Here is a 57,671-nt window from a genome sequence, read left to right as displayed (position 1 = left end):
GCGCTTTCAAAGGCAGAACCATTCACACTTATCACACAGAAGGTGCTGGCGGTGGACATTCCCCCGACATTATTAAAGCTTGTGGTGAACCGAATGTTTTACCGTCTTCAACCAATCCAACGCGTCCGTACACTATCAACACCATAGATGAACATTTAGATATGCTCATGGTATGCCATCATCTAGATCCTAATATTCCAGAAGATGTTGCCTTTGCTGATTCGCGTATTCGTAAAGAAAGTATTGCCGCAGAAGATGTAATGCATGACTTAGGCGCTATCAGTATGATTTCGTCAGACTCGCAAGCCATGGGGCGTGTTGGTGAAATGATCACACGTACTTGGCAAACAGCCCATAAAAATAAGCAACAACGTGGACCTTTAGCACCCGATACTGAGCGTAACGATAACTTCCGTATCAAGCGTTACATCGCTAAATACACCATTAACCCTGCAATAAGCCATGGTGTTAGCCATGAAGTAGGATCGATCGAAGTAGGTAAGCTAGCCGATATCGTATTATGGAAACCTGCATTTTTTGGTATCAAACCCGCAATGATCATCAAGTCAGGTTTTATTGCTGCAGCGCCAATGGGAGATGCTAATGCATCAATTCCTACACCGCAGCCCGTGTATTACCGTCCTATGTTTGGTTCGTATGGTTTAGCGACAGCTAAGATATCGATGACCTTTTTATCGCAAGCAGCGGTAGATAAAGGTGTACCTGAAAAAGTAGGTATGACACGTATGGTTGGGGTTTGTAAGAATACTCGAAATATTGGTAAAGACGATATGATTCATAATAGCTGGCAGCCAAAGATAGAAGTAGATGCACAGACTTATGAGGTGAGGGCGAATGGGGAATTATTAACATGCGAACCGGCATCTATATTGCCTCTAGCCCAACGTTATACGCTGTTTTAAAAATGGATCCTATTTTTGATTATTACGGTATTGTCATCGTCTTTAATATTAGTCACATAGGTAAACTATGCTCCCAACATTAAAAACTCGACGGCTTTGTAATAATCAAAACTAGTTACCATTGGTGAAGGAAAGTTAATAGAGGCATTGTTATCGTTTTTAACTAGCGAAGCGTAAATCTCGGGGGCTTGCCCCCGTGCTGGATAGTGTATACTGGGGGGACCCCAGTAAATGCTATTCTTCATATGGAACTTCAAAGAAATACACATCATGTCTTTAGATTAATGTACCACTTTGTGTGGATACCAAAGTATCGACACAAAGTCTTCATTGAACCCTATCGTTCAACAATGAAAGCAATTATTCAAAAAGTAGGATATGACTACGATATTGATATCGTAGAGTTAGAAATTCCGAGTGACCATATTCATATGGTTATTAGAGGGATCCCTAAACAGTCGCCAAGCGATGTTATGCAAATAATTAAAAGTATAACTGCTCGTGAGTTTTTTAGAATTTATCCTGAAATTAAAAAGCAGTATTTCTGGGGCGGTAAATTATGGACACAAAGCTTTTTTGTTGAAACGATTGGTAACGCAACAGAAGAAGTTATCAGGAAATATGTTCAAGAACAGTTAATCGAATTAGATGGTAAAGAAATTAATAGCGATCAACTGAACTTGTTTTGAAACTCGGTCGCTTGCGGCCGAGAATTTTATAATAATAAAACTCTTTGCCATTGGTTAGTACAAAAGAAAAGCTTAGTTAGAAATAAATTAGGAATGTAGATGTTACAAGTATATGAAAGACTCGATCACACGCACGATGAAATTTCTGATTCCATCACCTTAGATCAAGACACGCGAAAAAAAGCGCGCATTAAAGGTGTAACTGATAAAGGTCAGGATGTTGGGATTTTTGTTGAACGTGGTCATCCATTATTGATCGGTCAGGTACTCAAAACTGAGTGCGGTTTATTGATTGAAGTGAAGGGTGAAGCGGAAGAAGTTTCCACTGCTGTTGCAACAGATTGGTTGTCATTTTGTAAGGTGTGTTATCACTTAGGAAATCGTCATACGTCTTTGCAAATCGGTGAGCTTTGGGTGCGATTTAAACCTGACTATGTGTTGGAAGAATTAGCTGAAAATTATGGTTTGAAGATAAACCGTACTCCAGCAGTTTTTGAACCTGAAAGTGGTGCTTATGGTAAGAGTGGAGGTCATTCTCATGGACATTCACATAGCCATTCTCATGGTGATTCTGATGCTCACTCTCATGAACATTAGATTTGTTGTTATATGTTTAACTTCTATTTAAATATAATAAAATCAACGTGTAGTAAGGGGAGTGCGTTTTGATAAATCATAACGCGTTACAATTTAATCGGCTATTACAACTGTGTAGTGCTAACTTGCCTGTCGGTGGATTCTCATTTTCACAAGGTTTAGAGTATGCCGTTGAAATGGGCTGGATTAGTGATTCGGATTCAACCTTAAACTGGGTTGAGTTGAATTTATCTCAGTCAATTGCCCGTACAGATTTAGCAATAATTAAGCGTCAATATAAAGCCCTTTTAAATAATGATACCTCAGCTTTTATTACATGGAATCAGCACCTAATTGCCTGTCGAGAAAGTAACGAATTACACCTTGCTGATGTGGCAATGGGTAAAGCACTTATTCGATTATTAAAGCAATTAGATTCACCCGAAATTCAGCAAGGTTTAGAACAATACCAAGCCTTAATTGATGCTGAAAATATTGGTAGTGATATTAGTTTTGTCAGTGCCTTTGTTTTAATTGGTTCGTTATTTAAATTAGATTTAATGCTGATCCAAAGTGGTTATTGTTGGACGTATATTGATAACCAAGTTGCAGCGGCAACCAAGCTTGTTCCTTTAGGTCAAACTCAGGCACAGAATTTATTATTCAACATCACCGAAAAAGTAGAAGCGTCTATTCAGCTCGCCAATAGTTTGCAAGATGAAGAGATTGGCGCAAGTTTACCGCGTTTAGCTATGGCAAGTGCATGGCATGAAACGCAATACACCCGATTATTTAGATCTTAGTTCGTCTTCACTAAAGGCTTGCTGAGATTGAGTGAAATAAACAAGAGTTTAAAAAGAGAATATTATGAAAAAGAAACAAGTATTACGTATTGGCGTTGGCGGACCTGTTGGTTCAGGTAAAACAGCTTTATTAAGAGAGCTATGTATCGCACTGCGCGACAAATACGATATGGCAGTAGTGACTAACGATATATACACACGTGAAGATGCTGAGTTTTTAACGCGTAATAATGCTCTAGCTGAAGATCGCATTATGGGCGTTGAAACCGGCGGTTGCCCTCATACGGCTATCCGTGAAGATGCTTCGATGAACTTAGCGGCAATAGACGATTTACATGCGTTACACCCGAACTTAGATTTTGTTCTTGTTGAGAGTGGTGGTGATAACTTAAGTGCAACCTTTAGTCCTGAGCTTTCAGATCTAACGTTATATGTTATCGATGTTTCTGCGGGTGATAAAATTCCGCGTAAAGGTGGTCCAGGTATAACTAAGTCCGATCTTCTTATCATTAATAAAATAGATGTGGCAGAGCTTGTTGGTGCATCTTTAGAAGTTATGGATCGTGATACTAAGAAAATGCGCGGCGACAGACCATTTGTTTTTAGCAACATGAAAACCAAACAGGGCTTACAAGACATTATCGACTTTATTGAAAGTGAAGGTATGTTGAAGATATAAAGTGGCTTTATCTGTATTTGATACGAGTCTACATCAATTTTTGAGTTAATTTAGTAAAGGAAATATAAATGAAAACTATGATGATTTTTTTAAGCGTACTTATCACAATGTTTACAAGTACATCAGCATTCGCACATACAGATCACGGATTAGGTGAGGGGTTGTTACATGCTACTTTTCACATTGTATTTTGGTTCATTGTGTTTGCTGTAATTTATAAAGCAACTATGTGGTATAGATCTAAAAATAAGAAATAACCATTAATGAATTAAGTTATTTTATTTGATAATGCTGTTTATTGAATATTAGTAACTAAGTTATCGTAATAAGAGAGCTTTTTAGCTCTCTTATTTTGTTATACATTTCTGCTTTATACAGATGAAACTTCAATTGATTCTTATACCAAACGGATTAATTTATTGAGCAACTTAGAGCTACATTAGCAAGCTTAGAACAAGCAAAATTGATTAAACATAGTTATTCTATATTTTTTTAATTTTGTGATGTTATCAGTTTGCTAATGAGCTCCCGAAGGGCGGGAATTTAAAGGCTCATATGCCGCGTTATTGATTTTGACAAGGTTCCTACATGGATGTAGGACATTAGGGTAACGCAGGAGCAGTTACCGAGAATAACCATTCTCTTTAATCAATGCCTCACCTACATGGATGTAGGTGCTTAGGTTCAGTATGGAACTATGAACCTGTGCCTCTAAGCCTTAAATTGTCGCTAAGTGAGCAATAAATAAATCCGTTTGGTATTATATATTTTAGCGTACTAAATATACTAATTTACTCATGTATATTGCATACAATAAATATAGTCTAAAAAGTTGATTTAAGCTTACCTCAAATGTAAATAAGATGTTATAATTTGTAACATAAATAGTTGTTTAGACTAGAAAACAAACAACGACGAATATCTTAGTTATTTCAAGGAATGATCTTGCTTTTTAAGCCTTTTAATTCGCCTTATAAAAACATCTTTGTTTTTATCTGCTTTTTATTTTCTGCAAATTCAAGTGCGATAAACAAACCAACGCCTGAATCCATTTCTTTCTATTATCAGCACGTAGATTCAGTACGTGAATTGTTAGTTTATGAACGTGTGGTATTAACCCCTTCAGCGGTTACTTCAAGACAACTTAAACAATTACATGAAGGTGAAGTAGAAACTTTTGCTTATTTAAGTGTTGGTGAATTACACGGCGAAAAAATTTCAGCTGAGTTTAAGCAATACATCATTTCCCATAACCAAGACTGGGATAGTGCCATTATGGATATGGCGTCAGAGTTTTGGAAAAATTATTTACTGGGCAAAGCATCAGAATACAAAGCTAAAGGTTTTACAGGCTTATTCTTAGATACTTTAGACAGCTACAAAATTGCCAATACAGATGCAGAATTTCAAGAACTACAACAACAAGGCTTAATTAAAGCCTTAAACGAACTTAATCAACTAATACCTAACTTGCTATTGAACCGTGGGTTCGAAATCGTTTCTCAATTAGACTTTAAGCCGAGAGGAGTGGTTGCTGAGTCTTTATTCAAAGGCTACAACGTTGCAGAGAACAGCTACTACGACACAGATCCTGCAGGTCAAACATGGTTAATCGATCGATTAAATGAAATTCGTGCGTTGAATATTGAAGCGATTGTTATTGACTATATTGACGGTAATTACAAAGCTGAACAAAGATCAGCCGCTAAAGCACTTTTAAAGCATAACTTTACCCCATACATTGGCGATGGTTTATTGCAACAGTTTGGTGTTAGCACGGTAGAACCAATTAAACGTCGAGTTTTAACCTTTTATAGTAACCAAGATGTATTGCGACACGAAAGTAACTGTAGTCGAATATTATCCACCATTATCGAATATAGAGGTTATGTTCCTGAATGTGTTGCGATTGAAGAAGCCAGCCTTAGGACTATAGACACTACTCGTTATCAAGCCATCGTGTTTTGGTTAGAGCCTGTTTCGTACAACAAAGAAATATTTAAATGGATAGATACTTGGTTTGGTAAAACACGTTTAGTGATTTTAGATCACCTACCTTATAACCCTGTGTTTTTAAATAAGTTAGGTATAGAACAAGAGGGCGAGTTTACAGGTAAGTTAACTGTAAAAAATAAGCATGCGACGCTTGAGAAGTTATTGCCTTTTACTAATGCATCTTTAAAACATTTACCTCGCTATAAAATTACCAACGATCAAAATCAAGCTCAGCTAATTTTAGAAGACGAATTAGGTAATACATCAGTCGCTTTAATAACTGCGCCATGGGGAGCTGTAGCGTTAAAGCCGACTGTGATCCAAAGTATTGATTTAGAAAAATACTTTTGGACCTTTGAACCCTTCACCTTTTTTGACTTAGTGTTGCAGTTACCAGAAGTTCCAGTGCCTGATATCACCACAGAGTCAGGTAATCGTATTTTAACCGCACATATTGATGGTGATGGTTTTCCGTCACGTGCTTGGATGCCAGATAAACCATTTTCTGCCGATGTTTTGCTGCAACGTATTTTCAAAAAATACACTATCCCACATACCGTTTCAGTGATTGAAGCTGAGATAAGTGCTGATGGATTACATCCTGAACACAGTGATGAGCTTGAAGCTATAGCTAGAGAAACCTTTAAGTTACCGCATGTTGAAATAGCTTCGCATACCTACAGCCATCCATTCTTTTGGGATGATCGTGTTGACCTAGGTGAAAAGCAGTATGGCGACTCCTTACCCATTCCTGGTTACACCGTTGATTATGATAAAGAGATATTTGGCAGCGTAGATTACATCAATGAAAAATTAGCACCTAAAGGCAAAAAAGTTAAAATGCTTTTATGGTCAGGGGTTGCCGATCCTACTGAAAATATTATAGAAAAAACCCTGCAATATGATCTATTAAACGTAAATGGCGGAAGTACATTTGTGGTTAACGGGGAAGATTCTATTGCTCAAGTATTTCCTCATTTAATGTGGCACGAAAATGCTGTGCAAGTATACGCACCAGTCATTAATGAAAATCTTTATACCAACTTATGGACTGAAAACTATTCAGGCTATGCACGTGTTATAGAAACTTTTGAGCTACTAGGTTACCCAAAACGTCTTAAGTCCATCAGCATTTATTACCACATGTATTCAGGCGTATATCCGTCTTCAGTTGAAGCTTTAGAAAAAATTTACGATTGGACCTATACCCAAGAATCTACACCGCTTTATTTAAGTGAATATGCTGAACGCGCGCGTACTTTGTATGAAACAGGGATAGGTAAACCACTTAATAACGAATACGATTTTTTGATCATTTCTACTGGTGTTAACACGTTAAGGTTATCAGATGATTTTGCACATATTAATCTGAACTCAACACCTGTTGCTGGTTGGAACAAAGGACCTGACGGGCGTTATGTTTCATTAGTTAAAACGAGAACACCACTTAGTTTTACATCGAATAAATCAAAGGCTGTTTACTTAAAGAATGTGAACGGTGTTATCAATACATGGCAAGTAACACAAGTCTGTCAGCGTCATAAGTCGGTTCGATTTTCTGTCACGACACACATGCCATTAAACTTGACGATCAGCCAAGGTAAACAGTGTAAATTCGTTAATAACAAAAGTGAATTTACGGTTGAAATCAAAGGCAATAACTTACATTTAACTTCGCCAAAAGCGGGTACATTTACAGCTACGTTGGAGTGTAAAAATGGTTGATGAAAACGCACCACTTAAACATACCCGTTTAATTAACAAAAAAACCTTATTCACTTTAGGTGCTGTTGTTGTTGGGCTATTGGTATTTTTACTTCCTGATCAAAAGGTATTGCTAGGACATTTAGATGATTCTAAAGAACCTGAGATTGCTATCGCGTTTTTAGAGGCTTTGGAAGAGCAAGATGAAGCTGATATTCCCGTTCAGCTATCACTCGCTATTAATTATAACAAAGCGGGTAGGTATCAAGATGCTATTAATGCGATTACGCCATTCAACAAATTTCAAGATGAAATAACACAATGGCAAGCTAAGCGTATTTATGCCGACTCAAGTATAAAACTTATCAGTCAAACAACTGAGTCACAGCCAGGTTTACATCAAGAGTTAAGAAAAGACCTTATCTTATTCATTAATCAACTGCATTCAATTCCGAGTGCTGACTTATCACGTCTATTTGCTGATATCGCCTTACAAATAGGTGAGCCAGTTACAGCGTTAGCCATACTTAAACAGTACAAAGATTCAGACATAACCTCTTACGAAGAACTTATTAATTTAGCTTTACAGTCTAATAATGTTGATTACGCTATAGAGTTACAAGAAATTGAATACAAACTAAATACTAATGTAGAGAGTTTAAGTGAATTATTGAGCTTATACCTGATACAAAGTGAATGGGATAAAGGTAAAGCAGAAATATTATTGTTTGATAAAGGTCAGGAACTCACTGAGCAATATTACTCGACGTCTATTAACTTTTTGTTGGCAGGAGGGCGATTAGGTTTAGCCTCAAGCCTGGCTTTAACTAAATCAGAGCTTTTTGAAACAGAGAATAATTACGAGCATGCGTCACGTTTATTTGCACAAAAAGGCGATATAGACAAAGCTGCCAGCTTATTAGAAAAAGCCATTAGTTATAACAATAAACAAGCGTACCTAGTTACTCTACATCAATATAATCGATGGTTGGGTGATCCAGAAGCGGCTTTAGAAATAACTCATCGCCTCGAGCAGTTTAACCTAAACGAGAAGCAACTACGATCAGGTATTGAAGAAGCTTCAGCTGTCTCAAATTTAGCATCCCTTAGTCATTTCTATCATCAATTAGGTCAAAAAGGCTTATTACTCGTTAACGAGTATGATCTTTGGTTAGATAATGCTGAAAAGGCTATTGGCGCTCATAAAGTTATTACTCAACTAGAAGAAATTTTGAGTGACGCTAAAGAATCAAGTCCGTTGTTACAAAAGCTGGTTAAGTTTTATCACAGCGTAGGAAGCTACGAAGAAGTTGGTAACGTATGGGATAGTATAGCCAGTAAAACACCGTTAAGTTTTAAAGATGTGAATTACTATGCTGATGCCTACAAAAAAATGTGGCAACCAGAAAAGTCTTTAGCCGTATTAACTTCAGTAAAAGACATAGAGAAGGCTGACGATGATTACTTCGAAAAAGTATCGTCATTAGCTTGGTATGTATCAGACAAATCTGCTCTTAAACGTATTCAAAAATTACAGAAAATTGAAAACATTGATCCATCAAAGTTTATTAATGCACATTCTCCTATTGAAATGGCAGACAGTGAACTGTTTTATAACTTCTATAAAAAAACCGGCAACTTAAACGTATTAGAAGTTTTTGCTGCTCAAGCGATAAAAGAAAAAGATGAAACCAAATTTTTAGAGGCTATGAACCTTGTGCAATTGTATCAAGGCACTTTACCTAACTCATTTTTAATTCTTAAAGCACAGTTTGCAATAAAACATAAATTGTTTGATGAAGCGTCTAGCTATCTAGAAGGTATGTTAGCCAGTAACGATTCTGATGAGTCAGCCATTGAATCACTTATTTGGTTAAACATTGAAAGAAAAGACACACAAACTTTAGAAGAGATCTACCAAAAGTATAAATCAACACTCGCTGACTCTCCGCAGTTATGGTCAGCATTTGCTGCAGCTTCTAATATGTTAGGTCGATACGAAGACGCTAAGATTTGGTATATCCAAAAAATTAATAACGATAAAAATATACCTGCAGAGCTTTTAGATTTAGCTAACGTATTAGAAAGACTCGATGATAGTTTCAGTGCCAACATTATTCGTAAACATGTTGCGAGCCATTTAACCAAAGAACTTTTTAAATTACCTAATGGCGATAGAACTTATCGTTCACTTGCTTCTATATTCATTGGTGAATCAATCGCATCAAGTATGGTTGAAGCAGCGTTAAAAGACGATCCGAGTAAAGAAAAAGCTCATGAGCTTTTATATTATTACATTGGCCAAGAAAACCATGAAAAAGCGCGTTTTCTTCTGAAATCTTCATGGCTAAAAAATTACGATTTACCTGATAGTGCTGAACTACAACTCGCCTTATTAGAACGTAATCCTTCCAGAGTGCTTGAGTTGGTTAAGATTTCATTATTCTTAACTCCAGGTGAGCGTTTAGCAGCATTGAATAATATAGGTGAAAAGAAACTTGCTTGGGAAGTCGGTATTCAGGCAATTGAAAAAGAAGATAAAACCACAGAGTATCCTTTATTGTTAAGTGGTTTATCGAGTATCCATCAAGAAAGAGTTTATGCCTTACGCTTCCAGCATAAAAGCTTTAGCCAATGGGACTTAACGCAAAACGAACTCGGTTATTATCAGCCTCTGGGTAATGGTTATGTTCGACTTTTTGCGCGTGATATCGACAGTGGACCTCAACAACTGCTAACCCGAGATATATCTTTTGATGTTCAGCAACTTGAAGGTAAATATGGTTTCTCGGTCGACAGTTTACAATCCGAAATTACAGCCTTATTAGATAACCGTTTTAGTAAAACCACTTTAGGTATTGAAGTCGAAGCAGTATACAAATTTTCAAAATACGTTTCTTTAGCCGCAGGTGCTTCTAAAAATATGGATGCGACTACAAGTAGAAACATGATGATGTTTGGTAAGAAAGATGCCATTTCTGCCACTGTTTATTTAAATCCAACGTATCGAGAAACAATAAGCGCTCAAGTGAGCTACCAGAAATATAAAAGCTTATTTGGTGAAGACATTGCCAATAACTTGTCTGTTTCAGTAAAAGCCCAAGAAGCTATTTTTTATAATCACCCAAGTTGGTCTGTGTACGCACAATACGTTTATGAAAAGTCGGATAAAAGTCCTGAGCCATTATTGGAGCTTGCAAGAGAACTAAAAATTAATCGACCGTTATATGGTCATGATTTTATTGCAGGTAAATACCAACAATTTTCTATAGGTCAAAGGATCAGCAACGGCGATGTAGGTATTCCTGGTGCTATCTCACAGTACCCGAGTTATTGGTTAGGTACGGCAATTGCTTACAACTTTGTACAAAACCAAATGGTGTTCGATATTCAAACAGGCATAGGACTTCCTGTGTTTGGAAACGACGAATTATATATGTCTGCTTTATGGCAGTCGGCAGACAAAAGAGGTGATAAAAATGTCAATTTATCTCTCGGTTACTACTTAACATTTTAAAGGAAAACAGATGATTAAATATTTATTGGTGGGAGCCTCAGCTCTAATGCTAGCAGCATGTTCTTCATATAACTTACCTGACAGCCCAAAGCTAGACAGTAAAAAGCAATGGGTTGTTATGCCATTTAATAACTATTCAGGTTCTGCATTTGCGTCTGAGCAAGCGGAAGAGATAACAACATCTGTTTTTAAAGAAGAAGATGTGAATATTAAAATTTATGAAGTAACAGATCTTAACTTGTTAGATATTGTGCTTGATCCTTCTATTAAATCAAAAGCAGCTAAAGCCTGGTTAGTAGGGCAAAAAGCAGATTACATTGTTACGGCTTCAGTGGCTGAGTGGAAATACAAAAGCGGATTAGATGCAGAGCCATCAGTTGGCATTACCTTAAAAATTACCGATGCTAAAACCAATACTTTGTTATGGCAAGGCACGGGTGCAGGTAACGGTTGGGGCAGAGAAAACTTAGCTCAAACAGGTATGGAAGTGATCAGTGAAATGGTTGAAGAGTTAGATTTACACTAATGAAAAAACAGATGAAAGCTAAAAAGAAAACAAACAAATTAGGTCGTAAATTAATGCAAGGCATACTTGTAGGTTTGAAGAACGACAAAATGGCCTTTATTGAAAGTGCTATTGTTGCTGTTTTGTCGCTGCTTTGTTGGTTTTTTATAGATCGTGAATCAGGTAACACCGCACAAAACTATTTCTTTTGGCCGATGTTAGGGCCAATTCTTATTGCCCTAAGATATGGTTTCTCTAAAGGCTTTCAATGTTTTGCTTTTATGACGGTAGCAATGATTTTACTTCAGAAAATTGCATTTCCAGATATCAATTTCAGTTTACCTATTCTTATCGGTAGTGGTCTTATCGTGATGATAACGGGTGAATTCACTGATTATTGGCGTAAATCGATTAAAAATAACGAGATGAATTATCGTTACATGGAGCAGAAGTTACAAAGCTTCACTCAAAGTTATTACTTATTAAAAATATCTCACGACCAATTGGAACAGCGTGCAGCAAGTAAGATTATGAGCTTGCGTACGAGTATTCAAATTCTACAAAAAACTGCCTTAGCTAAAGTTGATAATCGCTTAGAAAGCTTAGGTGATGAATGTTTACATATATTATCTGATGTTGTCGGTATGTATGAAGCGGGGATTTATTTAGTTAAAGACGATCACATCCAAAAAGGTTGTATTAGCGCGATAGGTAAAGAGCATCGCTTAGTATTAGACGATCCTATGTTGCTTGAAATGTTAGACAAAAAACGTATTTATACGCCTGCTAACATTCATGACTTTGAAGACGCAGAATTACATTACCAGCTAGTTATTCCACTTGTTGATTCGTACAATAAATTGCAAGGTGTTGTATTAGCTGAAAAAGTGAAGTTTGTTGCGCTTACTGATGCCAACTTAGCGCTTATTTCTTTAGTGGCGAGTTACATGGCTAACTTCATGTCTGAAAAATTATACACGCCTATTTTGAAACCTGAGCAGGGTAAGGTATTTAATCAGTATTTAGAGCAACTACATTTTAATAAACAACATTATGGTGCTGATAGCGCATTGGTTATTTTTGTTGATAAAAGTAGAGAGCAAAACCTACCGATCAAGAAATTTATCGATTATCGACGTGGCGCTGACATTTACTGGAATTGTTACACAGCTGAAGGCGAACATGCCATGGTCGCGCTTTTACCAATGACAACAGTGTTCGAAGCTAAACAGTTTATTGATAGATTACTCAGTGTTGTAAAACACAAATATGATGCGGATGTTAGACAAATACAAATGCTAGGTCCTTACATTGCTTTTGGCCAGTCTGACGACGTGTTTAAAGTTTTATCATCATTAGGTGACACGCCTGCTAAAGCTAATATAAATGCGGATATTGAAACTGAAACGGATGGCAATAATAAGCTATACAAAACAGTTATTACCAACGACTTCATGAACATTAAAGCCTAAAAATAGAGATTATTAAATGATATTTACACTTTCATTGTTAACTCTAATTTTAGAGTCTCTCAGCCTTTATGTGATCAATTTCGATGTATTCGTTGAAGGTAGTTGGTTGTATTACTTTATTACTCATGGTTTAGCGAGTTTATGCTTTACGTGTTTATGTTGGTTATTTTTATCACCAAGCCATAAAAAGCATGGCATAACCTCGTTAAGTTTTGTTTTAGTGATCAGTTTTTGTATGCCAATAATCGGCATGATAGGTTTAGTGTTTTCTCTTGTTTTAGCGCTAAATTTACCTAAACCGCAGAAGAATTATGAATGGCGCAGCATAGAACAATTAGTGCTGCCTAAATCTCCTGAAGCGCCAAATAATTTGAGCTACGGACTCGGATCTTTACGTGGCATTCTATCTTTCACAGATAATGAAGACCAACGTTTATCGGCTGTTAACGCAATTCGTTACCTACCTGAAAAAGAAGCTATTCCGTTATTTAAAATAGCGCTTAATGACTTATCAGACGATGTTCGATTATTGGCTTATTCTTCTCTCGATAAAATAGAATTTAAGATAAACGAAACTATTGAACATCTGCAAAAGAAACTTGCACAAAAGCCTACCGCCGTAACTGCACATCAAATCGCTCAAAACTATTGGGAGCTGTATTATTTAGGTTTAGCTGAATCGCCTTTAAAAGATCATTACCTAGTCAAAGCACGAGAGTATTTATTAAAAGCCTGCGCGTACGAACCTCTGCCTAAAGTTAACCTTTTATTAGGCAAAGTATTACTCGCCCAAGAAGATTATTCACAAGCCATAGACTCCTTAGAGCAAGCCCTTAAAGGCGGTTTATTAATGAAGCAAGTGGCACCTTATTTAGCTGAAGCAGCCTTTATGATGAAAAACTACACTAAAGTTCGCCAATACATGATGTATTTACCGCAAAAACAAGGTAATTCGTTAAGTGAGTTAAGGAGCTTTTGGAATGAATAATTCTAAACCTATAGATATATGCTTGTTGCTTGAAGGGACTTATCCTTATATTCGTGGTGGTGTTTCAAGTTGGGTACATCAAATTATTAGCGGCTTACCTGAATACAATTTTTACTTAGTATTTTTAGGTGGTGATGCGAGTTCATACAAAGAAATGGTTTACGAATTGCCTGATAACGTTGTTGGCATTCAAATGAACTACTTATTACAAAAATCTAAAGTAGTTAAACCTAGTCCGCGTAAAGGTAACTCGTATGCATTTCACTTGTTTCAACAGATTTTAGGTTACTTTCAAAATACTGATAAACCTATTAACAATGCCTTGCTACAAGACATTCTTAATAATTTAGGTGATAAGAAAAAACTCAGTGTAGATGACTTCTTATACAGCGAAGCATCATGGAAAGTATTGACTGAGATTTATACCGAGTTTGGGGGAAGTCATTCATTTGTTGATTTCTTTTGGACTTACAGAAACATATATTCGCCACTCTTTGAATTGGCAAAAATAGCCAAGAACCTACCAGAATGTAAGGTATATCACAGTATTTCTACAGGTTATGCTGGATTTTTAGGGGCCTTGTGTCATCAACAAACTAAAAAACCTTTTATATTAACCGAACATGGTATTTACACCAAAGAACGTAAAATTGATTTGAGCCAAGCCAGTTGGATACCTAGCAGGCATAGTGCATTTGACGCGAGCTTGCATAAAAAAATAGAAATGACACGTGGTACTTGGATCAAGTTTTTCGAGCAACTTGGTTTAACGGCGTATCATCAAGCGGACAAAATTATTGCCTTGTATGAAGGTAATCGCCAACGTCAAATTACTGATGGCGCACCAGCAGATAAAACCAATGTGGTTGTTAATGGCATTAACTATGACCACTTTATAGAAGCTTATGATTTACGACCGCTAGAGCCGCCTAAAGTGGTGGGCTTAATTGGTCGTGTTGTACCAATAAAAGATATTAAAACCTTTATTCGCAGTATGCGTGTAGCCATTAATAATGATCCAAGCCTAGAAGGTTGGGTAATAGGTCCCGCAGACGAAGATTTAGAGTATTACGAAGAATGTAAAACCTTAGTCGACAGTTTGTCTTTAACCGACAAGATTAAGTTTTTAGGTATGCAAAACATTAAAGAAATTTTACCTAAAGTAGGCGTGGTTATTTTAACGTCGATCAGCGAAGCTCAGCCTTTAGTTTTATTGGAAGGTATGGCAGGTGGAATTCCTTGTATTGCGACTGAAGTTGGCTCTTGCAGAGAAATTGTTTATGGCATGTCGCCTGAAGATAAAGCGTTAGGCGCGTGTGGTGAAATCATTCAAATTGCTTCACCTAACGTAACAGCTGTCGCTATTAATAATATTCTGTCTGATGCAGAGCAGTGGCGAAAAATGGGCGATATCGGTCGTGAACGTGTAAAAAGATATTATGTTGAAAAGATGATGTATCAATCTTATCGAGATATTTATAAGGAACAAATCTCGTGGCAGGAATAGGTTTTGAATTAAAAAAAATCCTCAAAAAGAATACACTTTTATCTCTTTTTGAAGCTTACGGTTTAGCAGGTATTGTAAGCTCTGGTCCTTGGGTTTTATCTATTGTTGCGCTGATGGTTATTGGTGTTTTAAGTATAGGTAATGTGTCTGAAGACGTCGTCGTTGTTCAGTTTTTGGTTATTGTGACTTACTTAATGGCAGGTTCTTTAATATTAAGTGGTATGTTTCAGCTCATGCTCACGCGATTTATAGCCGATCAATTTTTTAGTAAAAACCAAGAAGCTGTTACCCCTAATTTATTGGGCTGTATGGTGGTTAGCAGTATTTTAGCCGTGTTAGTGGGCGGTGGTTTACTCAGTTTTAGTGAGTTATCGCCTGCAATAAAAATCGCTATTCTAACCTCGTTTGTAGTCTTGTGTAACTTATGGCTTATCATCATTTTTTTAAGTGGAATGAAACAATACTATCGCATATTAACCACGTTATTAGCGGGTTATGGCGTAATGATATTAGGCAGCTTAGTATTTGCTTCTTTCGGTTTACTAGGGTTATTAAGTGTATTCGCCTTTAGCCAAGGTTTGATCACCTTTGTATTTTTGTTCTTTGTTTTACGTTATTTTCCATCGAAAAAACTAGTGGCTTTTGATTTTTTAAATCCCAATAAAATATTCTTTTCTCTCGTTTTATGTGGCGTTATATATAACGTTGGCGTATGGATTGATAAGTTTAGCTTTTGGATGAATCCTGTATTAAATGTTCAAGTTATTGATATATTCTATGCTTCGTATATTTATGACTTACCGATATTTTTAGCTTACTTAGCTATTATTCCAGGCATGGCTGTTTTTATGCTGCACATGGAAACTGACTTTGCACAGTCGTGCGAGAACTTTTATAAAACAGTGCGTGAGGGCGGTACTTTACAATCTATTTATATTCTAAAAGAACGTATGGTTGATGACTGTCAAAAGAGTATTTATCAAATATTTAAGGTTCAAGGTATTACACTCGCGTTATTACTTTTATGGGCAAAAGATATTTTAGAAGCCTTAGGTATTGATGCTGCTTACCTACACTTACTGTATGTTGATTTAGTAGGCGTAAGCTTACAAGTATTAGTTATGGCAATTCTTAATGTAATGTTCTATTTAGATAAAAGGCATCAAGCTTTAGCGTTAGTGACTTGTATAGTGATCACCAATTATGTCTTTACTCAAATCAGTATTTACTTAGGGCCTGCGTTTTATGGTTATGGTTTTACTTTAGCCATGCTAACCACCACGTTAATGGGGCTAATTCAGCTAAACGGACAGTTTAAGAACTTAGAATATCAAACCTTTATGTTGCAAGACTAAGTGAGCTCGCTGTTGATTTGAGACAAAAAAGCCACTGACATTCATCATGAATGTCAGTGGCTTTTAGTTTTACTGGCTATAAATCTTAAAAGGTGTAAATAACTAACCTGAACTCGGTTTAATATATTCTTCTCTAACAGCTATTTTTACTTGCTTCATCGTTAAATTTACTTGCAATAGGCTAGCTATTGACGCGAAATTTGCCTTGAAGAAAGAAAAACTATCAAGCTAGAGTATAAGTTAAATTTTATTAGTAATAATTTCAATGAATTAAAGACAACTTAAACCGAGTTCAGGTTAACTACCTTTGATTTCTCGCTTTTATCGTAGCAATTCTCTCTTGGTAGCGTTTCACTTCTGTTGTTTCAGATTCAGCCAAATCATTTTGTTCAGCTGGATCCTTCAACATATTATAAAGCTGAGGAAGGGGAGATACACCAGACTCAATATTCTTCTCCTCTTTTATCCAATCCACTTGTTTCTTACTTGGTGCAATATATTTCCATTCTTGAGTTCTTAGCGAGAATGTTTGCGACTCTTGCAGTAACTCAGTTCTCCCTGTGCTTTTTGAATTAAACCATGCTTTTAATTGGTTTTGGCTATCGATTGCTTCATGGTGACCAAGCTCAATACCTAACATGTCAGCAAAAGATGCGTATAAATCGACTTGGCTCATTAAAGCGTCGCTAACACCAGGTTTAACCTTATCAGGGTAATGAATTATGGTTGGCACTCGTGTACCCGCCTCAAATGCACTGTATTTTCCACCTCTAAAGTCACCAGCAGGTTTGTGGTTACCGAGTTGTTTTACCGCGCCATCTTCATAACCATCCATTAATACAGGTCCGTTATCGCTGGTAAATACAATTAAGGTGTTATCGAGTAAGCCTTTAGCCTTTAATTTGTTAACAACTTGACCTGTGATCCAATCCATTTGAGCAATTGAATCACCGCGAGGTCCCATACTGCTTTTGCCTTTAAACATTTCATTAGGCATACGTGGTACATGAATATCGTGGAATGAGAAGAATAAGAAAAAGGGAGTTTCTTGATTATCTTCTATATAAAAGTCAGCCATATTAGTAAATATTTGCGAAAAGTTATCGTCTTTCCACTCAGCATCGGCACCGCCTTTCATCCAACCAATACGACTTATACCGTTTATAATACTGCCACCATGCAATTCATCAGCTTGTTGGAGTAAAAGTTCTGGATTTTCGGCACCTGTTGGTCTGTCACCAATTTTATTTTCTAAACTAATAGAAATGGGATCTTCTGCTTTTACATTTACAACATATTGGTCTTCTAGATAAATAGTTGGTACTTTTTCAACAGCACCAGGAATAATAAAGCTGTAATCGAAGCCTACTTCAGCAGGCCCTAAAAGCACTTTCTCGTTCCAATTTACATCAGATTTAGCATCGCCTAAACCTAGTAGCCATTTGCCGATTACCGCGGTGTTATAACCTGCTTTTTTAAATAATGTTGCTAAGGTAGGTTTTGTTCTTGGGATAATTAATTCTGAATCTTCTTTTAATAAAGTAACATTTTCACGAAAACCATATTCACCTGTTAACAATGAATAATGAGAAGGGGTGCCAGTTGCTGAATAACTATGGGCATCGGTAAAACGAATACCATTTTTAGCTAGCGCATCTACATTTGGTGTTTTAACACCTTTTGCTCCGTATACGCCTAAGTCGCCGTAGCCTAAATCGTCTACGTAAAAAACAATAACATTGGGTTTAGCTATTACAGAATTTGCATTGCTTTGAGCTTCTGTGCCTTCTTGGCTACATCCTGCAAGTAATACTGCAGAGAATGACATTAATAGAGATAAAGAGAGTAAATGATGAATAGGGTTAGTTTTTACGAGTTTTGTTAAAGTAAATGTTGGTTTAGTTAACATTGTCATAATCTGCCTCCTTGCTTAATTTGGATAACGGTAAAGGACTAATAATCTGAAACGGAATAAGATAACAATAGCGTATTGTTAGTAACTTTTGGGATTTATATTTTAAATGCTGTGCTATTAGGGTCTGTTGAACTTTCGAGATTGTTTTTACAGCAAGGTGTTTGATATTTAGACAAGGCAGAGTATGTGACGTGTAGCTGGCTACTCGAACAGACGATAACGTAGTATAAATATCAAACACATGCTGCCCTTTGGGTTCATTTAAAACGAATTTACTCATTGCTGTTCGCTTTTTTAATAGAATGACTATTAGACAAAGCTCGCATCGCGATTAAATCCGTTTTAAATTGAATAAAATTTAACCCTGAAAGATCAATAGACCCTAGTATCGACCTTAAAGATATAGTGAATATGTCTTTAAGGTCAAATTGTTTTTGATTGGTGCGACTAAGAAAGGTTTTCTTTTTGATCTTGAACAAGTTGGCTAACTAAAAATGAGTTTTCAGTTAGCTTGATTTACGTTTTACTTTTTTGAACGAGCAACGGTTACTGCATTCGCTAATAGGTTAATAATGTCTTCACTTTCATCTAAATTAACACAAGCATCAGTAATACTTTGTCCGTAAGTTAACGTATCAATCGATTCTACTTTTTGATTACCTTCCACTAAAAAGCTTTCAACCATTAAACCAAAGATAGAAGTGTCACCTTGTTCAATTTGTGCAGCAATAGACTTAGCCACATCGATTTGTTTCTTATGGTCTTTGTAGCTATTACCATGGCTACAATCCACCATGATTTTTGTTTTTATATCAGCTTTTGTTAATGAAGCTTGGGTTTGTTGAATATCTTCTTCATGATAATTTGGTACTTTACCACCACGTAATATTACATGAGAATGCGGGTTGCCGTGTGTTTGATAAATACACATTTGCCCACTTTTATCTGGTGAATATAAAACATGAGGAACACTTGCTGCTTTAATCGCATCTAAGGCAATTTGAATATTACCATCAGTACCATTCTTGAAACCAACAGGGCATGAAAGTGCTGAAGCTAATTCTCTGTGAACTTGGCTTTCTGTTGTACGTGCGCCAATAGCTCCCCAGCTGATCAAGTCTGAAATATATTGACCTGTAACCATATCTAAAAATTCAGTGCCTGCCGATAAGCCTATTTTGTTTACTTCCATTAATAAGTTACGCGCAAGGTTTAAGCCTTTAGCAACATTAAAAGACTTATCTAAATTAGGATCGCTGATCAAACCTTTCCAGCCAACAGTGGTTCTAGGTTTTTCAAAATACACACGCATAACAATCAATAATTCATTTTCGTGTTTATCACTTAATACTTTAAGTTTTTTCGCGTAATCAATCGCTGCTTCAGGATCATGAATTGAACAAGGACCAATAATAAGAAGCAGTCTATCGTCTTCACCTGAAATGACTTTTTCGATGTTTTTTCTGCTTTCAATAATAAAATCGGCAGTCTTTTGATCAAGAGGAATTTGATTCGCTAACTCTGCAGGAGATACTAAATTATCGATAAGGGTAGTGCGTAATTCATCAGTTTTAATTGTCATGGTATTTTCTAAAACGTTGCGCTCAAGTGAATGAGGAGTAATTAATATTCAAATTGTACAGGTAAAGAAGAGCTTAGTTAATGTTTTACTCAATATTTATAAAAACGTTATTAAAAATAAACAGCGTAACAGTAAAGTTTTATATACAGGTATTAAATATTAAAAGCATGAAAATAATTTAATTTAATTCATTGTTATTTATCAGTGCGTTAAGTTTGTTTTATTTGTTATTTTTTTTAATTTTTGCATCCAATAATAAAACTCAGTCGTTATTTCTATATAGTGCTGCTGTTAACTTAAGAAATTCATTAATAGTCAGTGTGAATTAATTAATTTAATAAGGAAAGAATGATGAGATATAAATCAAAAAACACGAGTAAAGCCTTAAGTTTAACTACAATTAGCTTAGCTGTTGTGCTTGGTATTACGGGCTGTAATAGTGGTGGTGGAACAAATAACACGGATGGAAATATAGGTCTGGACGATAATAACGAACAGCCATCTTTATCTCCTAGTAATTTTATCTTATCCAATAATGGACCTAGCAATGTTGGAACTACAAATTTAATTGACGAAAACGCAACGACATTAAAAACATTCACATCGGGTAATAATGAAGGTGTTGATATAAATAAACTAGGTCATTTAGTACACGCTGGCGATGCTTCAGTAGCTAGTTTACGAACCGTTTGTCATATTCAAAATAGAGCTGATGGTGCAAGCTACGATTCAAATATAGATAGAGAATTAACGGGTTCATCAACAGGACTTGTTAACCCTAAAGGTATTGATCATTCTGAAAAAATGGGATTGGTCTTTGTAGCTGATTTCAACGCCATGCAAGTGTCTATTTATGGTGATCAGGCTGCTGGCGATGTGATGCCTGTAGCTACAACTATAACAGATGCTACGCCATGGGATTTAGTATATGACGATGATAACGATCGCCTATATGTAGCACTTACAGATGGAACGGTAGCCGTTTATGATGACTTTGTAGAAAGTGATTTTGCTGCTACTCCAGCAAGAGTTATTACGCCAAGTGATGAAGCAGGAATGAAAGTATCGGTAAATATCCACGGTATTGTTTTAGATAAATCAACAAATACACTGGTTCTGTCTGATGTGGGTGACGCAGAAGATATAACTGACGGTAGTATTTTTGTTATTAATAATGCTGATTCTGCGGATGGTAATATTACTGTAGCTAGAACAATTGCTGGTCCTACTACCATGTTAGGTAATCCGGTAGATATAACGCTTACAGGTACAGACTTAAGAGTCGCAGAAAAATCAAATGATGCTATTTTAGTTTTCTCTGATATTTATAATGGAGAAAGTGGTGACATTGCGCCAGATTTAATCACAAGTACTGAAAAGCCAGAATCTTTGGTTGAAGTGCCAGAAAGTTATCAACTGGTTGATGTTTCTGACATTACAGATGGTTCAGCCGATATTTTATCTGTTGCTGTATCAAGTAACCCAGCTACACCAGGAGCAACAAGTAATATGGTTGCTAGTTTTGATGCTTCACTTACAAGTAATTCAGGCAGTTATGATACACAACGTACACAAGAAAGTAGCACATTTGACGCTGCAGGCAACAGTTACACAACATTTGACGGTGATGCTTCTGGTATATTAATTTCAACCAAAGTTGCGACTAATCGTTCTGATGGAACGTACAATCCATCTTACGATCGTGTAATAAGTGGCTCAAATACAGGTTTAGTTGAACCAAAAGGCTTAGACGTAGCCTCACAAGCAGGCATGATTTTGGTTGCTGAAAATAACGAGACAACGCCAGGTATATTAATTTACTCTTCTTGTGCTTCAGGCAATGTATCACCTGTTTTAACATTGAGTACAAGCAATTTGGCAAGACCTTGGGATGTTGATTACGATGCACAAACTGATAAAGCATTTGTCGCATTAACGGATGGTACTATTGCTGTGTTTGATGAAGTACTTGCAAATATTAATGCTGGTGTTACTGACATCACTGCTGAAAGTCGATTAATCGTACCAGCAACTGCAGGTGCTCCTTTAGAAGCTCCAACAAATATTCATGGCATTGATTATGATCCTTCAAGTGATTCACTTATTGTTTCTGATGTAGGCAGTGCTGACGATATAACAGATGGTAAAATTTATGTAATGAATGATGCAGCTGCAGCGAGTGGTGTAACGGATATCTCAGTGAGCATATCAGGTGCAAATACTAATTTAGGTAACCCTGTCGATATTATGTATACAGGCTCACATTTATATGTTGCTGAAAAATCAAATAACCTAGTGATGCGATTTGATAATATATTAACGAGTTCAGGCGGAGATATTGTTCCTGATTTAAGTATTAGTTATACAGCTCCTGAATCGGTCGCGATAGTGCCAGCTTCATTGCAAGCTCATTAGTTTAAATAGTCTTCATTGACCCATCTCAGTATGGGTCGCACAAATATTTAAAAGCACCTTAATTGTTAGGTGCTTTTTTAATTTCACCTTAGGGTATGTTTTAATTACCAATTTATATTTGCGCTGCTGAGTTAGGCGAAGAAAGATTATTAATACTCGAACACCAATTATCAATTAATTATTCATAACAGCATGATATACTTACGTCATAATCAACGTTGCTTAAATATAATAATATGTTACCTAGAATTGACCACATTGAAGTAGTAGATCCTCTTTATCAAGAGTTTGCCCATGTATTACAGTCAACACCTTACCAAGGTGATATTAGTAGCCAATATGGTGCTCGTTTGTCTGTGGCGACTGATAACAGTGTATATCAGCAATTGCCACAGTTGGTGCTTAATCCTCGCAATAAGTTTGATGTTCAAATTATTACCCAGTTAGCCAATGAAGAAAAATTCAACAAAATTAAATTCAGTGCAAGAGGGGGCGGAACAGGTACTAACGGTCAAAGTTTAACACCTGGTATCGTTGTTGATTTGTCTAAGTACATGAACCGTATATTAGAAATTAACGTAAAAGAGAATTGGGTAAGAGTTGAAGCGGGTGTGGTTAAAGACCAGCTTAATGATTACTTACGACCTTTTGGCTTCTTTTTCGCACCTGACTTATCAACAAGTAACCGCGCAACCATTGGTGGCATGATCAACACAGATGCTTCAGGTCAAGGGTCTTTATACTACGGTAAAACGTCTGACCACGTGCTAGAGCTAGAATCTATATTAGCTAATGGTGACTTTTTACATACCACGCCAATGAGCATGGAAAAAGCCGTTGAGCTTTCAGAAGAAGACTCAAGCTTAGGTAAAATTCTTAAACAAGTGCTTGCAAGCTGTAAAGATAATCGTGAACAAATTCTTGAAAAATTTCCACGTTTAAATCGTTTCCTCACAGGGTACGATTTAGAACATGTATTTAATGACGACTTAACGCAAGTTGACTTAAGCCGTATCATTACAGGTTCAGAAGGTTCTTTAGCCTTTGTCTGTGAAGCGAAACTCGACTTAAACGAAATATTAAAAGCTAAAACTGTTATTAATATCAAATACGACAGCTTTGATTCAGCTTTAAGACATTCTCCTGCGTTAGTTGAAGCTAAAGCAACCTCAGTTGAAACGATTGACAGCAAAGTGCTTAATTTAGCTAAACAAGATATTGTATGGCATTCAGTTAGCGACCTTATTACCGATGTTGAAGGCAAGGTAATGGACGGTATTAACGTTGTTGAATACAACGGAACTAGCGTTGAAGACTTAGCCGAGCAAGTGGCTGAATTAACGGCGCGGTTAGATAACGAAATTGAAAATAGCATTGGCGGTATTATTGGTTACCAAGTAACGAGTGATCTTGCGAGTATCAACAAACTTTATGCTATGCGTAAAAAAGCGGTTGGTTTGTTAGGAAATACAAAAGGACGTCAAAAGCCAATCGCATTTGCTGAAGATACCGCGGTACCACCAGAAAATTTAGCTGATTATATTGTAGAATTTAGAGCGTTACTCGATAGCCACAATTTACAATACGGCATGTTTGGTCATGTCGATGCAGGTGTTTTACATGTGCGTCCAGCATTAGATATGTGTGATCCAGAGCAAGAAGTTTTACTACGTCAAATCTCAGATCAAGTGGTTGCCTTAACTGCAAAATATGGCGGTTTAATGTGGGGTGAACATGGTCGTGGTTATCGTAGTGAATATGGTCCAGAATTTTTTGGTGAAGAGTTATTCTTAGAACTTCGTAAAGTTAAAGGGGCATTTGATCCCCTTAACAAAATGAATCCAGGAAAGATTTGTACACCGCTAGAATCTACTGAAAAACTAGTTTCTGTTGATGCAATTAAACGTGGTTTTTACGACCGACAAATACCGATTGAAGTTAAAGACTCTTTCAAGTCAGCACTAGACTGTAATGGTAACGGGTTATGTTTTAACTATGACGCTGATAGCCCAATGTGTCCTTCAAGCAAAGTAACGCGTGACCGCCGTCACTCCCCTAAAGGTAGAGCTGGCTTGATGCGAGAGTGGTTACGCTTGTTAGAGGTTAAAGGCGTAGATGTTCTTAAATTAGAGCAAGACGTAAATGGTTGGTCGGTTAAACAGTTGCTTGATCAAACAATATTTAAGATGAAAAGTCGCTTTTCTAATGATTATAAAAACGACTTTTCACACGAAGTTATGGAAGCTATGTCAGGTTGTTTAGCGTGTAAATCATGTGTGAGCCAGTGCCCAATTAAAGTTGATGTTCCAGACTTCAAAGCACGCTTTGTTAACTTATATCACACACGTTATTTCCGTCCGCTAAAAGATCACTTAGTGGCAAATGTTGAAATAATCACACCTATTTTGGCTAAAGCACCTAAGCTAGTGAACAGCGTGCTAGGTTCTAAAATTTACGATAAGTTTTCAAGCGCAACTATCGGTTATGTGAATACACCATTGTTATCTGTGCCTACACTTGAAAGCAGTGTTAACGAGCAAATTAATGCCGGTGTATTTGAAGCTTTCGACTTAAGCAAGCTAGAAGCTTTATCTGAAGAAGAGCGTAAACAGTACCTATTAATCGTTCAAGACCCGTTCACTTCTTATTACGACGCTGCTACGGTTGAGTCGATGATGTTGCTAGCCAAGAAGTGTGGTTATAAGCCAGTCTTATTACCTTTCAAACCTAATGGTAAAGCTCAGCATGTTAAAGGCTTTTTATCACGCTTTGCTAGCACAGCTAAAAACAGCGCAGAGTTTTTAAATAAACTGCAAGCGCTTAACTTATCTATGGTGGGCTTAGATGCTTCGTTAGTTTTATGTTACCGCGACGAATACAAACAAATATTAGGTGATAAGCGTGGCGATTTCTCTGTATTGTTAGCACATGAATGGTTAACACCGAAATTAGAAGAGATTAAAGCTAACATTCAACCGTCGTCTGACATTGAGTATCAATTGTTCTCGCACTGTACAGAAAAAACCGCCTTACCGAATAGTGAAGCACAGTGGATCGCTATTTTTAAAGGTTTAGGTTTATCGCTACAAAAGCAAAGTGTGGGTTGTTGTGGCATGGCAGGAACATACGGTCATGAAAAAGTGAACTTAGAAAACTCTAAAGCTTTATTTGAATCAAGCTGGGAGCCGAAAGTAGAGCGCTTAAACTCTCAACAAATCGTGGTTACTGGTTTTTCTTGTAGAAGCCAAACAAAACGCTTTGCAGATTTAAAAGCAAGACATCCAGCACAAGTACTGGCTGAACTGCTTTAACATAAACACATTTAAGTTTTATTTCATTCGGCAGTTATAGTGTCATCGATTGGATGTTTAGTTTTTTATTAATTTATTAATTTATTAATTTATTAATTTCATTAGCAATTGATTTTTTAAATATGTAAATGAAAATTATATCAGGTTAACTTTATGAAAAAAAATCAAGGTTTCACTTTAATAGAATTAGTTGTGGTGATTGTTATATTGGGGATTTTAGCGGCCACTGCAGCCCCTAAATTTATCGATCTAACTTCTGACGCAACCGTGGCTAAACTTCAAGGTATGCTAGGCGCTATTCGTAGTGGTACAAATATGGTTAATGCCAAAGCGATTGTTCAAGATAAAACATCAGGTAGTAACTCTGTTACAGTTGGGGATATTACAATTAGTATACACAGTGGTTACCCTACAGGTTATTGGGGCAGTAGCTTGCGTTATGTAGTTGATTTAGACAGTGTAGGTTTTACTAGTGACCTTGATACATTATGTGAAGTTGATTGGTGTGGTCGAGGCTTTGAACAAAGCATACCAAGCGGTGTTACTACATCAGGTACAGGCCGAATCGCTAAGGTATATTCAAATGGCTATAGCTTTAACGACGAATGTGGCGTGTATTATGTTAATCATCAAGACGGTCGCGAGCCAGAAATAGGCTTAGAGTCAGCAGACTGTTAATTACAAATAACATACTAATTTCAACATTAAATATAATATTAATAACTTAACAAGAATATTCAGATATTCCTGCTAAGTTATTTTTTTGTCTGTTACTTTAACTTAACGCTCTTTTAAGCTTAACAAGCTTTGATGCCTTTCTATTTCTGTTCTTATACAAATATAGATACAAACCAGTAAACGCAAGAATTGATGGACTTAGGCCCAAAATACACCAAATTAGTTTACTTGGTAAACCAGCAAAGTGTCCAAAGTGTAGTTTTCTGAAGCTATCTACTGAAACATGAGCGTTACTTGCTGTTCTTACATCTAAATAATCGATCATCTTGCCAGAGTTTTTATCGTAAGTGATGGTGCTTGAGTAGTCGCTATTCAAAGGATTAGACGAATCTACTTTACCGTAAAATAGAATATTCATTTCAGGTTCGTAGGGCATAAGCAGGTAGGTTGCTTCAAAATCTTGAATCGTCTCTTTATTACGATCTAGTAACGACTGAATTGATAATGTTGTATTGTGCAGCGGCTTTTCTATTAAATACGGTTCTTCAATAATATGCTCAGATACTTCATGAATAACTTCTGACACATTCCACCACGCTCCCGTAAAAGCAAGAATGATAATAACTGGAGAGCTCGATATACCAATCATTTTATGTAAATCACTGAAAAATATTCTACGTGCTAACTTAAAGCGTAATGTAAAAAAGTTAACCCAAAATCTTCGATATAACACAATGCCGCTAACGCCTAAAAACAAGAGTAATATAGAGATAATAGCCCCTAAAAACATGCCGTTAGTTTCCAGCAGTAATTTGTAATGTAAGTCTAATAACCAATCGGATAAATCATCTGATAAGCCAACAGGTGAAGACAGGAGTTCGCCATTATATTGGTTTATATAAATTTTCGACCATTGCGTTGTATGATGTTTAATAAGATACGCAGCATCGGTTCTACTTTTATCATCAAATATTTCCCAACTGCCAATTTCATGATCAGGGTAAGTAGTTGTTACCTTAGCCATAAGTAAATCTAACGATAATCTGTCTTTCATGTAACTTGTATCGTTATTATTTCTTACCTGCATATTTTCAGGCATTAATAAATTGTCTAATTCAACTTTAAATACCAATACACTTCCTGTGAAGGAAATAATAACCAAAGGTAACATTGCAAAAAGGGCACCAAGAGAGTGCCATTTATATAGTTTCTTTCTCATAATACTTAACAGTAAAACGGTAACTAAACCGTTGATTCCTTTTTGTTATAATGTTGAACTAAACGTTGTCTGATCTACAGTTTTTTTAAATAAAATATCCTAATCTAGCTGTTAAGTTTTATATTTAAAAATGTAAAACGCTAACAACCCTTGAATTCAATTTAATGTGTATGTGGCTACAAATTTAATTATTCTTATTTTGTCTTATTTTTTTAGTACTTAACCTGAACTGTGTTTAAGAGATATTTAACAAATTGAAAAATAAATAATCATTTTTTAATTGACTCTCTAGCTTGATAGTTTTTCTTAATTCAAGGCAAATTTCGCGTCAATAGCGAGATATTGCAAGTAAATTTAACGCAGAAGTAAGGAAAATTAGATGCTAGAGAAACATTTGTTAAGCTGAGCTCAGGTTACTTAATTTGTAATTGCGAAGATGATACATAATCGCCATCTTAATGTAAATACGAATCAGTATCATTTGAGTGTTGTGTGTTTAAATAATCTCAACTCTGGTTAACGGAAGAGGTAAGTCATTTAAAAATTGAGAGGCTAATGGGGTTTTAATCGTGCTTTTAGTTATGCGTAGTTAAAGTTGAATTATTGTAAAAACAACTGTTTATTGGAAAGTGGTTTAACATGGGGTTTATGTAAGTAATTGTTTTATATTTATTTATTGTAATGTTAAGTGTGATTGTAAGTTCTTTGAGGATATACAGGCATAAAAAAAGCCCTGAGCATATAGGGCTTAATTTACAACTATAATAACATCACTCAATTTAATGCTAGATCTAGTTGAGTGAAGTTATATCAACTTTACTTTTTCTTAGCGTATTTTCGATTAACAAATAAACCTGCAAATAGAATCGTTAACCAGTGTATTGAACCACCAGAATCGCCTGAATTATTCGTAGATGCTGTATCTGCGGTTTCATCTGGCACAGTTGTAACTGGAGTCTCCGTTGTATCGCCATCATTTGATGTATCGCCATCATTTGAGGTATCACCATCATTTGATGTGTCGCCATCATTTGATGTGTCGCCATCATTTGATGTATCACCATCATTTGATGTATCACCATCATTTGATGTATCACCATCATTTGATGTATCACCGTCATCAGATGTATCACCGTCATCAGATGTATCACCGTCATCAGATGTATCAAGATTATTGGTCAATACTATGGAAGCCAAAGAGTTATCACTTGCATGAGTAATCACTTCTATATTTACCCCTAACACAGGGAGGTTAATACCGGATTTAACCTGATCTGGAGAAGTGTAATCATCGCTATCACTGAATATAGCTTTGCTTGTTAATGATGTATCGTTTGTACTTGCTGTTTGAGGGTATAAGCTGAAAGCAGCATCACGTACTTGTACTTCAGTATCTCTAGGGTTGCCATTACGTAATATTAAGTTCTGATCTGCATCAACAACACCAAGAAATAAATCCCCAGGGTGGTCACTCACATTATTGTTGTCAATACCTACATCTCTATACCAAATTAAAACACCAGGATCATAATCTAAAGAAGGTAAAGAGGAGTCATTGCCTTTATGGTCACGAAGTTGCACATAATAATGATGTTCATCTCCTTCAACCGTGTTAGTTATTCGGCTAAAGCCACTTAAACTAATAGGAGAAAGAGTTTCAGCACCATTACTAAAGGTGGTTGTACTACCTGATGTAACTGTAATGTCATCCACTACAAAGCCATAGTCATAAACACTTTCATCTGTTTCATAAACTATCTCAACTGTAACATTTTCATTACTGTAGTTAGATAAATCAAAGGTTAAATCGACCCAGCCGAGGTCTGCTGAAGCGCCAGAAATATTGGCTGATTCACCACTTATAAAGTTATTAACTCTTGGGTAAATATTGTTTGTCACTTCAGTGTGATTTCCTGCGACTGCAGTACCGTTTACATTAACAACGACATAATCGTAATCTTGCTCTATCTCCCATCGTGCTTTCATTGTTAAAGTAGGGCTGTTAGATCCTAAGTTTGTATTAAAGCTTAACGAATTGCTTAACTCATTACCTTTATTTGAATAATACTGATACTCCCCAGTAAAGGGCTGACCAAAATCTCTCGGTACAATAGGCAGATCAACTTTGATCTGATCAACACTGCCATTATGTGTCGATGCACTTACCAATGATAACGTTTCATTTATTGAATTTGAAAAAGTAATCGTTTGTTGATTTACCCAATTACCACCGTAACGATCTTGAAAGAATTCTTTAGCATAAGGACTAAAAGATACAGGTTCAGAGCCACGAGGACTTCCCAACCAGCTCCCACTCCCCATAACAGACCAAGCTTGAACAGGTGCTCCGGTAGCATCATTTGTTAAGTCATATTCATCAGGTACACCTAAAACGTGACCAAATTCATGAACCACAACGCCCATAGAAGCATCGATAGGTGTAATAGTGTAGCTATAAATTTTAACATCAGAGCCTGTAACGCTAACGGCATCAAAGTCTTCAGTAAATACAGCTGATCTATGCGACCAAATTGCATCGTCGCCTAAATCGCCACCACCAGACTCTTCACCGATACTCGAATGAAAAATCATAATGTGATCGACTATGCCATCAGGTTCATCTAAATTACCATCACCATCAAAATCAATTTCACTAATTTTATCGTAATCACTTAAATCAATTTGCCCTAAAGCAACCGCTTTCTCAACGGCTTCAATTACAAGTTCATCAACATTAATGTCATCTTCATTTATAGCGTTTCTAGGGTCATCATTATTAGCGCCGTAATAATTAGCATTGTTATTTGCTGTATACCAACCAAAGGTATTGCCGCTAAAGGCAAATGTGTCACCTGACTCTTGTTGATAGTATTGGTAAGCTGATTGTAGATTATCTCCGTCAGGACCAGTAAAACCAGTATGGGAAAATAATAAATTCTGATAGTGCGACATCGGATAGTCATCGTAATACATATCTGTATCAAAAGCCGTTAAGCCATTATCGTTGTAACGCAAGTCAGGAAAATCAATCATGATGGCTAATACTTTAATGGTATTATCAATATCTCCATCAACTTTTTGAACACTGGTGCTTTTTACCGATTGTTTTTCAATAATAGAAGCTTTAACCGCTTTATTTACCGCAGCTCGTTTATTCATTAAGCCTTTAGGTAACTTATTATTTTGGTTACTCATTCTATCGGCAATGTAACTATCAAAAGCTTGCTGCTTTTCTGCGTCAGATGCGTTAGCTGAAAGCTCACCACGTTTTTCTAACCAATATAAAATTCTTGTTTTATCAACAATACCAAAATCTGTAGAAGCTGAGTGAGCAACGGAATCAGCAAAAGACATCCCACTACAAGTGACTAAACTGGTCAAAAGGGCAATTTTAGATAATTTAAACATGTTCAACCTTTAATAAAGGAAAGTTAGCCGACTACTTAGACAACGGCTTACAAGGCACAGAAGACTTTTTCTTAATATACTCATTTACATAAGTATTAATTTCGTCTTCAGACATATCGCTATTCAACTTTCCCTCTTTAAATAACATTTCTTTTAATTTACTTTTATTTTTTAGCATAGGGCTAGATGATTTTTTACATACAGCATATTTACGCTTTAACTGATTAACTTCTTTCTTGTTAACCTGGTTATTATCGACCGTTACATGGTTTGCATTAGGATCAATTTCGACAGGAGTAAGTTCTACCTGACTTTGACATCCTAAACTACTTATTGAAACAAGGCTAAAAACTACAGATTTGATTAAAAGTAACTTCATAAAACTCCTATTTAAAAAAATAAACCTATCACTCAACTTTAGTGCTTATATATCTATTGTAAACAAATACAGGATATTTAATGTAGGTATTAATGTAATATTTTATTATTCCACTAAGTAAAAGACAGGATATGTATGGTTTTTATTCGTTGTTCAGCTGTTTTTCATCCAACCAGTAAAAAAACACACTTTTCCTCAAAAAAGTACTTTACAAAGGTTTCAACTCTCTTTAATATTCGCCTCGCTTTAACGCAACGCGTTAATTGCATTCAGGTGAGATGGCTGAGTGGTCGAAAGCACTGGTCTTGAAAACCAGCAAGGGTTTATAGCCCTTCTAGAGTTCAAATCTCTATCTCACCGCCACATTCTAAAAAACCGCTAATTTATTAGCGGTTTTTTTTCATCTAAAGTTTAATGTTTAATGTATGCAGTACTGGGTTTATAGCGCTAAACCTTTGTAGAGTTCAAACCTCTATCTCACCGCCACATCAAGAGAAACCCGTTAATCGAAAGGTTAGCGGTTTTTTTTCATCTAAAGTTTAATGTTTAATATATGCAGTACTGGGTTTATAGCGCTAAACCTTTGTAGAGTTCAAACCTCTACCTCACCGCCACATTAAGAGAAACCCGTTAATCGAAAGGTTAGCGGGTTTTTTGCATTCTAACCTGTGGGTATATAGAGCAGCACCGTTTTGTAGAGTTTAAACCTTTATCTCACCGCCACATTAATAGTGTTTTTTTAATCGCAAGATGAAGGTTATTTTACCTTACTAAGTGTAAATATATATTAGATTTAACGCACAACTTCTAATTGTAGCGTCAGTTTTTATTACATCGCTATGTTCTGACATTCTCATGTTTTTTAAAATATATTTATTGTGAAAATTACTATGTTTGCTATTGAAACAGTTTTTAAATTTAATAATACAAAGAAATAAAGGATGATCATTAACACTTACAATTTTATTACTTGTAACCACTGTAACTACAGGTAAACTAGCGCTAAATATTGATATTTAAGAGTATCTATAGTTACGTTTCTCATTGATTATTAAATCAATACGTAAGTTTTTTACTCAATTTTAAGCAATATAAAATTAGTATTCCGATAAATATAAAATAAATAACTCACAGTATAAGGATATATTCTGATTATTAACTACAATAGATAGTAAACAACATATGTATAACAACACTTTATGAATAACGCTAGTAACCTTTTATTAAAGCATTGTGTCGAGAAAATCTCAAAAGCAACAAATGCTGATATGTCTTTTGGCTACTTAGTTGATCAAGAAAACACACCTAGTTTTATCGACCAAAAATCCAATGCCGTGGTAACTGACCTTAATTTATTAGGCAGCACTCAAGATTTAATCAACCAAAAAATAACAAACACATTTCTCGAACAAGAATGTATAAGAGAAAGTTTTTACTTTGATGAGATTAATATCGCTTCAAATTTACCTTTATGTGCACATAAAAAAATAACAAATATTTGCTACCTTCCTATCATTGAGAATGAATGCTTATATGCAATCGTTGTTCTCGTAAATATTATTATTAATAAAGACAGCAATGTATTAGTTGATGTAAAACCTTTTTTATCTACGGCTTTAAACCTATTAAAAGGCAGTAAAGCTCGCCCAAAAAACTCAGTTAGTCCAGTAGAGCTTTATGATGAAAAGTTAATAGAAACCATCTTAAATAACACTTTTCATCCCGCATTATTATTCGATGATGAATTAGTCATTGTTAAAGCCAACTCTGCTTCACAGCGTTTATTTAATGCAAACACTCAACGTGGTTGGGTGGCGCTAGATAAATTATTAGAAAAGGCAATACCTGAGACGGCATTACAAGTGTTTTCTACTATTAGTAAGCTTAACTTTTTGGGGCATTTAGATTGTACTCATTGGAATAATGTCACCTTTATGCTCAGTGAATATCAGTCAATAAAGGTTGATATACATTTATTTGAATATAAGCAAGAAAACAAACAATTTTTTGGTTTGATGTTGAATGAAAAGTTTCAAGAAAATGGAATTAATAACGATGAGTATTATTCTTCTATTCAACGATTTAAAACATTAACTAATGTGATACCTACGGCAATTATACAAGTAGATAATAACTGGCAATGTAGTTACGTAAATGAAACGTGGACTCGATATACCAATTTAAATTTACAGCAATCTATTGGGCGCAAATGGCTAAGCTGTTTATCGGACAACGACCAAAAAAACTTATTGCCTAAAGTGCTTCGGTCTACCTCAAAACATAAACAATTTAAGAAAGAAATTCAGCTACAAGGTGGAGCTAATCAAAATATTTGGGTAGAACTGCATATTGCTGGCTTATTTAGTGACCGATATGAATTAACTGGCATGATACTCACCATGCAAGATATTACTCGCACTAAACAAAATGCAGAAAAGCTAACTAAACTAGCAAATTATGATCATTTAACGGGGTTATCAAATAGAACCTTTTTTACCGATAGATTAACCGTTGCCATATCGAGAGTTCGTCGACATGGTTTAATGGCGGTGATGTTTATCGATCTAGACAAATTTAAGCATATTAACGATACCATGGGACATCCTGTTGGCGACAAAGTTATACAGGAAGTTGGTCGTAGATTAAAAGTAGCGGTAAGAGATGAAGATTCTATTGCGCGATTGGGTGGTGATGAATTTGCTATTATTTTAACTGATGTGATCGAACATAAGTTTTTAGCACCCATAGCAGATAAAGTTATTACAGCTATGCATGCTCCATTCGAATTAGATGGCAAGAATATTTTATTATCATGTAGTGTGGGAATTGCTACATCTGATGATGAAGTGCTCACACCTAGTGATATCCTTAGAAAATCAGATTTAGCATTATATCAAGCCAAAAAATTGGGTCGTAATCAATATTGCTTCTATAATAAAGAATTAGAAAGTGAATCGAGTATGCTATCAAACTTAAAAGATAGCCTTAGTAATATTAGCAACCAACACTTTTCTCTTGTATTTCAACCACAAATTGATGCACGTACAGAAGATCTTGTGGGTTTTGAAGCTTTGTCTCGTTGGACACATCCTAACGTAGGTAGTGTAGGACCTGATGTTTTTATTAATATTATTGAGAACAACGGTTTGATGGACGATTTTTCAATTTGGTTATTTGAAGACGTTATACAAATATCCAAAAGTTGGCATCAGAAAGGCATAGTTAATAATAAGCAGAAAATAGCAATAAACTTATCTGCAAATCAGTTACATCGTACTGATTTAGCTGAAACCATTATAAGAATGTTTTCTGATAAAGAAGCAACACCATCATGGTTTACGTTAGAAGTAACAGAAACAGCTCTAATTCAAGACCCGTCAATAGCTGGTTTAAATCTACAAAAACTAAAAGATGCTGGCTTCACTATTGCTTTAGATGACTTTGGAACGGGATATTCATCGTTAAGCATATTAAAGCAAATGCCAATTAATACGATAAAGATTGATCGAAGCTTTATAAAAGACATTTTAATTGATCAAGATAATGCCAGCATAGTGCTTGCCATTATTGGCTTAGGAAAAATGTTAAAAATAGATATTATTGTCGAAGGGGTTGAAGATAAAGCTACGATGGAATGGTTGTTAGAAACTGACTGCTATATTCATCAAGGTTATTACTTTTATAAGCCATTGACTGAAACTAACGCTTTAGCGTTGTTACAAAATCATCAAAGAAAAAATTAATAACCCAACGGAGTTTGTGTGGATAATTTAAAAGATAAAAATACTAATGATACAGAAACAAAAAACAAAGGCGTAATATTGCCTACACATGTTGTTGGTATTGGCGCTTCTGCAGGTGGTTTAGAAGCTTTACAAGATTTTTTTGGACACTTACCAACAGACACACAAGCAGCCTATGTAGTGGTGCAGCATTTATCTCCTGACTACAAAAGCATGATGTCTGAATTGCTAAGTAAACATACAACAATTCCAATTTTTGAAGTAAAAGACAGTATTACACTAGAAGCTCGTGCTATTTATTTAATGCCTCCACGTCAAAATATGTTGATAACAGAAGGTAAACTGTTTTTATCTGACCAAATGCCTGACATTCACCCACATTTGTCTATCGATGTGTTTTTACGCTCGTTAGCTGTTGATCAACAACATCGTGGTATTTGCGTTATTTTATCTGGTACTGGTAGTGATGGTACTCGTGGTATTAAAACCATGAAAGAGGCAGGGGGGCTTGTTGTAATTCAAGAGCCTGAGTCTGCAAAATTTGATGGTATGCCTAGAAGTGCAATTAATACAGGGTTAGCCGATATGGTGCTAACGCCTGAAGAAATGGGCGAAAGTTTAGTTAATTACATGAATCACCCTTATATTTCGGGCGATGAACCTACTATCAATTACACTGCTGGTAGTAGTAGAGATGAAGATACGCTTACTGAAATTTTCGCACTACTAAAACACAAATCTTCAATTAATTTTTCACAATATAAACCGTCTACAGTATCTCGACGTATTGAACGTCGTATTGTTACTAATAAACTGAGCTCGTTAGAGTCATATTTACGTTTATTACTTGATTCTCCGAGAGAAGTTCAAATACTTAATCGTGAATTATTAATTAATGTTACACGTTTTTTTAGAGACGGTGATGCCTTTAAAAAACTAACAGGATTAGTGGTTGAAAATGTATTAAAGTCTGGAAATTTAAGTGATCCTATACGCATTTGGATCGCAGCTTGTTCTTCAGGCGAAGAAGCTTACTCAATAGGTATATTATTCGATGAAGCCAAAAGAAAACACAATATTGATCGCCAAGTTAAAATTTTTGCTACAGATGTAGATGAAGAAATAATCACTGAAGCAAGTAACGGACTTTATTCAGCAGAAGTTGCTGATGATATTTCAAGTGAGCGACTTGAACGTTACTTTATACCTTCAGGCGATGCTTACCGCGTATCATCAGAGCTTCGTAAAATGGTTATATTTGCTCAGCATAATATGATTGAAGATCCACCGTTTTCAAATATAGATTTAGTAAGCTGCCGAAATGCGCTTATTTATTTTCAGCATGCAGCTCAACAAAAAGTTTTTGCTTCTTTTTATTTTGCTATCAAACAATATGGTTTCTTGTTTTTAGGTAATTCAGAATCTTTAGGTAATATGCAAGTAAACTTTGAAGTTATTGATGAACGTACACGTATTTTTCAAAAAGTGAGTGCCACACGTTTGCCTTTAAGTAATTCAATGTTAAAACATGAGTCGCTTTCATCATCACCATCTTCAACATTACCTAATTTAACAAATACAGCCCGATCTTCTCAAACAGTTGTTAATAATAAATACACAGCCGTGATGGAGAAACTAATAGAACATTACGCACCTGATTGTATCGTGCTAAACGACAGTTTTGATGCAGTGCTTGTATACGGTGATGTATCTCGCTATACCAGAGGATTTACTTCTGGAAAAGTGAGTACCAATATAAAAGAAATCATTAAACCTGATTTGAGCATCGCTATCTCGACGGCATTATATCGGAGCGAGAAAAACGGAGATGACGTATTTTATAATGATGTAAGCTTCAAAATAGGTAAAGTAGAGGTACTTGTTGATTTAGCTGTATTTGTTGTTAAACAAAGTGAACATCAAAGTGCACCGCGTACCTATGTACTTCAATTTATTGAGCATTTAGAAGAGCAACCTACACGTAAACTAGTTAAATCAATCACCTTTGATGCGGGTGAACAGTCACAACAACGTATTTATGACTTAGAACAAGAACTGATCAAAAAACAAGAACATTTACAAATAACTATCGAAGAGTTAGAAACCACCAACGAAGAATTGCAATCAGCAAACGAAGAGTTGATGTCGGCAAACGAAGAAATGCAAAGTACGAATGAAGAATTGCAGTCTGTAAATGAAGAGTTATATACCGTAAATAGTGAATATCAAGAAAAAATCAATCAATTAACAGAAGCGAATGTTGATTTAGATAGTGTGATAAATTCTACCGATATTGGTATTATATTTTTAGATGAACACCTAACTATTCGTAAATTTACGCCTCATGCAACGAGTTATATTAACTTACGAGCCTCTGATATTGGTAGACCTATTCATCATATTTCACATGAACTAGACTACGACGAACTATTAACTCAAATAGCGAACGTTAGTACAGACGGTATTGAAATTGAAAAAGATATATCAACTAACTCGGGTCAAACAGCGTTAATACGAATTTTACCTTACGCACAAAAAGAATATTTAAGTCAATCAAATCAAGGTGTAGTGATAACTATTACTAATATATCACGTTTAAAGTTCGTAGAAGATGCCTTAAAACATGCTCAACAACAATTTAAAAGTGTTATAGAAACGCGATCTAAGAAGCTACTTCATAGAATAGAACGAAGTAACGATGTATCAGTTTTACTTGTTGATGATGATAATGTTGATAGAGAAAACATTTCAAGGTTACTAAAGAAAGGTAATAATCAAAATTATAATATTACCGAAGCCGTTACAATTGCAGAGGGCTTGCAAGCGATAAAAGATAATGATTTTAGCGTAGTATTATTAGATTATGAATTGCCAGACGGGACTGCTGCAGATTTCTCTAAAAAAGCACATAAAAATAATGAATCTATACCGCCAATCATCCTTCTCTCAGGAAGAGATGAGGATAGTATGGATCAAGATTTTTTATCAGACGATATAGTAGACTCGATTAATAAAACTGAGGTTAATTCACCTTTGCTAATTCGCACAATTGATTACGCGCTAGAGCGAAGTGAAATGAGTACAATTATGAGAAAACTATATAGTTAACATATTAGTTTAAGAGTGAATAACGTTATAGTAAATTACTAAACCTTAACTCGTCTCATATCTTTCAGCATACTGTAAATAAAAACCGCTAATATTATTAGCGTTTTTTTTGTCTATATTATATTAATGGATTAGATAATTTAGAACGCTAAACCTTCAGTAGAGTTCAAATCTCTATTTCACCGTCACATTCTAAGGACCTGTTATCGAAAGATAACAGTTTTTTTTCGCCTAAAGTTTAATGTTTAGAACCGAGGGTTTATAGCGCTAAACCTGATGTAGAGTTGAAATCACCATCTCTTGGCTTTTATCACATCCATGTGAAAACCATATAATTTCATCCTTGAATATATCCGACACATTCTAAGAACCTGTTATTGAAACATATCAGATTTTTTCGCCTATGATTTGATATCTACAATAGAGGGTTTTATTTGTGGATGAATGGTTTATTTGTTGAGTGTACAGTCAAATTATAGTGCTAATATTCATCAATCAGCAGCAATTTAGAATCAAATATTAGTTATCAACTTGCTCTTGATAACTAAATACTTCTGAAATCGATACATCAAATACATCGGCAATTTTAAAGGCAACTTCTAACGATGGTGAGTATTTGCCTTTTTCTATTGCAACAATAGTTTGCCTAGAGACACTAACCTTTTTGGCTAAATTTTGCTGTGTCATCTCATTACGATGAAAGCGTAAAACGCGAACATTATTAGTCAATACTTTAGGCATAATTACACGCCCTTATGATAGTGAAATAACTGATAAGAAAATCTTATTATTTCTACAACAAGAAAGCCTACAAGTAATATATTCAAGATGTTGAATTCTCCACTTAATGTACCAAAATGGTAAAGACTTTTACCTAATGATGTTGCCCATAAGCTAACTATTATGAATACCACCCAAGCACTCAGCATGTTGTAGGCGACGTTTCCACCTTTTAAATTAATCAATACATCTCGCTCATCACTTTCTTGCTCGACTTCGTCCTTGTTACTCAATATTGCCACTATGATATTTACAACGAAATTAAGTATAACGAGCTTAATAACCGTAGAAAATAGTAATGAGCTAAAGCTATCATCATTAAGTTGCTCTGTTGAAAACAAATGAACAAACTCACTACCGTAGGAATATGCAATAAATGCAGTAATTAAAAATTGCACCCAAACACTTTTATGAACAAATGACATTTCTTACCCCTTATTATGTGGTGTCAAAAATATTTGACATGGTGTAATGTTAATTTTACTTTTAAGTGATGTCAAATATATTAGACATTATGTATCGTAAATTTGACTTGTAACTGATATCAACGATGTATTAATCATTTGTTATATGGCGAGAAAGCAGGCTGGTTATTTGATTGAAAATTTATTTGCTTAACTTATCTATTTAAATGTTAACAATAATAAGAAATGTTAGTATACGATCTTCGGTATATGCACTCATAAATGACTATTCAACGCGGAACTTTAAATGAACTTAGAACAAACTTTATTGGCAATAAGTAATCCAAACGACGACAACTTAACTATTGCTGGTATATCCGCGGCAAAACAAAATTGGCCTGCATTTTATATTGAGTTAGAAAATATCATCGATCAGTTCATCGCAGACGATACGTCATTAACCAATGAACAAGAGCCTATTCTGTTTTTTGGAACATTATTATTAGCCGAATTAAAGTATTCACCTGCTTTAGAAAAATGTTTACACCTATTTGCACGCAGCGATTCTTTTTTAACTCCACTAGAAACTTTATTTGGCGATACAATCACTGAATTAACACCAACTTTATTTTTCAATGTTGCAGATGGAAATACCCAAGCATTATGTAATTTTATTTCTGATGGCCATCAATCTATGTATGGAAAAGGAGCCGCGATTGAAGCGGTATTTGCCCAATATGAAGTAGGGATCATTGATGAAAATGAGTTAGAAGAACATGTCCGTCGATGGTTGGCTTCATTCCTAGCTATTCCAAGTGCAATTAACAGTTTTTTAATGAGTGTATTAGGCGACTGTTGTGTTCAATATCAATTAAATACTTTTAAAAGCCAATTTAACGAATTGTGTGATAAAGGCCTACTTGATGAAGAACGGTTTAAAGAATCTGAAGTAAAGGCATGGAATAACGAAAATAGCCGCCAACTCGTTGGATCAGGTATGGTTCAAACAGATTTTAATATGATTAACACATTAAAAATCTGGATTGAAAATGACTCAGAAGATGAAGAGTCTGATGATTTTGATACTTTAATGGAATATGGCGGTTTATTAGATAGTATTATGTATAACGAAAATACCATTCTAGAAAACAGTGTACCTGTTAGTGCATTACCAACTGTTGGTCGTAACGATCCATGTCCATGTGGTAGTGGCAAAAAATTCAAGAAGTGTTGTTTACAATAAGCTTATAAGTTGAACAAGTTAATTGAGTTTTAAAGTTTTATTAAACGCTAATTTATTAGCGTTTTTTAGCTTTTGACGAATTAATAAAGAGACACATTTTAACCTCTGATTGTTTATTCCAACTATCCTTATAACGCTTCACATCAATAGCTTTTCTCAGTGACCTATAATATAGTTTGTTTAACAAATGTTTACGCTTTGTTTCTTACAAGGAAGTCGTTATTTCAATATTAGTATTATTACCCGGTATGGATGGTACAGGAGAACTATTTACAGAATTTTTATCTCATGTTGATGGTGATTATTTAGTTATTCCATTACCAGAACATGCTCCTCAAGATCATGCATCATTAGCTCAAGTTATATATAAACAATTACCGCAACAAGATTACATTTTACTTGCTGAGTCATTTTCTGGAGGTATTGTTCCTGAACTACTTAAGCTTGGCCCAATACATATAAAAGGTGTGATTTTTGTCGCTAGTTTCCTAAGCTCTCCCAATAAATACTTATTACCTATTGCTAAACGGTTACCTATTAAAGCTTTGGCTTCTTCGCCTATATCCATTATTTTTCATAAATTACTCTTTTTGGGGAGAGGAGCTTCAAAAGCGCTTGTATCCAATTTCGTAAAAGTGATTAAATCCATTCCAGATGAAATTCTTAAAAATAGATTAGAGGTTATGAGCAAGCAAGTTCTTCCACAGGTAACTTTTGAATTACCAACTCTATATATTCAAGCACTTTCAGATAAGCTTATATCTGCGAATAAAAGTCAGGAAGTTTCTAAAATTTTTAATCATATAGAATTTAAAACAATAGCAGGACCTCACTTTGTGTTACAAACAAAACCTAAAGAATGTGCCTTAGTGGTAAATCAATTTATACAGTCAGGACAAAGCTAACAGTGTCGATCAAAAATATCATTTCCTACTACCGAGATTGCTACAAAGAAGACAGTGCTGATCTGAATTTATGGAACTTAAATAAACTCAAAAAAGATGATTGTTTCATATTAGAAGGTCAAGATGATTTAGGCTCAGGCTTTCTTCCTCGAATGCCTATTCCTCAAGACTTTGCTGAACAAATGATGAAGCGTGTTGAAGTTTATCAACGCGAACGTGTATTGCTTTACGCGAGCTTTATTTTAGTAGGAAAACTCGAAATCAAAGGCGAAATGAAAGAGGTAGCTACACCTATCCTGTTTAATGAAGCGGTAATAGAAGAAGAAAACAACAATTACTACTTTTCTGTAAATAATCAAACCCCTGAAATAAATGAATCGTTAACGCAATTATTAATGCCTGAAAGTGATGGCAGACCTGACTTAGAAGATAGCACAAACATTCAATCAACATCCTTGTGGCTGTCATGGCTTAAAGATAGCCCTTTAGAATTAAACTTACTTGAGTTGCTTAACTTTCCTAGCCTTGTTAACTCCGATGAAATTAAAAAAGCTTTAAAAAGAAAAACACCGACGTTACTTCCAGCTTCCATGTTGGTTTTTGTTGAAAGATCAACAAGCAGTCGTGGTGTACTTCATGAGCTAGAAGAGGTTATTGAATCTGACAGTCTATCTCCACCATTATCGGAGCTGTTACTACCTTCACAAAAAGCATTTAAAAACTCAGAAGCAATCAAGTCTCTAAAATATGATTACCTGCCAGGATTGCTGTCAACACCACAGAAGAAAATCATCTCAATTGCCGCCAACGAAAATTTAGGTTGCGCTTCAGGCCCTCCAGGAACGGGTAAAAGCTATACCATAGCTGCCATTGCAGCAGAGCATATGGCACGCGATGAATCTGTACTTATTGTTGCTAATAACGATGCCGCTTTAGATGTTATTGCTGATAAGTTAGGTGAAAACTTTGGTTTAAGTGATGTATCGATTAGAGCAGGGCAAAAAGAGTTTCTTAAAAAGTTAAAAACATACATTGAAAACCTGCTGGCAGGGTATTTTACAGAAGAGTTAAATAAAGAACCTGATACTTGCGAATTAGAGTTAAAAGCAATTAATAGCTCATTACATTTACTAGAAAAAAGCTTTGTTAAATTTTGTCATAAAGCCATTGTTAGAGGGCAAAGATTAAAAGGCTTGCAACAAAGAGACACAAAATGGATAACACGTTTATATTTAGCTTTAGCAAAAAGTGGCATTAAAAAACTGACTAACGAGTGGGCTGCTTTAAATGAAATTAATACAAAACATATTCAACGAGAAAGGCTTGCCGCTGGTTATTTAAGCGCATTAAAAAATAGAAATTTAAAAACCTTAGTTGAAAAGGAAAGGGCATCGCTACAAGCTTTTAATAAAGCTATTCGAAGTCGAACTTCTAAAAGGCAATTTGAATTTTTCGATGATATTGAATATTCATCATTGCTTTCAGCTTTTCCTGTTTGGCTCGTCAGCCTAAATACACTTTATAGAGTGTTACCTTTAAAAGCTGAAATGTTCGATTTAGTTATTATTGATGAAGCAACCCAATGTAATATCAGTAGTTGTTTACCCGCACTTTATCGCGCAAAAAGGGCAATGGTAGTTGGCGATACAAAACAACTGAGGCATTACTCGTTTTTGGCTAAAAGCAAAGAAGCGCAGTTGACTATTAAAAACGATCTCAAACCTGATAGTGAAGGCGTAGTAAGTTATCGTGACAACTCTATTTTAGATTTAGCTTTAACGGCATTGTCTAGCCATCAACAGTTAGCATTTTTAGATGAACACTTTAGAAGTAAACCTGAGCTAATTCATTTTAGTAACCAACACTTTTATCAAAATAAATTAAAAGTTATGCAGCACCGACCTTGTACCAGTAGTGGTCACCTTCATTTACAGAGCGTTGGTGGAGTAAGAGATAAAACGGGTGTTAACCATCTTGAAACTGAACATGTTATACAGGCTATTAAAAACCAAATAAAAGCAGACAACCTAGTTGGAATTACCCATAGTATAGGCGTTATCTCACCCTTTAGGCATCAGGCAGAACATATAGCTAAAGAGATTGAAGCCAACTTTAGTCAAGTTGACATTGTAAAACATAAAATCCGTGCGGCAACTCCTTATGGTTTCCAAGGAGAAGAAAGAGACATTATGCTTATCTCTTTTTCTGTAGATAATGACTCAAAACGTGCAGCGGTATATTTGAATAAAGCAGATGTTTTCAACGTTACCATTACACGAGCAAGGCAAAAGCAAATATTATTCCTATCAATAGATGAAAGCCAATTACCTGAACAAAACTTACTTCGAAAATATTTGGGCTCTATAAGTCAATTTGAAGCAACTCACTCTGTAACAACTGACCTTGATGAATTTCAGCAAAATGTAATAGGTGAATTAGAAATACTAGGTATAAAAACTTGGCCTAGTTATAACCTTGCTGGTACAGAAGTAGATATCCTTTGTCGATATAATGGTCAATATTTGGCAATAGATTTAATTGGCTTTCCAGGTCCATGGGCCGACTTTTTTGAATTAAATACCTACAAAGTATTTAAAAGAGCAGGAGTTGAAGTATTACCTATAAGTTATGGTTTATGGGTAGTGGATAAAGAAGTTTGTATTGCCAAAATAGTTAAAAAATTAGGATTAGCTCAAGGTAAAACACATTTAGAGGATAGAGCATGAGGTCAATAATTTTTATCTTTTTTATGTTATCTACGCTGTCTACGTTAGTTGAGGCTAAAGAGAGCACTTGTTATGGAACAACTTCAAAAGGGAGGTTAGATAATGGTATCGCGTTACCGTTTTCGGGTTCCAATTATGTTGGATACAGCCGTATTTCTAGTCTTGCGGGGAGAACAAACGTACACTCGCAAGTACACAGTATTATAGTAAACGCCTATAAAACGTTAGAAGTTGAGCTGCCCGCTAAAGTATTTAAGTATGCAGAAACGGGTTTTGAAGATGGTGGGCAATTCAAACCACATAAAACTCACCGTAATGGTTTGTCGGTAGATTTTATGACACCCGTTGTAAATCAGTCTGGCAAATCATCTCATTTGCCAACGCATCCGCTGAACAAATTTGGCTACAATATCGAGTTTAATAGTGATGGAAAATATGAAGAATACACTATCGATTATATTGCTTTAGCTGCACATATTGTAGCGCTTCATAAAGAAGCAGTTAGCCAAGGTGTAGATTTATGGCGAGTAATATTTGACCCTAAATTACAGCCTGAACTTTTCAAAACCACTTACGGACCTTATCTTAAAAAACACATACAGTTTTCTAAAAAACCTTCATGGGTAAGGCATGATGAACACTATCATGTAGATTTTGTTATTCCGTGTAAGGAATTCAAATCATGAATAAAGTTATAGTTCTTGGTGGATATGGAAACTTTGGTAAAAGAATCGTTGAAAACCTTGCAGGAATTAAAGATATAACTCTATTAATTGCTGGTCGTAATTTAGCTAAATCGTTAGCATTAGTTGAAAGCTTAAAAGCGACTTCTCAAGCTAGTTTAGAACCTTTGGTTATTGATATTTTTGCGGACGATTTTAAAACCCAATTAGCAACTATTTCACCCTTTTTAGTTATTCACACAAGTGGACCTTTTCAAGGGCAAGATTATCGTGTGCCGAAAGCGTGTATAGAATGCGGAGCTCATTATATTGATTTAGCGGATGACCGCAGGTTTGTTTGTGATATTGGCATTTTGGATCAACAAGCTATAGATAAAGGCGTGTTGATTGTCAGTGGAGCGAGTTCTGTACCAGGATTATCTTCAGCTGTAGTTGAGCATTATCAAGATCAGTTTTGCGCCATTGAATCGATAGATATTGCAATTGCTCCAGGTAATAAGGCAGAGCGTGGTTTAGCCACTGTTGAGGCAATATTGTCTTATACAGGACATCCTTTGAATGTATTTAAGGAAGGCTGTTGGCAAAATGTTTATGGTTGGATGGATCCAAAGGTAAATGATTTTGGTGGCTTTGTAGGCAAACGCTATTTAGCTAATGTTGATGTTCCAGATTTAGAATTATTCCCTGAGCGTTATAGTGTTTCTAAGCGAGTTAGCTTCCAAGCAGGGTTAGAGATCCCACTATTACATTTAACAATGGTTGGTATGGCTTACTTATCAAAAATAGGCTTAGTTAAAAGCTGGGCATCATTAGCAAAAGTCATCGTTGGCACCAGTAATATATTCCTTCCTCTAGGTAGCGATAAAGGGGCTATGGAAGTGCTTATTCGTGGTAAAAACAATCATGGAAATAGTAAACAAATTAAATGGACTTTGTATGCGCCTAAAGGTCATGGTCCATATATTCCAACACTTTCAACTATTATCTTAGCGAGAAAACTTTTGTTAAATGATAACAACAGCTCACAACTGCCAACGGGCGCTATGTCTTGTATTAGCTTGATCGAATTAAACGAATTTAAATCTGACTTTGAAGCCTTGGATATTCATTTTGAAGAAAAGGTAACAGGGATCTAATGGAGTATTATTTACTTATTAAGTTGATCCATATACTTGCAGCTGTTGTATTAACAGGTACAGGAGCGGGCATTGCCTTTTTTATGTTTATGGCAAATCGTTCTAATAATCCACAAGCCATTTATATTACCGCTAAGCATGTGATTTTAGCGGATTGGATATTTACAACACCTGCTGTTATTACTCAAATAATAACAGGAGTGTATTTGATGAACATACTAGGCTATTCATTTTCTGCTCTTTGGTTTTATTGCGTTGCTGGGCTATTTGTTTTTATAGGCATTTGTTGGTTACCTGTGCTTCATATTCAATACAAACTGCGTGAATTAGCGAAAAACTCTTTAGATTTAAACCAAGTTACGCCTGAGTTCAAATCATTAATGAGAACATGGACCTTACTTGGTATTCCAGCCTTTATCGCTATTTTGGCAATTTTTTGGTTAATGGTTTTTAAACCATTTCCTGTAGCTTAAAGGAGTAGGTATGAACAATAGCCAGCAATATTCCCTAATTAAAGCTGCAAAGTATTCACTGAGCTTTTTATGGATTTTTACAGGGATAACCTCAATTTATTTATCGCCTGAAATTGGTTATGAAATATTAAATAATTCAGGTATTACAGGCCCTTTAGCGGATACAGCTGTTTATGCAGGTGGAATTCTAGATATTATACTCGGTCTTTGGATACTTACTGCATTCAAACTTAAGCTGTGCTGTATTGTACAAGTGATGATTATTGGAGTGTATACCGTACTTTTAACCTTTATTGAACCGAGTTTTTGGTGGCACCCATTTGGTCCAATAACTAAAAATTTCCCAATTATTGTATTGATAGCTTTTATATATAGCGAAAAGGCGACTAGTGATAATGATACTTAACGTTTTAGAGCTTAGAAACACTCTATTATCAATAAGTGCTTTTAAGTAAATTAATAGCCCTTTTCAAATCATTTTCTGTTTATTTATTGTTTTTATTATTGGCAATATCACCTCTGTGATGAAGTGCTGATACCAGTATGATTTCTAAATTGTAATAATTAGATACAAAAATCACATTCAAGATCACGCTAGAGTGATGAATTTCCTATGGTAAATTTAATGAAATAACGTAGGCTATAGTACTGAGAGAGCTGTATGCATTCAAATAATAATACCACTTACCAATCATCAAAAATTAGTCACTAATAAACTAAATTTATGGTTTAGTAATATACAGTTGATAATATCAATAAATAAAATTAAATATGCTATGTAAGAAAACGAACCAAGATCATTTACTTACTGCAATGGAGATATAAACATGATTACGTTTACCGTCAACGGTGAAATTCGTAAATTTGCGGGTGACCCAACAACGCCTGTACTTTGGTATTTAAGAGATGAGTTACAATTAACTGGACCTAAATTTGGCTGTGGCATGGCGCAATGTGGTGCATGTACTGTTCATATTAACGGTGTTGCGCAACGCTCGTGCGTATTGCCTGTTTCCGCAGTTTCAGGTAGTAAAATCACTACTATTGAAGGTTTAAGTGAAGACGGTGAACATCCAGTGCAACAAGCTTGGGTAGAACACAAAGTTCCTCAATGTGGTTTTTGTCAATGTGGTCAAATGATGCAAGCTGCTAGTTTGCTTGCAACTAATCCTACGCCAACTGATGATGAAATTGTGCAAAGCATGTCAGGTAATATTTGTCGATGTGGTACTTATCCTCGCATCCATAAAGCGATCAAATCTGCGGCTAAATCAATGGCAGGTGTTGCTTATTATGTTCCTGAAAAAGCAGGAGAAGAAGTATGAGCCAATATTTTGATTTAACGCGTCGTAATTTTTTAAAATCTAGTGCTGCCGTTGGTGCTTTAGTTCTTGGTACATGTTTTACAGGAGCAGCACCTAGAGTAATGGCTGGGGTACTTGAGAAGCCATCTGAATTAGCAAAAAGAGCTAATTTATTTGTTGCTTTACGTCCTGATGGAATAGTTGAAATTACTTGTCATCGTTCTGAAATGGGTCAACAAATCCGCACTGCAATTGCACAAATTGTAGCTGATGAAATGGAAGCGTCTTGGGACAAAGTTGTTGTTATTCAAGGTAAAGGCGATCTTAAATACGGTGACCAAAATACCGATGGTTCACGCAGTATTCGTTACAATATGCAGCGTCTACGTGAAATGGGTGCAAGTGTTCGTCATCTTATGCGACAAGCAGCAGCAACGCGTTGGGGTGTATCTATAGATTCATGTTCAGCAGTGCAGCACATAGTTACTCATACATCAGGTAAAACCCTAACTTATGCTGAGTTGGTAAATGATGCATTAAACATCACACCACCAGAAACAGATAAAATCTCGCTTAAAAAACGTAGCGAGTGGCGTTACATTAATACCGCTATGGAACATATCGATTTAAAAGATATCGTAACAGGAAAAGCAACGTTTGCGGCTGATGTGCAAGAGCCTAAAGCGCTTATTGCAATGATTGTTCGTCCTCCAGTTGTTGGTGGTAAAGTTAAAAGCTTTGACGCAAAAGCCGCTAAAGCAATTGAAGGCGTGGTAGACGTAGTAGAAATCCCAGCTCCACAAGGCGCACCTTTGTTTCAGCCTAAAGGTGGTATTGCCATCGTTGCTAATAATACTTGGGCAGCAATGCAAGGCCGCAAAGCATTAACTGTAATATGGGATGACGGTAAAAACGGCGATTATAATTCAGAAGTGTTTAAGGAAAGTTTACTTGCCAAAGTATCTGCATCACAGAGATCTATTCGAGAGATAGGCGATGCTGAAAGTATTTTAGCCAAAGCCAGCGATAAATTAGTGGCTGATTATTATGCACCGCATTTAGCTCAAGCACCAATGGAGCCACCTTGTGCTACAGCAATGTATTACAAAGACCGAGTAGATGTTTGGGCTGCGACGCAAAATCCCCAAGCCGATATGACAACAGTCGGTGCCATGGTTGGCATGCCAAAAGAACAAATTAACGTTCACGTTACTATGTTAGGTGGCGGTTTTGGCCGAAAGTCTAAACCTGATTTTTCTGCCGAAGCAGCTTACATTTCAATGAAAACAGGTAAAGCGATCCGTGTTCAATGGACTCGTGAAGACGATATACAACATGGTTTCTACCATGCCGTTTCAGCACAACACATCGAAGCGTCATTAGATAAAAATGGTGCAATAGAAGCGTATTTACATCGTACTGCGTTTTCACCTATTGTATCTACTTTCCAAGAGGGTGCTACTACTCCTGCTGGCTTTGAGTTACGTTTAGGTTTTACTGATAACCCAATTAATACACCTAACATGAAGTTAGAAAATGGTGAAGCTCCTGCTAAAGCAAGAATAGGTTGGATGCGTTCGGTTTCTAATATTTTTCATGCCTTTGCTATTCAGTCATTTATTGCTGAAGCAGCACATAAAGCAGGACGAGATCAAAAAGATTACTTATTAGAAACTATTGGTCCTGACCGTATATTAGATGTGACAGAAGAAAATGCTGAATATGATAATTACGGCGGAGATAAAGCAGTTTACCCGTTAGACATTAGTCGGTTGCGTAATGCTATTGAAAAAGTAGCTGAAATGAGTAAGTGGGGTAGAAAACTTCCTAAAGGTCGAGGTATGGGAATAGCCGCACATAGAAGCTTCTTAAGTTACGTAGCTACAGTGGTTGAAGTAGAGGTTTCAGAAAAAGGTGACCTTAAAATTATTAAATCATGGGCGACCATTGATGCTGGAACAGTAGTAAATACTGATACCGTGAAAAATCAAATACAAGGTGGTTCTATTTACGGAATTACAGCTGCAATTAGTGAAGGTATTACTTTTGATAATGGTCGTGTACAACAAAGTAATTTTCACGACTACCGCGTACCGCGTATGAATGATTGCCCGCTAGAAATAGACGTGGAAATTATTGAAAGTGATGCTCCACCAGCAGGTGTTGGTGAACCAGGTACTCCTGTTTATGCTCCTGCATTATGTAATGCAATATTCGCCGCATGTGGTAAACGTATTAGACAGTTGCCGATTGGAAATCAGCTAAGAGCTTAAACGCTATTAGTAAAACCGCTTACAGAGCTTAATATAAAGCATGTAAGCGGTTTTTTTGTATCTTATATTTGGTGCTTGGTTTAGTTCTAGCTTTCTTTAAGTGTAGGTAAAGCCTTATTTAAGGGTTAGCTATAAATTTAAATAATTAACTAATAACACTATGATTTTTGTCTATTCATACACATTCTAATAATGTAAATCACTTACACAGTACCAATCATTACATTAAATAAGCGGACAATTAAAATGAAAAAACTAGCTTTACAGCACGGACTCGATTGGCTAATCGCTACCTTTGCAGCCATCGCCATATTGGCAGTATTGCAAACATTTATTATCGGCAAACACTTTATTATTCCAACCATCATACTGATCATCTCTGTATTTTTAGGAAACTTAGCTTGGTACGGATTCAAACAAGTAAAATGGGCGCAATACCTAAACTTTTGGTGTGGTTTTATTCTTACCAATCATTGTTTTTATGCTTTGTTTTGGGCAAAGAAATATCGCGAAATTCTAGGCAGCGCATTTGAACCTGTAGCTGTTGTAGTTACATTATTGCTACTCGCCTTAACCTGGTTTTACGCCAGTAAAAATGAGTTGTTTAAACGTAATTAATAACAGGACTGTTTTATCAAAGTTTAGATTCTAAAAACACTAAATTATTAGTGTTTTTTTATGTCTGCAGTTTAACGATATAAGAGAAAGTAGGGGCTTTAACGATTTCAATACATAAAATGTTTATTACTTAAAAACTAAAATCAGATAAATGAATTGTTTATAAAGAATTCATTTATCTGCTTGTAATTACTGCCTAAATAAACGATTCTCTGTAATAAGTTTTTAATGCTTGCCTAACTTCACTTACTTAAGTTTCATATGGATATGACAAACCTTCTTTTTATATGCAGTAAAAATCAATGGCGTAGCCCTACAGCCGAACACATCTTTAAAAAGCATCCAAACCTGAACGTAAGATCTGCAGGAACAAGTTCAAGTGCTAGAAAAACAGTAAACGTGAAAGACATTGAATGGTCTGACACGATTTTTGTAATGGAAGAACATCATAAAAGCCGACTTAAATCTGAGTTCACCAACTTACTCAAATATAAAAACATCCAAGTGCTCGATATTCCAGACGACTATCAATACATGGATGCAGAACTCGTCGAAATTTTAGAGCAATCAATTAGTGCTTATTTACAGATAGCTGGAATTACATAAAGTAAAACCTTAACGAATTGCTTTAACGAGGATTAAGAATCAAATGGATTTATCGCCTTACCTTAATATGATGTTCAGTGCTGTTTGGTACTTAATACCTTTTTTTATATTGATTATTATTATCAAGTCAGCTTGGTTCAAAGGTGTTCTTGGAGAGTGGCAAGTTAACTTACTTATTAAGTTTTTCTTGAATAAAAGCGCATATCATTTAATTAAAAACGTAACGCTACCCACGTTTAGTGATAACAATAATCAAGAGCAACCCACAAGTACAACCCAAATAGACCATATCATTGTATCTCAATACGGCATTTTTGTTATTGAAACAAAAAATATGAAAGGTTGGATCTTTGGTAATGCAAATCAAAAGCAATGGACGCAACAAATATTCAAACACAAATCAAAATTTCAAAATCCACTGCACCAAAATTACAAACACACCAAAACGTTAACGGCTTGCTTGAATATCAGTAGCGAGTTTATCCATTCAGTCATTATTTTTATTGGCGACAGTACCTTTAAAACCGAAATGCCAGAAAATGTAAGGTTTGCACGCGGAGGAATTGAATATATTAAAAGTAAAGCTGACATTGTTTTTACTACAGAAGACGTTACCAGCATTATTGAACAAATTGAAAGTGGCAGACTAGCGCGAGGTTTTACCACTAACCGCGAACACGTAAAACACGTTAAAGAAATTGAAATTGTAAAAGAGAAAATAAAAAGCCAGTTATGCTCAAAGTGCGGATCTGAAATGGTATTGCGTAAAGCGACTAAAGGTAAGAACGCAGGTAATGAGTTTTGGGGATGCAGTTCGTTTCCAAAATGTAGGAATGTAGTAACCATTATTTAATGATTTTTACTTATATTGGTAGCGAAAAAATAAGATTACTGAATAACTTCCACATTCCCCGTATAATCCCTGAATTATCTTTAAAACGATCAACAGACCCAATCAAGGTATTCAATTCAGTATGACTGAGCAAAATAAACATCCCGAAATAGCTGTTACACAGATTCATTCAACTGAAGAGAATACTACAGATTCATCGAGCGCAACTTCACCAGATTTAAATACGTCAAACTTTACTGAAGCGGCTCCACAGTTTTCTTCTACAAATGAAGATATCAATATTAATACTGATGTTGTGACTTATGTTGAAAGTGATAGTTCTGAAAATGATGGTGCGCCTAAGATTGTGCTCGCGACCCTTAACGCTCGATATTTTCATACCAGTTTTGGTTTACGTTATTTATACGCAAATTTAAAAGAGTTGCAGACTAGCTGTGAGATTCAAGAGTTTATTATTCAAACGCGCGCTATTGATATTGTTGAGCAAATTTTAGCGTCTAAACCAACTATTGTTGGTTTTGGTGTTTATATTTGGAACATAGTTGAAACCACTGATGTTGTGAGCTTATTAAAAGTTATCGCACCTGAAATTAAAGTGGTGTTGGGTGGTCCAGAAGTTAGTTATGAAACTGAAGAGCAACTCATTGTTAAGTATTCTGATTATGTTTTAACAGGTCCTGCAGATATTAGTTTTTATGAGTTGTGTAAAGACATTATCAATAAAACGCCGCCTGAGAAAAAAGTATTAAAATCTAAACCCGTTGGGCTAGAAGAAATTGCTTTGCCTTATGAATATTACACCGATGAAGATTTAACCAATCGTTTGCTTTATGTAGAGGCGTCGCGTGGTTGTCCATTTAAGTGTGAGTTTTGTTTATCGTCTTTAGATAAAACATCTACGCCATTTGAACTAGAATTATTTTTAGAGCAAATGGAAATTTTGTATGAGCGGGGCGCTCGTAACTTTAAGTTTATTGATAGAACCTTTAATTTAAACATCAAAACTACGATGCAAATTATGCAGTTTTTCTTAGACAGAATGACTGACGATCTTTATCTACATTTTGAAGTTGTGCCTGATCATCTTCCTAGAAAACTAAAGGAGTTGTTAGCGCAGTTTCCTGAAGGTAGTTTGCAATTTGAAATTGGTATTCAAACCTTTAACGTTGAAGTGCAAAAAAATATTAGTCGTAAGCAGAACAATGCTAAGTCTAAAGAGAACTTAATTTGGTTAAAAGATCATACTTCTGCGCATATTCATGCTGATCTCATTTTTGGTTTACCTGGTGAAACCTTCGATACGTTTAAAGACAGCTTTAATCAGCTTTATCATTGCCGACCTCATGAAATTCAAATGGGTATTTTAAAACGTTTGAAAGGCAGCCCAATTATCAGGCATACCGAAGCGTTCGACTTGCGTTTTAATCCGTTACCACCGTTTAATATTTTAAGTACTGACCGCGTTAGTTTTCCAACTATGCAGCGTATTAATCGCTTTGCTCGCTATTGGGATATGATAGGTAACTCAGGACGTTTCAAATACTCGTTACCACATATATTGTCGGATGAACCGTTTGATGATTTTATGGCAATTACTGAATGGATTTTTAACAAAACAGGGCAGATACATAAGATTAACTTGAAGAAGTTGTTCGAGTTGATTTCGCAATCGGTTGAAGCTTTATATCCTGAAAAACATGAGCTAGTGCTTGAAAAAATTGAGCAAGATTATGAAGCGGCTAAGTTAAAGAGTTTGTTCAGTAGTCTTAACCTTTATGCGATTGAGAAACCTGAGTTGGTCGTTAAAAATAAATCATTACAACGTCAACAAAGGCATATGAGCTAAATGTTTTAGAACGAGATAAACCAGATTAAACAAGAAACGACTTTAACGAGTCGTTTTTTATTGGGAAATATTTATTAGCAATTCCAACGAGCTGTATTTGTCCTTAACAGATAATGCTATTTCAGCTTTCCACCATGAACTATTGAAATCACTATTAACGGCGAGGTTAGGTTTTTGTTACTGAATACTGCTCAAAGACTCGGTTAAAAAGGTTCGCTTTGATACCAGCCTGTGTGAAAACTATTTCAAAGTTGAGTAATTGGATAATATCAACGGGAAAAGGCTCCGTAGATTAAATTCTGTAGTACCTTTTAAAGTAAAACTAACTGTTAATTCGCGTAGCATCACATAATAATTTTACTCTGGGAATTTTCACACAGCCTGATACGATAACGGATGTTAGCCTTAGCTTATCTAACAACAAGTGATCCGACACAGTCGAGATTAATGATTATTCAATAGTATTTTTTGATTATGTAATATTACCGTAATTGGCTTATAATGAAATAATGACATTTACGATGTTAACCTAAATGATGTTATTGGAGCTAAAAATGGCACTAGTAAGAAGTAATGAATTATGCGTCAAGCACCCAGGAATAATCTTTGCTGAAAGAATATTAGAAAGGCATAAAATTTCACAGACTGATGCAGCGAAGTATTTACACATGAGCCGAAAGCAAGTGTCTTTATTTACCAATGGTAGAGTGCCTGTTTCTGTTTCATTAGCAAAAAAACTTGAAATATCAACAGGGATTAGTGCTGGTTTTTGGCTGAACGTTCAAAAATATTACGATTTACATATAGCACGTAATGAAGTTGTAGAAGCAGAGCCTCTTTATGCACTGAGGTGCCGTTAGTAACTCAAAAGCTAATGCCCTCTCTTTACTAACGAGAGAAGTCTCTAATACCCGCTAGCTAATGTTAACAAAGATACGAAAGCGGACATTTAGCGTCATGAAAATAAGTGCTAAACGTCCAAGTTAATTATAGTTATTTTCTATCTGAGATAGGAAATTAGTCAACTTCCTGCTCTCCCATGTCTTTAGGGGGCTACTTATTATTAAAAAGGATGAACCTTTTTATCCATATCAAATATGTTTTTTCAGTTTGAATTGAATAATGACATGTTCTCAATACCGCTCGAATAGATCCCAAAAATGGTGAATGTCCCATTTTGTAACTCCTATGCTTATTATTTTTATTAGCGTTAACTAATACGTGTTACTGAGACGTATTAGTTAACACATAATATTTATTAAGTTATAGTAAGGTTATGATTTATGGTGATAAAATTTCTATTGTTATGATGTAATTACTGAGACTTCTTAGTAATAATCAATAGAGATAAAATAAAGATATATTCTTATTTATAACGTGTTGAAATTATGAAATATTAAATGATAAATATATTTTGTCGAAGCTTTGGGGTTACTGAAACTTCTACATAATAAGCTTTTAGCCTGAATTGGGGGATCAATGAAATTATTTACCTTTTTGCTTGTTACTTTGATTTCATTCTCTGGTGTATGTGATGGAATAAAAGAAGGGATTAACGTAAACCTTCAATTATTAAATTGTCTTGATGACAAAATTCCAAATAGTAGCATTGAAGATCCAGAAGATAGGGATGCAAAGTCATTATTCTTGCTTCCAACTGTCATAGAAAATACGATGAAAAATGATTCAAGTAATGCATCAAAAAAACTGTTTGCACTCACTATGAAATATTGTGAGAAGGAAATACTATCTTTTAAAGAGTATTTTGATAAACAGGCTAACAAGTAAATCAACAAGGACTAAAACAGCGGGCTTTTCGCTCCGCTCCATTTTAGCCCACTATTTTTAGCCTGTTATTTGAGCGTTATAGAGACTCGGCATGAATATCGAAAAATCATCGGAAGGAATAATTTGGCTGGAGAGTAACAATGTCAAATTTCGAGTCAAGAAAGGAGGAACCAATGAAGTTACTGTTTGGGCTTCTATGGGCGGAATCGATTTAAGTACAACATTAGTCATATATGATTTTCTTAACCGCACTAAAGACGAAATCAATTTGGTACTAGAACCTGATAATAGTTGGGTGATTACCGGTTTTAAGGTAAAAAATGAACCATATAGATTAGTTGTAGGTGAAATGCTTTTATTTATTAATGAGTGGGATATTAACGTTAGTGAAACCAGTATTGACCGTAAAGTTATTGACGAAATTTGGTATTCAGTTTGAGGTGGGTAATGTCCCTATAATAAGTGACTATGGCTTCAATTTAGCTTAACGGACACTAGAACCTAATTTCTCTCTCTTTTATTCAATAACTATTAAAGTCATGAGACTGTATCTTTAAATAAAAAACGTATCGTCATCTTCAAGTTTTGAACTGTCGTAATCAACTCAAAAGTTAATGTCAGCTTCTGGCTAAGAGTCTAAGTATTCATTTTATTACTCTATGTTTAGATTTTACGCAAAATTATATTAATTTTTAGCAAACCTAATGATATTCAGTGATCACAGCAAATGTAATTATCCAATGAGCATAAAATATAACTTACAACATCTTAATTAACCTAACAATCAGAAGGTTTATATAAGCTCATAGATGAATATACTAATAAAATGGGTCGAGAAATATCTTTGTTGAAAATAAGTCCTTTCAGTTCACCGTCAGCCAACAACTCCTTGAATGCATCAGTACAATATATAGAAAGCCCACCTTGCAACTTAGATTTAAAAAGTAATTTATCGTTGATATCGTCTCTTTCAAAAACTAAACTTTTAAGTCCATTTTCAAAACCATCTAAGTAAGCTTTCTCAGTGAGAGATAAGTCTTCTTGTACAAATTCAAGAGGGTTAAATAAAAACAATTTCTCGCCATCAGTTCTTAGAGGGGAAAACTCTCCACAACTTTTAATAGCTTCATTAAGATAGCCGTAAGCTCTAGTGTTTAATACTAAAAGGTTGCCATAGAGGTTAACATCATAGTTTTGTTTTTTTGCCCTAACATTATGCTTACAATCGAAGCCGTATTCTGACAGTTCGAATAAAGTTTTATAACCTCTAGGAATTCCATCCATTACTGAGATAAGTACTTTATCAAAAGATTGGTTAGTTTTACTAACAATTTGCTTAGTCATGCTTACTATATCAAGGTCGATAATATCGTAAGTATTTGTTGGTTTTAATAATTTAAAAATATTCATAGACCTTTCCATAACTCATCCTTCTCCTCAAATATCTTACTAGGGGCTGTTGATCTTTCACATTGACAGCCAAATCATTGCGCACGCCAGTGCTAGCATACTCTCGAACTGTAATTTCAATTTATCATACCTTGTAGCTATAGAACGGAAAT

At 35.4% G+C, this 57,671-nt stretch carries 44 protein-coding genes and 1 tRNA gene (2 of these 45 running past the window's edge); 35 read left to right on the top strand and 10 right to left on the bottom strand.

The window, feature by feature from the left end:
• The 13 genes from ureC to pelG form a co-directional block, all read left to right on the top strand.
• A protein-coding gene (gene ureC / locus ACPUVN_RS07595; protein WP_426357193.1) for an urease subunit alpha crosses the window boundary here: on the top strand, positions 1 to 923 show its 3' portion. Its footprint begins 781 nt before the window's first position; only the last 923 of its 1,704 coding nucleotides appear in the window; its start codon lies off the left edge, out of view; its stop codon occupies positions 921 to 923.
• Between the two features lie 245 nt (positions 924 to 1,168).
• Positions 1,169 to 1,612: an IS200/IS605 family transposase gene (gene tnpA, locus ACPUVN_RS07590; RefSeq protein ID WP_426357338.1), complete on the top strand. Its 444-nt coding sequence runs from the start codon at positions 1,169 to 1,171 to the stop codon at positions 1,610 to 1,612.
• Positions 1,613 to 1,711: 99 nt separating this feature from the next.
• A complete protein-coding gene (gene ureE / locus ACPUVN_RS07585) occupies positions 1,712 to 2,209 on the top strand; it encodes an urease accessory protein UreE (protein WP_426370370.1) in 498 nt (165 codons plus the stop codon).
• A gap of 68 nt (positions 2,210 to 2,277) precedes the next feature.
• Entirely contained in the window at positions 2,278 to 2,991 is a 714-nt protein-coding gene (locus ACPUVN_RS07580) for an urease accessory protein UreF (RefSeq protein ID WP_426370369.1), read from the top strand.
• A gap of 64 nt (positions 2,992 to 3,055) precedes the next feature.
• On the top strand, positions 3,056 to 3,670 hold the full coding sequence (gene ureG / locus ACPUVN_RS07575; protein WP_426357196.1) for an urease accessory protein UreG: 615 nt from the start codon (positions 3,056 to 3,058) through the stop codon (positions 3,668 to 3,670).
• Between the two features lie 68 nt (positions 3,671 to 3,738).
• Entirely contained in the window at positions 3,739 to 3,927 is a 189-nt protein-coding gene (locus tag ACPUVN_RS07570) for a hypothetical protein (protein WP_426370368.1), read from the top strand.
• A 688-nt stretch (positions 3,928 to 4,615) separates the two neighbouring features.
• On the top strand, positions 4,616 to 7,390 hold the full coding sequence (locus tag ACPUVN_RS07565; protein ID WP_426370367.1) for an endo alpha-1,4 polygalactosaminidase: 2,775 nt from the start codon (positions 4,616 to 4,618) through the stop codon (positions 7,388 to 7,390).
• Positions 7,383 to 10,886 carry a tetratricopeptide repeat protein gene (locus ACPUVN_RS07560; RefSeq protein WP_426370366.1) on the top strand — a complete coding sequence of 1,168 codons (3,504 nt, stop codon included), beginning with the start codon at positions 7,383 to 7,385 and terminating at the stop codon, positions 10,884 to 10,886. Before ACPUVN_RS07565 ends, ACPUVN_RS07560 begins: the two co-directional genes overlap by 8 nt.
• 10 nt (positions 10,887 to 10,896) lie before the next feature.
• Positions 10,897 to 11,412 (top strand): hypothetical protein, encoded by a 516-nt coding sequence (locus tag ACPUVN_RS07555; RefSeq protein WP_426357200.1) that lies wholly within the window; start codon positions 10,897 to 10,899, stop codon positions 11,410 to 11,412.
• Positions 11,412 to 12,863 carry a PelD GGDEF domain-containing protein gene (locus ACPUVN_RS07550; RefSeq protein WP_426370365.1) on the top strand — a complete coding sequence of 484 codons (1,452 nt, stop codon included), beginning with the start codon at positions 11,412 to 11,414 and terminating at the stop codon, positions 12,861 to 12,863. The genes ACPUVN_RS07555 and ACPUVN_RS07550 overlap by 1 nt, the downstream gene beginning before the upstream one ends.
• Positions 12,864 to 12,879: 16 nt before the next feature.
• Positions 12,880 to 13,851, top strand: coding sequence for a hypothetical protein (locus ACPUVN_RS07545; RefSeq protein WP_426357202.1), 972 nt, complete (start codon positions 12,880 to 12,882; stop codon positions 13,849 to 13,851).
• Positions 13,844 to 15,358, top strand: coding sequence for a GT4 family glycosyltransferase PelF (gene pelF, locus ACPUVN_RS07540; RefSeq protein WP_426357203.1), 1,515 nt, complete (start codon positions 13,844 to 13,846; stop codon positions 15,356 to 15,358). Before ACPUVN_RS07545 ends, pelF begins: the two co-directional genes overlap by 8 nt.
• Positions 15,346 to 16,713, top strand: a complete 1,368-nt coding sequence (pelG, locus tag ACPUVN_RS07535) for an exopolysaccharide Pel transporter PelG (protein WP_426357204.1) — start codon at positions 15,346 to 15,348, stop codon at positions 16,711 to 16,713. The genes pelF and pelG overlap by 13 nt, the downstream gene beginning before the upstream one ends.
• A gap of 301 nt (positions 16,714 to 17,014) precedes the next feature.
• Here the strand turns inward: pelG and ACPUVN_RS07530 are convergent, their stop codons facing one another.
• Together ACPUVN_RS07530 and ACPUVN_RS07525 are read right to left on the bottom strand one after the other, a co-directional pair.
• Entirely contained in the window at positions 17,015 to 18,628 is a 1,614-nt protein-coding gene (locus ACPUVN_RS07530; RefSeq protein ID WP_426370364.1) for a sulfatase family protein, read from the bottom strand.
• Between the two features lie 523 nt (positions 18,629 to 19,151).
• Complete coding sequence (locus tag ACPUVN_RS07525) at positions 19,152 to 20,210, bottom strand: 3-deoxy-7-phosphoheptulonate synthase (RefSeq protein ID WP_426370363.1); 1,059 nt, start codon at positions 20,208 to 20,210, stop codon at positions 19,152 to 19,154.
• A 348-nt stretch (positions 20,211 to 20,558) separates the two neighbouring features.
• Here ACPUVN_RS07525 and ACPUVN_RS07520 point away from each other — a divergent pair, with 348 nt between their 5' ends.
• From ACPUVN_RS07520 to ACPUVN_RS07510, 3 genes are all read left to right on the top strand, one after another.
• Positions 20,559 to 22,625, top strand: coding sequence for a hypothetical protein (locus ACPUVN_RS07520; protein WP_426370362.1), 2,067 nt, complete (start codon positions 20,559 to 20,561; stop codon positions 22,623 to 22,625).
• A gap of 236 nt (positions 22,626 to 22,861) precedes the next feature.
• Complete coding sequence (gene ydiJ / locus ACPUVN_RS07515; protein WP_426370361.1) at positions 22,862 to 25,936, top strand: D-2-hydroxyglutarate dehydrogenase YdiJ; 3,075 nt, start codon at positions 22,862 to 22,864, stop codon at positions 25,934 to 25,936.
• A gap of 153 nt (positions 25,937 to 26,089) precedes the next feature.
• A complete protein-coding gene (locus ACPUVN_RS07510) occupies positions 26,090 to 26,614 on the top strand; it encodes a type II secretion system protein (protein ID WP_426370360.1) in 525 nt (174 codons plus the stop codon).
• Between the two features lie 97 nt (positions 26,615 to 26,711).
• Here ACPUVN_RS07510 and ACPUVN_RS07505 read toward each other — a convergent pair whose 3' ends face one another.
• From ACPUVN_RS07505 to ACPUVN_RS07495, 3 genes are all read right to left on the bottom strand, one after another.
• Complete coding sequence (locus ACPUVN_RS07505) at positions 26,712 to 27,833, bottom strand: PepSY-associated TM helix domain-containing protein (RefSeq protein ID WP_426357210.1); 1,122 nt, start codon at positions 27,831 to 27,833, stop codon at positions 26,712 to 26,714.
• An 816-nt stretch (positions 27,834 to 28,649) separates the two neighbouring features.
• Positions 28,650 to 31,241: an immune inhibitor A domain-containing protein gene (locus tag ACPUVN_RS07500; RefSeq protein ID WP_426370359.1), complete on the bottom strand. Its 2,592-nt coding sequence runs from the start codon at positions 31,239 to 31,241 to the stop codon at positions 28,650 to 28,652.
• Positions 31,242 to 31,272: 31 nt separating this feature from the next.
• Positions 31,273 to 31,620: a hypothetical protein gene (locus ACPUVN_RS07495; RefSeq protein ID WP_426357212.1), complete on the bottom strand. Its 348-nt coding sequence runs from the start codon at positions 31,618 to 31,620 to the stop codon at positions 31,273 to 31,275.
• 272 nt (positions 31,621 to 31,892) lie between these two features.
• On the opposite strand from ACPUVN_RS07495, the gene ACPUVN_RS07490 reads away from it, so the two are divergent.
• The 3 genes from ACPUVN_RS07490 to ACPUVN_RS07480 all read left to right on the top strand — a co-directional run bounded on the left by ACPUVN_RS07490 (position 31,893) and on the right by ACPUVN_RS07480 (position 38,471).
• A tRNA-Ser gene (locus ACPUVN_RS07490) sits at positions 31,893 to 31,983 on the top strand.
• Between the two features lie 836 nt (positions 31,984 to 32,819).
• Positions 32,820 to 35,363, top strand: a complete 2,544-nt coding sequence (locus ACPUVN_RS07485; protein ID WP_426370358.1) for an EAL domain-containing protein — start codon at positions 32,820 to 32,822, stop codon at positions 35,361 to 35,363.
• An 18-nt stretch (positions 35,364 to 35,381) separates the two neighbouring features.
• Positions 35,382 to 38,471: a chemotaxis protein CheB gene (locus ACPUVN_RS07480; protein WP_426370357.1), complete on the top strand. Its 3,090-nt coding sequence runs from the start codon at positions 35,382 to 35,384 to the stop codon at positions 38,469 to 38,471.
• A 519-nt stretch (positions 38,472 to 38,990) separates the two neighbouring features.
• Here the strand turns inward: ACPUVN_RS07480 and ACPUVN_RS07475 are convergent.
• Both ACPUVN_RS07475 and ACPUVN_RS07470 read right to left on the bottom strand, forming a co-directional pair.
• The gene (locus tag ACPUVN_RS07475; protein ID WP_426357220.1) at positions 38,991 to 39,212 is read right to left on the bottom strand and encodes a helix-turn-helix transcriptional regulator; all 222 of its coding nucleotides are present in this window, start codon (positions 39,210 to 39,212) and stop codon (positions 38,991 to 38,993) included.
• Positions 39,213 to 39,214: 2 nt separating this feature from the next.
• Positions 39,215 to 39,676, bottom strand: a complete 462-nt coding sequence (locus ACPUVN_RS07470) for a hypothetical protein (protein ID WP_426370356.1) — start codon at positions 39,674 to 39,676, stop codon at positions 39,215 to 39,217.
• A 286-nt stretch (positions 39,677 to 39,962) separates the two neighbouring features.
• Here ACPUVN_RS07470 and ACPUVN_RS07465 point away from each other — a divergent pair, with 286 nt between their 5' ends.
• The 14 genes from ACPUVN_RS07465 (at position 39,963) to ACPUVN_RS07400 (ending at position 55,181) form a co-directional block, all read left to right on the top strand.
• On the top strand, positions 39,963 to 40,898 hold the full coding sequence (locus ACPUVN_RS07465) for a DUF1186 domain-containing protein (protein ID WP_426370355.1): 936 nt from the start codon (positions 39,963 to 39,965) through the stop codon (positions 40,896 to 40,898).
• Positions 40,899 to 41,146: 248 nt separating this feature from the next.
• Positions 41,147 to 41,803, top strand: a complete 657-nt coding sequence (locus ACPUVN_RS07460) for a serine aminopeptidase domain-containing protein (RefSeq protein WP_426370354.1) — start codon at positions 41,147 to 41,149, stop codon at positions 41,801 to 41,803.
• Positions 41,804 to 41,805: 2 nt separating this feature from the next.
• Positions 41,806 to 44,529 carry a DEAD/DEAH box helicase gene (locus ACPUVN_RS07455; protein ID WP_426370353.1) on the top strand — a complete coding sequence of 908 codons (2,724 nt, stop codon included), beginning with the start codon at positions 41,806 to 41,808 and terminating at the stop codon, positions 44,527 to 44,529.
• Positions 44,526 to 45,215 carry a penicillin-insensitive murein endopeptidase gene (locus tag ACPUVN_RS07450; protein WP_426370352.1) on the top strand — a complete coding sequence of 230 codons (690 nt, stop codon included), beginning with the start codon at positions 44,526 to 44,528 and terminating at the stop codon, positions 45,213 to 45,215. Before ACPUVN_RS07455 ends, ACPUVN_RS07450 begins: the two co-directional genes overlap by 4 nt.
• Positions 45,212 to 46,348, top strand: coding sequence for a saccharopine dehydrogenase family protein (locus tag ACPUVN_RS07445; RefSeq protein ID WP_426357226.1), 1,137 nt, complete (start codon positions 45,212 to 45,214; stop codon positions 46,346 to 46,348). The genes ACPUVN_RS07450 and ACPUVN_RS07445 overlap by 4 nt, the downstream gene beginning before the upstream one ends.
• Entirely contained in the window at positions 46,348 to 46,821 is a 474-nt protein-coding gene (locus ACPUVN_RS07440; RefSeq protein ID WP_426370351.1) for a DUF2269 family protein, read from the top strand. The genes ACPUVN_RS07445 and ACPUVN_RS07440 overlap by 1 nt, the downstream gene beginning before the upstream one ends.
• A 10-nt stretch (positions 46,822 to 46,831) precedes the next feature.
• Positions 46,832 to 47,227 carry a DoxX-like family protein gene (locus ACPUVN_RS07435; RefSeq protein ID WP_426370350.1) on the top strand — a complete coding sequence of 132 codons (396 nt, stop codon included), beginning with the start codon at positions 46,832 to 46,834 and terminating at the stop codon, positions 47,225 to 47,227.
• 421 nt (positions 47,228 to 47,648) lie between these two features.
• Positions 47,649 to 48,146, top strand: a complete 498-nt coding sequence (locus ACPUVN_RS07430) for a (2Fe-2S)-binding protein (protein ID WP_426357228.1) — start codon at positions 47,649 to 47,651, stop codon at positions 48,144 to 48,146.
• Positions 48,143 to 50,398, top strand: a complete 2,256-nt coding sequence (locus ACPUVN_RS07425; RefSeq protein WP_426370349.1) for a molybdopterin cofactor-binding domain-containing protein — start codon at positions 48,143 to 48,145, stop codon at positions 50,396 to 50,398. Before ACPUVN_RS07430 ends, ACPUVN_RS07425 begins: the two co-directional genes overlap by 4 nt.
• Positions 50,399 to 50,644: 246 nt before the next feature.
• Complete coding sequence (locus ACPUVN_RS07420) at positions 50,645 to 51,016, top strand: hypothetical protein (RefSeq protein ID WP_426370348.1); 372 nt, start codon at positions 50,645 to 50,647, stop codon at positions 51,014 to 51,016.
• A gap of 267 nt (positions 51,017 to 51,283) precedes the next feature.
• On the top strand, positions 51,284 to 51,622 hold the full coding sequence (locus tag ACPUVN_RS07415) for a low molecular weight protein tyrosine phosphatase family protein (RefSeq protein WP_426370347.1): 339 nt from the start codon (positions 51,284 to 51,286) through the stop codon (positions 51,620 to 51,622).
• Positions 51,623 to 51,665: 43 nt separating this feature from the next.
• Positions 51,666 to 52,475, top strand: a complete 810-nt coding sequence (locus tag ACPUVN_RS07410) for an NERD domain-containing protein (protein WP_426370346.1) — start codon at positions 51,666 to 51,668, stop codon at positions 52,473 to 52,475.
• 121 nt (positions 52,476 to 52,596) lie between these two features.
• Positions 52,597 to 54,321, top strand: a complete 1,725-nt coding sequence (locus ACPUVN_RS07405) for a DUF4080 domain-containing protein (protein WP_426370345.1) — start codon at positions 52,597 to 52,599, stop codon at positions 54,319 to 54,321.
• 554 nt (positions 54,322 to 54,875) lie between these two features.
• On the top strand, positions 54,876 to 55,181 hold the full coding sequence (locus ACPUVN_RS07400) for a HigA family addiction module antitoxin (protein WP_426370344.1): 306 nt from the start codon (positions 54,876 to 54,878) through the stop codon (positions 55,179 to 55,181).
• Positions 55,182 to 55,374: 193 nt separating this feature from the next.
• On the opposite strand, the gene ACPUVN_RS07395 is transcribed toward ACPUVN_RS07400, so the two are convergent.
• Entirely contained in the window at positions 55,375 to 55,497 is a 123-nt protein-coding gene (locus tag ACPUVN_RS07395; RefSeq protein WP_426370343.1) for a phage integrase N-terminal SAM-like domain-containing protein, read from the bottom strand.
• A gap of 303 nt (positions 55,498 to 55,800) precedes the next feature.
• Between ACPUVN_RS07395 and ACPUVN_RS07390 the strand changes: the two genes are divergently transcribed.
• Together ACPUVN_RS07390 and ACPUVN_RS07385 are read left to right on the top strand one after the other, a co-directional pair.
• Positions 55,801 to 56,109, top strand: coding sequence for a hypothetical protein (locus ACPUVN_RS07390; protein WP_426370342.1), 309 nt, complete (start codon positions 55,801 to 55,803; stop codon positions 56,107 to 56,109).
• A gap of 91 nt (positions 56,110 to 56,200) precedes the next feature.
• On the top strand, positions 56,201 to 56,548 hold the full coding sequence (locus ACPUVN_RS07385; protein WP_426370341.1) for a hypothetical protein: 348 nt from the start codon (positions 56,201 to 56,203) through the stop codon (positions 56,546 to 56,548).
• Positions 56,549 to 56,886: 338 nt separating this feature from the next.
• Here ACPUVN_RS07385 and ACPUVN_RS07380 read toward each other — a convergent pair whose 3' ends face one another.
• The gene (locus tag ACPUVN_RS07380; protein WP_426370340.1) at positions 56,887 to 57,519 is read right to left on the bottom strand and encodes a hypothetical protein; all 633 of its coding nucleotides are present in this window, start codon (positions 57,517 to 57,519) and stop codon (positions 56,887 to 56,889) included.
• 57 nt (positions 57,520 to 57,576) lie between these two features.
• Positions 57,577 to 57,671: the final stretch of an IS5 family transposase gene (locus ACPUVN_RS07375; protein ID WP_426358621.1), read on the bottom strand. 655 nt of this gene lie beyond the right edge of the window; the window shows 95 of its 750 coding nt (coding positions 656-750); the start codon falls outside the window, past its right edge — the gene reads right to left on this strand; the stop codon is at positions 57,577 to 57,579.

It is taken from the genome of Pseudocolwellia antarctica (assembly GCF_049933045.1).
Lineage (GTDB): Bacteria > Pseudomonadota > Gammaproteobacteria > Enterobacterales > Alteromonadaceae > Pseudocolwellia.
Note: the sequence above shows the minus strand (reverse complement) of the source record. Positions and strands in the feature narration are given on the sequence as shown.

Excerpts from the sequence above, each read along its gene's own strand:
- tnpA (WP_426357338.1), top strand. The coding sequence starts at position 1,169 with ATGGAACTTCAAAGAAATACACATCATGTCTTTAGATTAATGTACCAC.
- ureE (WP_426370370.1), top strand. The coding sequence starts at position 1,712 with ATGTTACAAGTATATGAAAGACTCGATCACACGCACGATGAAATTTCT.
- ureG (WP_426357196.1), top strand. The coding sequence starts at position 3,056 with ATGAAAAAGAAACAAGTATTACGTATTGGCGTTGGCGGACCTGTTGGT.
- ACPUVN_RS07570 (WP_426370368.1), top strand. The coding sequence starts at position 3,739 with ATGAAAACTATGATGATTTTTTTAAGCGTACTTATCACAATGTTTACA.
- ACPUVN_RS07560 (WP_426370366.1), top strand. The coding sequence starts at position 7,383 with ATGGTTGATGAAAACGCACCACTTAAACATACCCGTTTAATTAACAAA.
- ACPUVN_RS07555 (WP_426357200.1), top strand. The coding sequence starts at position 10,897 with ATGATTAAATATTTATTGGTGGGAGCCTCAGCTCTAATGCTAGCAGCA.
- ACPUVN_RS07550 (WP_426370365.1), top strand. The coding sequence starts at position 11,412 with ATGAAAAAACAGATGAAAGCTAAAAAGAAAACAAACAAATTAGGTCGT.
- ACPUVN_RS07545 (WP_426357202.1), top strand. The coding sequence starts at position 12,880 with ATGATATTTACACTTTCATTGTTAACTCTAATTTTAGAGTCTCTCAGC.
- pelF (WP_426357203.1), top strand. The coding sequence starts at position 13,844 with ATGAATAATTCTAAACCTATAGATATATGCTTGTTGCTTGAAGGGACT.
- ACPUVN_RS07530 (WP_426370364.1), bottom strand. The coding sequence starts at position 18,628 with ATGACAATGTTAACTAAACCAACATTTACTTTAACAAAACTCGTAAAA.
- ACPUVN_RS07525 (WP_426370363.1), bottom strand. The coding sequence starts at position 20,210 with ATGACAATTAAAACTGATGAATTACGCACTACCCTTATCGATAATTTA.
- ACPUVN_RS07520 (WP_426370362.1), top strand. The coding sequence starts at position 20,559 with ATGATGAGATATAAATCAAAAAACACGAGTAAAGCCTTAAGTTTAACT.
- ydiJ (WP_426370361.1), top strand. The coding sequence starts at position 22,862 with ATGTTACCTAGAATTGACCACATTGAAGTAGTAGATCCTCTTTATCAA.
- ACPUVN_RS07510 (WP_426370360.1), top strand. The coding sequence starts at position 26,090 with ATGAAAAAAAATCAAGGTTTCACTTTAATAGAATTAGTTGTGGTGATT.
- ACPUVN_RS07505 (WP_426357210.1), bottom strand. The coding sequence starts at position 27,833 with ATGAGAAAGAAACTATATAAATGGCACTCTCTTGGTGCCCTTTTTGCA.
- ACPUVN_RS07500 (WP_426370359.1), bottom strand. The coding sequence starts at position 31,241 with ATGTTTAAATTATCTAAAATTGCCCTTTTGACCAGTTTAGTCACTTGT.
- ACPUVN_RS07495 (WP_426357212.1), bottom strand. The coding sequence starts at position 31,620 with ATGAAGTTACTTTTAATCAAATCTGTAGTTTTTAGCCTTGTTTCAATA.
- ACPUVN_RS07485 (WP_426370358.1), top strand. The coding sequence starts at position 32,820 with ATGAATAACGCTAGTAACCTTTTATTAAAGCATTGTGTCGAGAAAATC.
- ACPUVN_RS07475 (WP_426357220.1), bottom strand. The coding sequence starts at position 39,212 with ATGCCTAAAGTATTGACTAATAATGTTCGCGTTTTACGCTTTCATCGT.
- ACPUVN_RS07470 (WP_426370356.1), bottom strand. The coding sequence starts at position 39,676 with ATGTCATTTGTTCATAAAAGTGTTTGGGTGCAATTTTTAATTACTGCA.
- ACPUVN_RS07465 (WP_426370355.1), top strand. The coding sequence starts at position 39,963 with ATGAACTTAGAACAAACTTTATTGGCAATAAGTAATCCAAACGACGAC.
- ACPUVN_RS07460 (WP_426370354.1), top strand. The coding sequence starts at position 41,147 with ATGGATGGTACAGGAGAACTATTTACAGAATTTTTATCTCATGTTGAT.
- ACPUVN_RS07450 (WP_426370352.1), top strand. The coding sequence starts at position 44,526 with ATGAGGTCAATAATTTTTATCTTTTTTATGTTATCTACGCTGTCTACG.
- ACPUVN_RS07445 (WP_426357226.1), top strand. The coding sequence starts at position 45,212 with ATGAATAAAGTTATAGTTCTTGGTGGATATGGAAACTTTGGTAAAAGA.
- ACPUVN_RS07440 (WP_426370351.1), top strand. The coding sequence starts at position 46,348 with ATGGAGTATTATTTACTTATTAAGTTGATCCATATACTTGCAGCTGTT.
- ACPUVN_RS07435 (WP_426370350.1), top strand. The coding sequence starts at position 46,832 with ATGAACAATAGCCAGCAATATTCCCTAATTAAAGCTGCAAAGTATTCA.
- ACPUVN_RS07430 (WP_426357228.1), top strand. The coding sequence starts at position 47,649 with ATGATTACGTTTACCGTCAACGGTGAAATTCGTAAATTTGCGGGTGAC.
- ACPUVN_RS07425 (WP_426370349.1), top strand. The coding sequence starts at position 48,143 with ATGAGCCAATATTTTGATTTAACGCGTCGTAATTTTTTAAAATCTAGT.
- ACPUVN_RS07420 (WP_426370348.1), top strand. The coding sequence starts at position 50,645 with ATGAAAAAACTAGCTTTACAGCACGGACTCGATTGGCTAATCGCTACC.
- ACPUVN_RS07415 (WP_426370347.1), top strand. The coding sequence starts at position 51,284 with ATGACAAACCTTCTTTTTATATGCAGTAAAAATCAATGGCGTAGCCCT.
- ACPUVN_RS07410 (WP_426370346.1), top strand. The coding sequence starts at position 51,666 with ATGGATTTATCGCCTTACCTTAATATGATGTTCAGTGCTGTTTGGTAC.
- ACPUVN_RS07405 (WP_426370345.1), top strand. The coding sequence starts at position 52,597 with ATGACTGAGCAAAATAAACATCCCGAAATAGCTGTTACACAGATTCAT.
- ACPUVN_RS07400 (WP_426370344.1), top strand. The coding sequence starts at position 54,876 with ATGGCACTAGTAAGAAGTAATGAATTATGCGTCAAGCACCCAGGAATA.
- ACPUVN_RS07395 (WP_426370343.1), bottom strand. The coding sequence starts at position 55,497 with ATGGGACATTCACCATTTTTGGGATCTATTCGAGCGGTATTGAGAACA.
- ACPUVN_RS07390 (WP_426370342.1), top strand. The coding sequence starts at position 55,801 with ATGAAATTATTTACCTTTTTGCTTGTTACTTTGATTTCATTCTCTGGT.
- ACPUVN_RS07385 (WP_426370341.1), top strand. The coding sequence starts at position 56,201 with ATGAATATCGAAAAATCATCGGAAGGAATAATTTGGCTGGAGAGTAAC.
- ACPUVN_RS07380 (WP_426370340.1), bottom strand. The coding sequence starts at position 57,519 with ATGAATATTTTTAAATTATTAAAACCAACAAATACTTACGATATTATC.